The following is a 57671-nucleotide window of genomic DNA, read 5'->3' as shown; positions in this document are numbered from 1 at the left end:
ACTGCATCATAGTTATTTAACAGGTAGGAAAAGGATATGTCCTTTCCTACTTTAACATTCGTTATGATTTCTACGCCCATTTCTTTTATCTGCGCTATCTCTTTATCCAACACATCTTTGGGAAGCCTGTATTGGGGTATACCGTATCTCAACATGCCTCCTGGCTGGGGCATTGCTTCATATACAACCGGTTTATGCCCTTCCAAAGCAAGATAATAGCCGCAGGTAAGGCCTGCAGGACCCCCTCCCACTATGGCAACCTTTTTGCCGGTAGGGGGTTTCTTATTAATTTTAACATCCTTTCCCCTTTCAAGCACTATATCTCCTACAAATCTTTTCAGGGCAGCTATAGCCACCGGCTGGTCTATGAAGTTTCTTCTACATGCATCCTCACAGGGATGGGGACATACCCTTCCTATGCTCGCCGGAAAAGGCAGTTTTTCCTTTATCAAAGCAACTGCCTGCTCATATTCCCCGTTAGCAATAAGCCCTACATAGCCCTGGCAGTCCGTCTGGGCAGGGCAGGCACGCTGACAGGGCGCCTTACAGTCCCCCGTGTGATTGGACAGCATTAGCTCAAGAGCCATCTTTCGAGACTGATCGATTTTCGGGGAACGAGTTTTTACTATCATACCCGGGGAAATTTCGGTAGCACAGGCCCTTAATAGCTTGGGCATTCCTTCTATCTCCACCACACACAGACCACAGGCTCCGTATACTTTTAACCTATCGTCATAGCATAGATTAGGGATATCTATGCCGTTTTCTTCCGCAACCTGTAGAATGGTCTGTCCCTTGTATCCTGTTACTTCCCGTCCATCTATATTAAGCTTTATCTTTGCCATGCGAGAACCTCCCCCTTAATTAATCTCTACAGCGCCAAAAGGACAAACTTCTTTGCAGTTTCCGCATTTCATGCAACCATCCTGTCTAATGTGGTAAGGTTCTTTTTTACTTCCTTCTATTACCGAAACGGGACATTTCTTAGCACACAGGCCACAGCTTCTGCATTTTTCCTTATTTATAACGTAAGTAATTAAGGCCTTACAGTGCTTAGAAGGACATCTTTTCTCCCTAATATGAGCTTCATACTCGCCTCTAAAATATCTCAAAGTGGTAAGAACAGGGTTGGGCGCAGTTTGTCCGAGACCGCACAGGGACCCTTCCTTGACCCTTAGCGCTAGGCTTTCCAAGATTTCTAGGTCTTCCTCTTTCCCCTTGCCCTCGGTTATGCGGTTCAGTATTTCCAGCATTCTTTTTGTTCCTAAGCGGCAGTAGGTGCACTTACCGCAGGACTCCTTTTGGGTAAAATCAAGGAAAAATCTAGCCATATCCACCATGCATGTGGAGTCATCCATGACTATCATGCCGCCAGAGCCCATTATGGCTCCCGTCTTGGTAATGGACTCATAGTCAACCGGTGTATCTAATAGGTGAGCGGGGATACACCCTCCTGAAGGGCCCCCCATCTGAACCGCTTTTATCTCCCTGTCTCCCTTTATTCCACCACCTATATCGAATATAACCTCCCGGAGGGAAAGGCCCATGGGCACCTCTACCAGTCCACCGTGCTTTATCTTACCTGCCAGGGCAAATACCTTTGTTCCCTTGCTTTTTTCCGTGCCGTATCTGGCAAAGGCAGCTCCCCCATGTTGCAATATCCATGGTACATTGGCATAGGTCTCAACATTGTTTATATTTGTAGGCTTACCCCAATAACCCGACTGAGCCGGGAAGGGAGGTTTGAGCCTGGGCATGCCCCTTTCCCCTTCCAGAGAGGCTATAAGGGCTGTTTCTTCACCGCAGACAAAGGCACCTGCCCCCTGCTTTATTCTTATCGTAAAGTTGAAATCGGAGCCGAATAGATTCTCACCCAATAGCCCCCTGGCTTCAGCTTGTTCAATGGCTATTTCTAGCCTCTTTATGGCCAGGGGATATTCAGCCCTAACGTAGATTATACCTTCCTGGGCTCCAATGGCATAGCCTGCAATCATCATCCCTTCAAGTAAAGAATGAGGGTCTCCTTCCAGTATACTCCTATCCATAAAGGCGCCGGGGTCTCCCTCATCTGCGTTGCACACTACGTACTTGGGGCTCCCTGGGGCTTCCCTGGTTGCATTCCATTTAAACCAAGTAGGGAATCCTGCTCCTCCTCTACCCCTCAGGCCCGAAGCCTTGATCTCTTCAATTACTTCCTTCTGGGACATGGAAGTAACAGCTTTCTTTATTCCTTCATAGCCGCCCCTGCCGATATAGTCGTCTATGTTTTCGGGGTTGATTATACCGCAGTTTCTTAGGGCTATCCTTACCTGCTTCTGAAGGACGGAGGCGGGATGGTCACTGCTGGAAACCACATATTCTTCCACCGGTGTTTTCCCTATTACATGTTTATCTATTATCTCGGACACCATTTCGGGGGTTACTTTACCGTAAATATAAATCTTGTCCCCTTCCACAACATTAACTAAAGGCTCTAGATAACAAAGGCCTATACACCCTGTGCTTTCTACCTTTACCTCCGCTTCCCTGTTTTTAAGCTCTTCTTTAATTACGGAGAGTATCTTATTTCCCCCGGCAGCCACTCCGCAGCTGCCCAATCCTACCATTATTTTCAATTGAAACACCTCCTACGCCCCCTGCTCTTGCTTGGATATTCCCCTGATTATTTGCCTTGCCTTATCAGGAGTTAATTCGCCATAGGTTTCGCCATCAATCATCATTACCGGCGCTAGGCTGCAGCAGCCCAGGCAGGCCACATTTTGAAGGGTAAACATACCATCAGGGGTAGTTTCGCCTTCCTTTATCTTCAGCTCATCGCACAGGGCTGTCATAATATTTTCCGAGCCGTTAACATGGCAGGCAGTACCCTGGCAGAGAAGTATCACGTGCTTTCCCACAGGAGTAAGCCTGAACTGAGTATAAAAAGTTGCCACCCCATAAACGGTTGCCGGCTTCACCCCAGTTCTGGCGGCTATAAATTTGAGAACTTCAACCGGCAAATAATTGTAAATATCCTGAGCCTTTTGCAGTATGGTAATAAGGCTTCCTGGACTTTGGGCATATTTTTCTAAAACGGGTTCAAGTAAAGACAAGTCAACTGCCTCATCGGCCTTGGGAAATTTCTTTTCCAGTTTTTCTTCACACCTGTTAGTGCATCCCATAGTTCACACCCCTTTGCATATATTAAAATTTCTTCTCTGACAATCCATTCATACTTTCTTGGCCGTCCTCTCTGCCCCAACTGGCTTTCCGCAGCCGCCCTTAATAACGCCTTCTAACATCCCATCGGACTACTTTAAGCAAGGGCGATTTAAAATCAAAGCCCGGGAACGCCCGGACCAGAGACCCCGGGGCTCGTCTATCGCCGGCCCCAACTTATGGTGCCGCTTCCCCCATTGTCACTATTCTGCAGTTGGACTTCTATTTCCTCTTTGGATAAATAGATTATTTTTCAGCTCCCTCATCAGGTGCGTACAATACTATCTCCTTGACTTTTTAAGGACCTTTATAGTTTAATTTTGAAATAATTTACATAGCAGGTACCGGGATATAAAAATTCTCAAATCTTTTCTGAAACACTATGATGTGAGATAGCTTGTTGTCCAGTTGATCTAAAATTCCCTCTAGCTGCTGGGGCAAATTGATAATTTTGATTTAATTGACCTGTTTAGGACAACTCACTTTTTCCCCGCTTCTGCATACAATACTTATGGAAATAACGATACAGTGGCACGGGGGCAACGGGGTCCTTAAACCATATGATTACGGCTTAGGGACCTTTTCTTGTTAGCTTAAACAAGCCTCGGGAGGTGAAAGTTAACTTTCAATATTTTCTGTAGCCGGGCTATCATTTTCATCATTAGTTGGGAGGGATGAAACTATATGTGCGGAATTGCCGGTTGGATAGACTGGGAAGCAAATCTTACTCACCAGCGTGCGACAGTAGAAGCTATGGGCGACACATTGGCATGCCGGGGCCCGGACGCGGCCGGAACCTGGCTTTCACGGCATGTAGCGCTGACGCACCGCCGCCTGATCGTTGTGGATCCCGAAGGAGGAAACCAGCCCATGATCCGCGAGCGAGGCAATCAAACATATGTGATAACTTACAACGGAGAACTTTATAATACTCCTGAGCTACGTCGAGAACTGGAGCAACGAGGATACTTTTTCCGAGGGCACTCCGATACTGAGGTTCTCTTAGTGGCTTTTATGGAATGGGGTCCGGAGTGCGTCCACCGCCTCAACGGGATTTTTGCCTTCGCTATCTGGAGCGAAGCCGACCAAAGCCTGTTCCTGGCTCGTGATCGTTTGGGCGTCAAACCCCTCTTCTTCACACACCAGGGTAACACTTTGCTATTTGCCTCAGAAATAAAATCCCTCCTGGCTCACCCGGCAGTTCAGCCGGAGGTGGATGCGGAGGGCCTGGCCGAAATTTTTGGCTTAGGTCCGGCCCGTACACCAGGACATGGAGTTTTTCGGGGGATCTCAGAGCTTAAACCCGGATACTGGCTCATTTACGACCGGAAGGGAATGCACAAACATCAATACTGGGCTCTGGAAAGCCGGCCCCATCCTGATGACCTGACCACCACTGTTGCCACTGTACGTCAATTGGTTCAGGACGCCGTTGAACGACAGCTAGTGGCCGACGTACCCGTATGTGTATTGCTTTCAGGCGGCTTGGATTCCAGCGCTATAGCAGCCTTCGCCGCCGGCGCACTAGCCCAAACCAGTTCTTCACCCCTCAACACTTATTCGGTAGATTACGTCGATAACGAACGGTATTTCCAACCTGACGATTTTCAACCCAACTCCGATACCCAGTGGGTATGGCGAGTATCCAAATTTCTTGGAACCAAACATCACCCTGTTGTAATCGATACTCCTCAGTTAGTAGACTCCCTGACAACAGCCGTTAAAGCCCGGGACCTGCCCGGAATGGCTGATGTAGATGCCTCGCTATATCTGTTCTGCCGCGAAATTAAAAAGGAAGCTACTGTAGCCCTGTCGGGCGAATGCGCGGACGAGGTGTTTGGCGGTTATCCCTGGTTTCACCGGGAGGAGACCTTGACCGCCCAAACTTTTCCCTGGTCATTGAGTTTACGGGAAAGACTGAGCATCCTATCGCCGGAGTTGCTAAAATTGATTCGCCCGGAAGAATATGTTGCTGAACGGTATCGAGAGGCTTTGGCCGAAGTCCCATACCTTTCCGGAGAAAATCCTGACGAAGCCCGGATGCGGCAGATGTTCTACCTTAACCTCACCCGCTGGATGCCTACGCTCTTGGATCGCAAAGACCGCATGAGTATGGCCGTCGGTCTTGAGGTACGGGTACCGTTCTGCGATCACCGCCTGGTCGAATACCTTTGGAACGTCCCGTGGTCCATGAAAAAGTGTGACGGGAGAGAAAAGGGTCTCCTACGGCGGGCATTGGTAGGAGTACTGCCCGAAGACGTGCTGATGCGGCGGAAAAGTCCCTATCCGAAGACCCACAATCCCGCTTACCTGGAGGCCGTCCGTAAATGGCTCAAAGAAATCCTTGAAGATTCTGCCTCGCCCCTGCTTCCATTAATCAACGTGGATACCGTCAAAGCAATGACCAAACAAGAAGGAAACCTGTTAACCCGGCCCTGGTTCGGTCAGTTGATGACCGGTCCCCAACTTTTTGCGTACCTGATCCAGATAGACATCTGGCTGCGGGAATACCGCGTATCCATTCGCTAGTATTACAGACCTATTGCAGCATTACTATTAGTTGCCAATAGCATCCTCTTGTAACCTTATAAAAACTTCCTACATATGATGTGGCCAGAGATTCTGATGAAGCTAATCAGGGAGGGCGAAAGACTTGTCCAAAGGAAAATTGAAAAAAGTTTTTCCCGGTGGTAATACGTGTAGGGGATTCTACTCTTTTTACGACTACATTATTGAACCGGATGCCACCCGTATTTTCGTAATCAAAGGCGGACCAGGGGTAGGCAAGTCTACTTTTATGCGTAAAATCGGCGAAGCCATGATTGAAAGAGGGTTTGACGTCGAGTTTCATTGTTGTTCCTCTGATAACGGATCTTTGGATGGTGTGGTAATCCCGGCCATTGGTGTGGCCATGATCGACGGCACGGCACCCCACAGGGTCGTGTCTACCCAAAAAAACAGCGGACAAGCCTTCGAGGTAGTTGTTTTTAAATAAGGTTTGCGGCGCTTCCTAATTACCGGCAGCTTTCAGCTCCGGAAGGACAGTGACCGTGCATTTAAAAGTCCACTGCGGGACCGGTAGGTTGGATAATCTGAGGAAGAGCGTCTGCAGCGCCTGAAGTTTGTGGTCAATAACTCCCAATTTCGGATCCTTCCCGTCTGCCGAGGAAAAACCTGGATTCAAAAACCCTCTTAGAGTGTCCGGCCAGTGATTGGCTTAAGGCTTACGGTCACCCGGTCTGGCTGGCCGAGACGTTCATTAAGCGGGCAAAAAAACAGGTTTTTTTCCTTTCCGCACCTTTATGGCTGGTGACCGAACGGTGACCAAAACCCATTTTCCCCCAATTAAGTCACCGCTCCACATCTCGAAAGCCGCTATCCTCCTGCAATGTAAATTCCCCTTCTTTCAAACCCTTTCCCCACGCCGCCCGTGTTGAGCGGCGTGACGTGCAACTACGTCAGCATGGTGACCTATAAGAATATCAGTATACTTATATCCTTTTATATCACCGTAGTGGTATGTATTTGTATCAGCATGTTGATATGTAAACATGGTGATAAGCCATATTACCAACTTGCATGTAAGAAACCATTCTTATATGCCAGCTGGAAGTACGCCAGCAAGGAACTATATCAACATGGAATTATCCCCGCATACCAACAACCAGACCTAATTCTCTCATGCCGCCCAACATGAGCGGCGCGAGAATTTACCGGCATGTCCGGTACTATTTGCTCCAAAAAGTCGAGCGAGTAGCCTCCGCCATAGGCTACTCGCTCCGTTGGATAAACCCGTAAACGCTGTTGCTTTTATTTTATTCCAACAAGGAATCTTTCTGCAACCTTTTTAACACCGGCAGCGCGAGTGGACCTGTTTTGGCCTGACTAATCATGCTCACACCGCTCAAAAAAACTGGCGGCGCAAGATTAGTTATCAAGATGGTTTCTAGATTTATCTATCTTTTTCTAAAACGTTTCTAGAAACGGAGTTGCTATGTTAACCATAATGATAACCCCTACGCCCGAATTCCCGCTGGTAGAACTCATAGAGTTCTTCAGTGGAGCTAAATTCAGGAATAGGCCCTACCAAATGAGAACTTTTTTGTTATATTCTTCAAGTGTAAGAGCCTTAAACTCTATAAGTCCGAAGTCCTTGACCCCTTCCTCAAAGGTGTCTTCCACGCGATGCCAGATAAAACCATCCTTAGTCTCCTTCACAAGCTTCCCAAAGAATTGGTGCCCACGGTTGGTGTCGTGAAAGCCGACCCAATTATCACGGACCTCCACCCCAATCGCCAACATCAGGGGCGGCCGCAGGCCGAAGTAGCTATATTTAACCCGTTACAAGACTTTATCGCTAATCATTTAAATCAACTCCTATGCTCGCAGGCGGTTTTTAGTTTTGAACACCTCATTATGCCAAAAAACCTCTGATCCTCGTCACGCCGCTCGTGTTTGGTGGCGCGAGGCTTTCTTCCCGCCGCTTTATCACTCACGCCGCTGGACTTAATTTCTAAAAATGCGCCCGACATCAGTCAAAATCAGCGCCAGTTCTATGGATTGATAGAATAAGTTGCTATAGCTTAGACTTGCTCAATCTAGCTTAGAAATAGTAAGGAAAATAGAAAATCATCCTAAGGGGATCCTATAGAAAATAATTTCTAAGGTCTGTTGTTGTTCTTTAATTTTTGGCCTTTTTAATACGGGTAAATGATACCTAAACCAGCTTTCTGGCTATGACAACGTATTCCTGCCGTTTGCCGAATGAGGCGGTGCTACGAAAAGTGCGGTCTTCATGTCCAGTATTTCTCACGGATTTTCACCCCTTCCAAGGACAGCTTTCGTAAGCTCCTGGACTTCCCCCGCGGGGGTTTCGAAGAGGCGCCGCAATTCGGAATTAATTCCAGTATAAGGTCTTCTCCAGGGCAATAAGCCCTTCCATGCCCTCAATTGGCCTGCCAACCACAGGTATCGGTCGAGTTCCCGAGTGGTCACGGGAAAATCCAGGGCATCCTTCAACGCTGAAAAGCCCGTCGCAAACTGCTCATACGAGAGCCCTTCCCTGCCCTTCCCATTCAAATGGTATGTGAGCATCTTAACCGCATACGAGTCGTAAATCGGGAATTGATCCGGATCAATAAAAAAGTGGGCGAATTTGGACGCAAAACTCCGGAACGTCCATGTTATGTGCTTTGACCCCCTGACAAATTTCACCTTTGCCAGCTCCTCTACGAGGGCGGGAGTAGCCGGTAACGTGGTATTTCCCAAGATGCTGCATAAGTGTTCGGCCACCTCTGCTACGGCGTAAACCTGGGTTCCGTAGAGGGCGTTGACGGCTGCCGCTTTGAGCAGGATCGATTTGAAATCGAAGTCCGGAAAAGACCGGGCAAGGGAATCCAGCGCCTCATCCGTCGCCTGCCACCCCTTGCAATTTTGGTACAACTGCAGGGCAGCTTCCATCTGCCGGCGCTGGAGAGGAACGGCCGGTTTTTTAGTCATCACTCACTTCATCTCCTCCTGATATGATCTTATTTTGGGTAATAAAAAAAGCCCCCACCTGAACAGTGAGGAGTGTTGAAACAAAGGCTATTCGGAGTAAGGAATCACCTTATCCAGCGGAACGCGATATCTTCCCTGGTAGCAATGAGGTCGAACTCATGGTGATCCGCAGTTACAAGGCTGGCACCGCGGACTTTTGCTTCCGCGGCTGCTATTGAGTCCGCTAAAGACAACCTGTAAGTCGCCTTCAACCTACCGGCCTCCAGAAAAACCTCCTGGGTAATCTCAGTGACTTCGGTAACAGGTAGTGCCCGTATTTTTTCCAATACCTGTTCACTTATCTCCGGGCCTACTTCGCGATAGATACCGTAGTAAACCTCCAGCAGGTTTAACCGGTGCAGGAACAAATTGGGCTCCTGACGATTAGACTTTCGCAGCAGTTCTTCTACAACATCCGCACCAGCTTCGTCGTTCAAAAAGGCGATGAGGGCACAGGCATCAAGCACATAATACTCGCTCATGTTTCCAGATCCTTTTCCAATTGCTTGGACTGCAGGTACTTTTCTACGTTAAAGCCCTTTCCCTTCAAAATCCCCCGTGCCTCACGAATTGGATCTTCCACGGGTTTGAGAAGAAATCCCTCGCGCACCTCCACGATGGTTACTCGCTTACCTTTCAGTTTTCGCGCTACCTCTGCCGGCAAATTCAGTTCGTCAGCATTCACTTCAGGGGTTAGCAACGCCTTCACCTCCATAAACGTCCTGTATAGAGACAACAGTGCTATTTGTAAAATTATACCACAAGGAACGCCCTGATCTCAACCGTTGCTCGCGCTTCCTTCGTTTTCTTAGAAATGGTAATTATTTCTCCCCGGGTCGTCCATAGACGCCTCCAGCATAAACTGAATTAATGATAAGGTGCTGGAGGTGGGGGCCATGGCAAAGCGGGAATTTGAAGTAATAGTAACCCGCAGCGGCTCCCAGGATGAACGTGAACAAGCCTACCGGGAAGCGATTCGCTTTATTCTGTTCCGCCTTCCTGAACAGAGCAGAAAATTCTCACAAGCAAGTCAAAGTAAAGTCAAGCTGAAGGAGGGGCAGGGAAGGTGAGCGTTGCACTGGTATATTTACGAGTGTCCACGGAAGAACAGGCCGAACGCGGCTATTCAATTGCGGCGCAGCGGGAGGAATGCAGGGCCAAGGCCCAGGAATTAGGCGCAACTGAAATAACAGAATTTGTAGACGAAGGGGTCTCGGGCTCAATCTTAGAGCGCCCCGCCCTGGTGGCGGCGCTGGAAAAGCTTAAAGCCGGCGGCATTCGCTGGTTTATTTGTTTAGATACCAGTCGTTTGTCACGCAGCGTGGCACACCAGCTTTTATTGATTGACGAGATAAAAAAAGCGGGAGCGGAGTTGATTTTTGTCAACTCCAAGTTTACCGACACCCCTGAAGACCGTTTTCACTTAACCGTACTAAGCGCCGTTGACGAATACGAACGGGCCAGGACCAGGCTCCGCTCCTTAATTGGTAAAAGAGCCAAGGCAAAGGCGGGGAAACTTACTCACAGTCCTGGACTTTACGGCTATGAATTTGATAAAGAAACAGATACCCTCCATATTATCGAAGAAGAGGCTAAAATTATAAGACTTATGTATCAATGGTTCACTTCTGAAGAAGGCGCCAGTCCTTATGAAATAGCGCGGCGATTGAATGCCATGGGCATCCCTAGTCCCAAAGGCAAACAATGGGCCAAACAAACGGTCAAACGTATTTTAGCTAACAGCGCTTATGCCGGCACCCTGTATATCCGCCGCTATGATACTAAGGACGTCAAGTTCAATAAATATAAGCCGCCTGAAGAAAGGGTAAGCCGAAAAGAAAGGCCCCGCGAAGAGTGGGTCCCTATTTCTGTCCCCGCCATTGTTGATAAAGCGACCTGGGAGGCAGCCCAAAAGCGTTTTGAGAACTCTCGAAGGCGCTGGCGCAGCTACAGCGCTTACCCTTATCTTCTTTCGGGCCTTATGCGCTGCGGAAAATGCGGCGCGACTATACACGGGAATCTTGTTACGTCAAAAGGAAAGAAGAGGGCTTATTACGTCTGCACTGCGAAATCGCCAGGCATACCGGGTCGGGAACGCTGTAAATCCCAATATCTTAATGCTCTAGAATTAGAAAAAATCGTTTGGGAAAGAGTCTCCGGTTGGCTGACAAATCCGGAAAGGCTTCACGCAGAGCTGCATGCCGCTTTCCCTGACGAGACTGCCAAAAGCTTGGAAATCGAGCTTATTACCATCGAAAAAGAATTGGCTCAAGCCTCCAAAGAACGGTCACGGGTAGCGACCATGTTCCAAAAAGATTTGATACCGGAAGTTGAAATGGAACAACGGCTCAGGGAAATAAAGGAACGCCGGGAGCACCTCTCGCGCCGCCGGGAGCAGATTATAAGGGAACTTTCCCGGCACGACCTGGCGGCGCAGGAATTGGAACGGTTAGAAGAGCTTGCCGCTCAGGTCGGAGATGCTCTCGACACTCTTTCTCTTGAAGAGAAAAAGCGCCTGGTTAATCTCTTGATTGAAGAGATTACTGTTACCGGGAAGCGCATTGACATCAAAGCCAAAATTCCCGACACTATACCCGAAAACGTAGCCATTCTCGAAACTGCCGCTGCGGGCAATGGTTTCTACGGTAGACACGGCACCCCATATTGTCGATCCTAAAAACCCAGGCGCGGTCGATGAAATTATACATTTGGGGGACCACTGGGAGGAACAAGGTTTACGCGCCAATAAATCCGAAATTCTAGAGCTTAATAAAGAAGTGAACCGTCTCTTTCAAAGGGCTTACAGCTACCTGCGGGCTGCTAAGATTTTCCTAGATGAAGTAGAAAGCTATTACTACGACTCGGGAGCGCTGGATTTTGCTGCTTTAAATAAGCTTGCTCTGGATGTAATTCACGATATCTTTACTGGTCGTCCAGTCCTGCACCGAAAACCGAAGGACCGCCACCTCTTCGCTACAGCCATTACCCCTGACGGCGCCATCAATTACATCGAAACCATTGTAGGTAATCTTCAAAAACGCTACATCATAAAGGGTGATGATGGTACCGGCAAAAGTACTCTCATCCAACGCATCGCCGATGCTGCTTTGATGCATGGTTATGATATAGAAGCTTACCATTGCGCCCTGGAACCCGATAAACTCGACCATGTAGTAATACCAGCTTTGAGCGTGGCTGTAGTCACCGAAGTCGAGCCCCATTATTATGAACCCAAAAAAAACGATCAAGTCATCAACACCATGAGCTACCTGCGCGTAAACCTAAACGATGACTTTGCCGGTGAACGCCGAACCGCTCGTGAAATGTACCGGCAGTCCTTCAATCATGCCGTTCAGTTTTTGGCCCGGGCCAAACATGCTCATGACGAAATGGAACGCTTCTACGTACCCAATATGAAGTTCAATGAAATCAACGCTCGCCGTCAGGAAATCCTGGAGCGAATCCTTAAACTGGCTGAAGATAGGGGGTCTAAAAAGGACTTAAAGGAAGTATAGGCCCGTAGAGAGGGGTTATGAACTCAGTTTCCAAAGAACAACCTGGTCATCCACAGGGCAGCTAAGTAACCGATGGCGTCGCCTAGAAGACAGAGAGGACCAGTGTACAGGCTTCGCCGAATACCTACCGATCCCAGGTAAACCGTAAGGACATAAAAGGTCGTTTCCGAGCTCCCTTGCATTACGGAAGCGAGTAAGCCGGTAAACGAATCGGGATTGTAAGTCTCCAGAATATCGGTAATGATCCCCATAGCAGCGGCATTGGAAAACGGTCGAATTATCACTAGCGGAAGAACTTCCGCCGGGAATCCAACGAAAGTTAATAGAGGAGATAGGAGGCGAGTCAGCCAGGCCACAGCCCCGGTTTCACGAAACAAGCCGATAGCAATATATATCCCTATGATATACGGGATGAGCTTTACACCGAGCTGCACCCCGTCCGTTGCTCCTTCCACAAACTCGTCATATACGTTGATCCCGCGAATAACGGCCACCAACAGGGTAAGCCCAATTAAACCCGGTAAGATCCAGGCGCTTGCTAAAGCCAGCATAACCTACTCCCGTTAAAACACTCCGCGCCTTTTCAGCAGTCGATCGAGCGCCAAGACGGTGATAGTCGCTATGCCTGATGCCAATGCCGCCGGGACAATGATTGAACTGGGCTCGGCAGCACCGGCATTGGCCCGGAGGGCGATGGCCGTTGCGGGTATTAAAGTAACACAAGTGCTGTTTATGGCCAGAAAAGTAATCATTGCCGGCGTAACTGTATCCGGATGATGGTTAAGCTCCTGAAGTTCTTTCATCGCCTTCAGGCCAAAAGGGGTGGCCGCGTTAGCCAATCCCAATAAGTTCGCGGTGAGATTCATGGCTATGGAACCGAGGGAGGAATGCCCCGGGGGTACACTGGGGAAAAGAGGCCGGAGAAGCGGGGTCAATAACCGGGCAAGACCTGTCAACAAACCGGCTTTTTCAGCAACCCTACTCAACCCGAACCAGACAGCAATAATAGCAATCAGTTCCAGGCTGGTTATCAGACCTTCAAACGCTTCCTTGAAGATAGTGATGGTAACCAGTTCCGCATTCCCCTTCATCCCTGCAAATAAAATCCCCGTCAGGATCATAACTGCCCAGATAACATTAATCATTGTTTTTCTTTCTCCCCCTTACTGTTCTGCCGTGCCTGAACCTACTATAACAATCCGGGGGCTGGGACGGTAAGTTTCCGTTCCCAGTTCCTTTACCGTCTTGCTTTGCTGCGTTTCTACCTCCAACCAGTACCGTATGGTGCGTCCTTCAACCCCCTGTCGGACGAGCTGTTCTGCTCCCCGCGGCAGGGCCGGATCTACTTTTCGGATTTCGGGAGGAGGAACCGTAGCCAAGATCTGATGATGCAAAGTAATATGTGGCCCCCGGGTTTCGCCGTAAATCCTAACCGTTAGCAATCCCTGCTTAGCTCCACTCCAGATCAATACCGGTTGGTTAGTGTTGTTGCGAAACTTATAATCCTTACCTCCGCTGATACTAACGGCAGCATCCTGTCCCGGGGGCATGTAGGGAATACTGAGGGTATGGTGGTGCCTTTCTACAACCTCCAGCCCGGCCAGCAGCACAGCGTTATGAAGGGTACCTGCCACCTGGCAGACACCTCCACCGTAAGTTTGTACCACTTGGTCACCAATAACCGTATCTCCCAGTGCGAAACCCCGCTCCGGCGTATACGGCCCAACGGTACGGTTAAACGAAAAGACTTCACCGGGCTCAACAACCAAGCCGTTTATCATGGATGCGGCAAGTTCAATATTTTTCGCCTGGGTTAAGCTTGCATGTTGGTATGCGGTTTGAAACTGCCCGCGCAGCACAAATTTGCCCATATCATCAGGTCTAATTTGTACCGCCGGAAGGTACCTTTCTAACAGCGTGGTCATTATGTTAGATACAAAAATTAATAAAACTAGCCCGGCCGTTAGCAACGACAGCACCAAGAATAATTTACGCACTTTGTTCCTCCTATAAGAACGTCCAAGCCGTACAATTTTTAACATTTAGTATCTCGATATTGTTTCTACCAATAAATATACAAAACTGTGGTCAAGAGTAGAACATTAAACTTTAATTGCGAGGTTCCAAGGAATATTAGACAAAAAAAGGCCGTATGAATTAATGCCTGGAATCTGATACTTAGGTTAACCAGTTAAGTAAAGCTCAAAAATTAATAAGGGCTGTGGGTTTTACCCCGCAGCCCTGTTTTCAAACGCCCTTCAGTCTTCCGTTATTGTTCTTTAAATTCTGGACCATCAAAATAGGTCCAAGTGACGCGTTTTAAGACCTGTTGTTGGAGACCTTTCAGTTATTTCGTAACTGTTCCACATACACACTGAAATCTACCAGGGCCTCTACTCCCTGAAGCAAGTTGCCGGCTGTAATATCCATGGTAACCGTATAAGTAAGATCCTGCGTAGCAGTAGGGGAAATATTAACCTGATTAAGCACCTCAACTGGACCATTCACCAATTCGCCCAGTGTACCCGTGAAAAGCACGGTAGGGTTGTTTTGGTTTGTAGTCTGAACTACCGTTACCAGCATTTTGTTCAGGAACTCGGCAAGCACTGTTGGATCATTGATTCCCCTCACGGTGGCCCCCAACTGAGTAATCTTTACCGCCAGGCTACCGTCATTTGTGACATTGAGTGTCCGGGAATGGTAGTCCCCAGGAGCCCATACGTCCGTGGTATTAATGCCGGGAAACCGGCCGTCATAGGTTCTGCCCTGCTCGCTAGTCACATAAAACATGGGACCCGGCACCGGATCGCCGTCATTCCTGTTGGCGTTGATGGAGACCGTCCCGGCGCTAAAGGTACTGTCGTTACTAGCACTATCACTAAAGATAGCGAAGGTGGCCCTGCCTGCCAGCAAGGATATCATTGCTACGGCAATTCCCATTAAAAACAGTTTTTTGGTCAACACACTCCCCCCCGTCTTCGGGGCGAGAAGGTTGTACCCTCTCACCTGAAAAGATTAATTATTCTTGATCTGCTCGGCACTAAAGGTCAAGTCAAAGCTGCCTTCCTGGCCCTGATAAGTATTATCAGCATCTTGGGGGAATGACCACTCTAAAGTTAGGGTTTCGGTTCCGCCATTGGCGGCGAGTACCCGGTTGAGATCGTATTCGCCGTCCTCAGAAGTTTGGAAAAGCACTCCCCCGTCAGGATCTTTGAGGGTAACTATGATGGGGTGGTTACCGTCGAATAGAGCCCCGTCCACATCAATAGAAACATCGTACCTGAGGTCAAGGCTACCCTCATTATCAACTTTAATTGTTGTACCACCACTGTCTCCAGGAGCAATGTTACTTACCGTGAAGGAAACAATGTCATCATCCGAATTATCATTCAGTTCGATATCTATAGTACCGGCGGCAAAAGTGTTGTTCGAGTTAGTTGCCTCGTCCGTAAACAAAGCAAACGTGGCTCCACCCACCAAAGCAGACACTAAGGCTATTACCAAAAAGCTTAAATAAACTCTCTTCATAGTAATTTTTCTCCTCCTTAGTTCTAAAATCAGTTTTTTGATTTTGGAAACTGAAGGGCGTTGAAAAGCAACTCAGCCTAATTCTCATAAACCTCTCCCTTTACCCCCTCCCTATCCACTTCACCGGTAGCTGTATCTCCGTAGACCCTATCTACAATACCGGATGTATGGGAATTAACCGGTTCGGTTAGGTTCAGAGGCAGGTGAATTTGCTCGAGGTAAACATCCTCATAAACGCTTTTATCGACTTCCTTCTTGATATCCTTAGGGAGATCTACAATGGTCACCGATACCGGCACCTGCTGGTAGTAATAGCTGCCCAGAGAAGTTACCACTACATAGCCCCGATAGAGTCCCGGCGTTTTATCCTTAGTCACCAGCTTAGCGTCAAAATTTCCGGTCTCTCTCGGGTCCAATGACAGGCTCAGGGTGAAGCTCTCAAACAACTCCTTGATCTCCCCCTGCAGAGCAAAACTAACCTGAAGTGAACGCTGCATCAGGTTTCGAATCCTGAAGATGTCGGGAAAATTTTTTCCATTACCTTCCGGCACCTCCCCAAAATACAGCATAAGATCAGTATTTTCCCCTGTAGCCACGGAAAAAGATTCTGGTTCACCCTTCTCCGTTTCCGTGATGCTGGTGGCCTTGGCTTTGCCCGGAAGAAGCATTAAGATTTTATCCGCCGTCACACTGCGGAAATGAGCCTCTGAACGACCGCTGTCGATGAAATCCGAATAAGTTCGGCTTATTAGCATACCGTATTGCAATAGCACAAATAGTAGTAATATTTTTACTGACAGGTTCGGTACCCGCCTTCCTCCAGTCAGGTACCGTAGCCGGTAACTTTCCCTGGATCGCGGATCAAGAGGGGTCGCAAAGCGAGAGGTTGGTGCCCGTGGTTGATCTGTTCTCTTGCTTAACCCTTTGTTCATGGTTCCACTTCCTCTTCTGAGGTGCTTTTCGCCCGGCTTAAGTAACGGTAGACGTTCCTCAATTCGCCCAGTACTATAAACAGTGCGGGGATTACTACCAACACAAGGCCGTATTTGCTGCGGATAAACTTAATGAAGTAACCTGCATAGGGTATATAAAACTCCACCCTGCCGATAACGTTCCTGGCCGGTACAGGGTCCGGGTCAACGCTATCGTTGGCATCGCCACGGGTTATGAACACTAAACCTTTCCCTTCCCGGCCCACTTCCACCACCCTGTGGGTGATAACGGTCTCAGAATCTACATCCTTTCGGTAGGTAATAATATCACCAATCGCAATCTCTTCCGGGTCCACTGGTTTAACGCCTACAATGCTTCCGGCATTGAATGTAGGGCTCATACTGCCGCTCAACACTACCATTAGCTTATATCCAGCCATTTCAGGAGACCCATCGCCCTCCATTTTCCCTTTGACCAGGTAAAAAGTAGACATAACCAAAACTATTAACAGCAGTGCAAACAGCAGATTGCTAACAATTTTTCTCATCCTAGCCATCGATCTTCCCTCCACCTTGACTTATTTTTCCTGCTATGATATATGTTAAGAATAAATTTAAGCCGGCCTTGTTAGAAGGGGTTAAGCAACCTGCATTAACGTGGCTCCACCCACCGAAGCAGGCGCTTAACCCATGACACCTCCTGCTTTTTTGCAGGAGGTGTTTTTTAATTAACAACCATATATTACCAGATTAGATATCCAATGGTCGCCAGAATTTTGTCAACCTCAAAAAAAAATAAGCGACAGAAGTCGCTAATTTTAGTCTAAAAGTGTGGCTTGCCAATCCCAACTGGCGTGCGCTTTTGAGGTACAGAGTTCTCCAATCCTTCCCACAAAAAAAGTTTTCTATCCGACCATCCGTCTCAATGGGGATGGCCCAATTTTTATCAGCCCCATAGTAAAAAATTCTCAGAAAGGTTTACAAGTCGACGGAACTTATGGTAAAATCAAACTAAACATATATAGGTATTATGCATATAAAGGAGGGTGTTGCTTATGTGTGGCAGACATCGTCGCCGGGGCTGTAGGTGCATCAATGTTTCAGTAGAACGATTCATGGAACCCTGTTTGTTATTGTTATTAAGCCGCCGCTCTACTTACGGCTATGATCTCATCCAGAGTTTAAAAGAATTTGGTTTTGCCGATGGGGAAACTGATCCGGGTACCGTATACAGATACCTGCGGCGCATGGAAGAGGAAGGGCTGGTTTCCTCGGAGTGGGATACCAGCGGCGGAGGGCCTGCCAGAAGACTTTACACCCTGACTAGCGAAGGCGAAGACCTGCTGCACGCCTGGGCCGAAAGCATTAAAGAAAACAAAAAGAGGCTAGAATACTTTCTGCAAAAATATCGTGAACAGTTTCCAGATGACTGAGAAGGGAGGTGAATTCTATGTATCAGAGCCATCATTACCGGGAAGGCAACCATTATGGCCGGGGATGCTGTCACCACCGAGAACAAAGACGTCACCAGCACGGGAAATGTTATAAGCAGGAAGATGTAGCGCAGCTGGAGTCATATTTACAAAACCTTCAAAGGCAAATTGAAGCAGTGGAAAACAAGCTTAAAGACCTGAAAGGAGAGGCTTGAAAAGCCTCTCCCTCAAAATCTTAAATGGCATCGTCGCCGCGCTCACCCGTACGTATACGTACCGCATCTTCTACAGGATAAACGAAAATTTTCCCATCGCCTATCTCTCCAGTAAAAGCGTTAGATTTAATAACATTGATAACACCATCGACCCAATCATCTTTTACTACGATTTCAATTTTGACCTTCGGCAGTAAGTCCACCTTGTACTGGCTACCTCGATAAAATTCCGTCTTACCTTGTTGCAATCCACAACCTATCACATGAGTTACAGTCATACCATGAATTCCAAACCTGCCGAGTGCTTCTTTAACGGCCTCTAGTCTTGCCGGTCGAATAATGCATTCAATCTTTTTCAACTAAATCACCCTATTTCATTATTCACTTTTGCTTTTGTTATAAATAAAATTATTCTTTATCCTTACTGAGAATCCTCTCAAATATACAACGGAATCGAGAAATTCATTAGCATTAACCATGTTCAAAAAAAGGGGGCCTTCAACCTGTGTTACAAAGGCCCCTTTTTATGCTTATTATCAAGCGTTCTCTCTTAGCGAGATACTTCTATTTCGGGTTTTGCCATCCTAATCTCCTGGGTTGCAGGTTGAACAGAACTCCCTGGAATAGCAGATCTGAAAACGAAATCACCATATGCCCGCAGACCGTGTTCACCCAAATCCAGCCCTTCCATTTCCTCTTCGGGCGATACACGCAACCCTACCCAAGCATTAATGATACTGAAGACAATCCAACTGCAGAAAACGGACCAGGCAAATACGGCTATAACTCCTATAAGTTGAACCACGAGCAGCGAAATCCCGCCTCCATAAAAGAGCCCACCTTCCGTTGCAAACAGTCCTACCGCCAGAGTTCCAAAAGCGCCGCAAACTCCATGCACCGAAATAGCTCCTACCGGATCATCAATTTTTGCTACCCGGTCGAAATATTCCACGGCGAAAACCATAATTATACCGGCAGCCAAACCAATTATCAGGGCCCCCGTAGGTGAAACCGAAGCTGTACCGGCGGTTATACCCACCAAACCGGCGAGAGCCCCGTTTAAGGTCAAGGTTGGGTCGGGCTTTGAATATTTGATAGTGGTTATTAACATAACTCCGACAATACCAGCCGCACCTGCAAGTAAAGTGGTTGTGGCAATTGAAACAATCTCAGGTGAGGTTCCGGATATAGTACTGCCTGCGTTAAAACCAAACCATCCAAACCAAAGGATGAAAACCCCCAGAGCTCCAAGAGGTATGTTATGACCGGGAATAACCTGTACACTACCATCTTTACCGTATTTCCCTAAACGTGCCCCCACCAAGTAGGCACCCACAAGGGCCGACCATCCACCAACAGAGTGGACAACAGTTGATCCGGCAAAATCAATAAATCCTAATCTTGAAAGCCAACCCCCGCCCCATACCCAATGACCGACGACCGGATATATAATTGCCGTCATAACTACGGTGAAAATACAGTAAGCCACAAATTTAAACCTTTCCGCAACGGCACCGGACACGATGGTTGCTGATGTGGCAGCAAAAACTGCCTGAAACAACCAAAAACCAAGAGTAGGGATACCAAAATCTAAGTCACTAATGTTTTCCATCCAAAACCCTTTGGTTCCAATAATACCACCCACATCAGGCCCAAACATTATGCCAAAGCCCACGGCAAAAAAGACAATAACGCCAATGGCAATCGTCGCCAAGTTTTTCATAATGATATTAACCGTATTCTTGCTCTGGGTAAAACCTGATTCTACCATAGTAAAACCTGCATGCATTAAGAACACCAAAAATGCCGCCAAAAGTGTCCATATGGTGTCAATGGCTAGCGCATTACTGGCAGGTGTTGGCTCAGCCGCCCATACTCTTCCCGGAAAAACAAACCATAATAAAGCTCCCCATAAAGATACCATAACTCCTTTGCCAAACATCCATAAACCCTCCTTGGTCATAAAATTAAAAAAAGGCCCTTTGGTTGAAAGTAAAACCCCAAAGCACCGCTGCTTTTAACTATATGGCACTTCATCGTACCATATAGTCATGGGTAAGCAGTATCAGTACTAAAAACAGAAACGTCCCCTCGTAGTCTTAACCTACTCAGGGACGTCTTCGCCCGGTACTGATATTGGACACCATTGCCCAAAAATATTTTTTTGGCTAAATATATTATACCAGCCTTTTCACTATAGTCAACGGTTAAACGTATTGTATACAAAATAATATAGAGTTAAATTCTAAAATCAACTGAAATCACATAAAGTAAGGTAGGTATCCTCTTCCCTAATGACCTGTAATGAACGAAAGAGAATACCTACCTAAAAACCAACACGGTATATAAAATTTTCCCAAACTAAATTGCTTCTTCTCCTACTTCCCCGGTACGAATTCGGATCGCGTTCTCTACCGGGTAAATGAAAATCTTGCCGTCACCTATTTCACCGGTAGCTGCTTTAGCTCTGATTATTTCAACCACCTTCTCCACTAGTTCATCTGTAGTTACTATTTCTATTTTAACTTTGGGTAGCAAATTAATGGTATAGGTACTTCCGCGGTAAACTTCCGTCTTGCCTTTCTGCAATCCACAACCGATTACATTGGTTACCGTCATACCATGGATACCGAATTCACCCAGGGCCTCTTTAACCTCTTCAAATTTAGACGGCCGAAGAATGCATTCTATCTTTTTCATAGGCAATCCCTCCGCTGGGTAATCTTATTAAAGGGTAACACTAGTATCACGGGCAACAAAATCTGGATAAGCCTCTAAGGCATGTTCACCGCGGTCAAGACCGGCCACTTCCTCTTCTTCGCTAACCCGCAGGCCTATTGTGCTCTTAATAACTTTGAAGAGAATATAAGATGTAACTACAGTCCATATGAATACGGCTACAACTCCCAGCGCCTGTACTCCCAGTAGTTTCGCACTGCCGCTATAAAGCAAACCTTCTTCCACGTCAAGTAAACCAACCATCAGTGTCCCGAAAGCCCCGCATATTGCGTGGACTGCCACTGCTCCTACTGGATCATCAACTTTAAGGACTTTATCAATAATCTCTACTGCTATAACTATGAGAATACCGGAGAGCACACCGATAATTACAGCTCCCAAAGGGTTTACAAAAGCACAACCGGCAGTAATACCGACCAATCCACCGAGGGCACCGTTAAGAGTTAAACTGACATCCGGTTTGCCGTATCTGATCCAGCTGGTAATCATGGCTAGAGTGGCTCCTGCTGCCGCCGCCAGGTTGGTATTTAACGCAATCAATGCTATGCTCAAGTCCGTACCCGCCACCGTACTACCGGGGTTAAAACCAAACCAGCCAAACCATAGAATGAATACGCCTAACGCTCCTAGGGTAATGCTGTGTCCGGGAATGGCATTAACCGAGCCGTCTTTGCCGTATTTACCAATCCGCGGACCGAGAAGCGCCGCTCCTATCAGGGCTGCCCAGCCGCCAACGGAATGAACTACCGTAGAACCGGCGAAATCCTTAAATCCTAAGTTGGCTAGCCAGCCACCACCCCAAATCCAGTGCCCGACCACGGGATATATAATTGCACTTATAACCACACTGTAGATTAAATAAGCGGTAAACTTAGTTCTTTCCGCCATGGCTCCAGACACGATGGTCGCAGCCGTGGCGGCAAACACAGTTTGAAAGATGATGAAGGCCCATACAGGCATCCCATCACCCTGATCCACAACTAGGGCAAAACCATCGGTCCCTATAAGACCGAACTTGTCGGCTCCAAACATGATTCCATAACCGATCAACCAGTAAACTAGAGAACCGGCACTGAAATCCATTAGATTTTTCATGATAATATTCCCAGCATTTTTGGCCCGGGTAAACCCTGCTTCAACCATAGCAAAACCTGCCTGCATGAAAAATACCAGAAAAGCAGCTATAAGAGTCCATACGGTATCCAGCGCCACCGCATTACTTTCAGCCGTAGGCCCTTCTGCGGCTAACGCCAAAGCTGGAAATACCAACGCCATTAACGCCTGTAGAACAATCAAACTTGTAAATCTCTGTAACATAGTTATCCCCCCTCCATTTTTATTGAGAATTCCTTAAACTGACCGCGTATTTCTCATTTACCACCCCCTTGGACTTTTTAAAGTAAAAAGTAAAAAGGCTCTCAGAAAATTTCCTGGTTCCGAGAGCCTCATTGCCCTATATGGAGCGCCAATGCTCCTAAAGAATTGTAAGCTATTGGATAATTAGATTGAAAAACGGCGCTTTGGTGGCAGAGAAAACTCCAAAGCGCCGTTGCTTCAGACTACACGGTACCTCACCGCACCCAGTAGTCGCTTGAATCTTAATTTTTAAGCCTAAGTTAAAACTTGGTTAAATACTGATCAATTTCCCATTGATGAACCTGTTTTCTGTAATTATCCCATTCAATCCGCTTGGCCTCCATGAACCGACTGTAAACATGCTCACCTAAGGCCGATTTAATAACCTCGTCTTTCTCCAGCTCATCTAACGCTTCCGCCAAGCTGCCGGGAAGACTTTCAATACCCAGTTCTAATCTCTCCGCTTCCGTCATGGTATAAATGTTGCGATCTGTCGGTGGCGGAGGAGTTATGCTGTTTTTAATCCCATCCAGTCCCGCCTTAAGCATAACGGCAATTGCCAAATAAGGATTGCAGGACGGATCAGGGTTTCTTAACTCAATTCTAGTGGACATACCTCTTTTAGCCGGTACACGGATTAAGGGGCTGCGGTTACGGGGCGACCAGGCAATGTAAACAGGAGCTTCGTAGCCCGGTACCAGCCGTTTGTACGAATTAACAGTCGGGTTGGTAATGGCAGCTATTGCTCTGGCGTGTTTCATTAAACCTCCGATGTAATAATAGGCAATTTCACTTAATTCCAGCTTCCCATTAGGATCATAAAAAGCATTTTTGCCATCTTTCATTAGGGACTGGTTGGTATGCATACCAGAACCGTTAATTCCAAAAACCGGCTTGGGCATGAAAGTCGCATGCAATCCATGACGCTGCGCTATAGTTCGAACCACGAACTTGAAAGTTACAATATTATCAGCGGTGGTAACTGCATCGGCATACTTGAAATCTATCTCATGCTGTCCCGGAGCAACTTCATGATGAGAAGCTTCTATCTCGAAACCCATTTGTCCCAAAGCCAGAGCCATATCACGCCGGGCGTTTTCCCCCTGGTCTACCGGAGATAAATCAAAATATCCGGCTTTATCGTGGGTTTCCAGAGTAGGTCTGCCGTCTTCCGTTGTATGGAACAAGAAAAATTCCAGTTCAGGTCCAACATTCATAGTGTATCCCATTTCCGCCGCTTCAGCTATAACTTTTTTCAAAATTCCCCGCGGGCAACCCTCAAAAGGCGTTCCGTCGGGATTGTACACATCGCAAATTAATCTGGCAACAGCTCCCTGGTTCGGGCGCCAGGGAAAAATAGTAAAGGTGTTTGGATCCGGGCGCAGGTACATATCAGATTCTTCAATGCGGACAAAACCTTCGATGGAGGAACCGTCAAACATTAATTCTCCATCCAACGCCTTTTCCAGTTCATCAATAGTAATAGCTACGTTTTTCAGTACTCCAAAAATGTCTGTAAACTGCAGTCGAATAAACTGTACGTCCAAATCCTTTGCTTTTCTCAAGACATCTTCTTTAGTAAGTTCAGGTTTCATACACAGACCTCCTTGCGACTATTTTCGAATTGAAAACAAAAAACGTCCTCACGTAGGTAGACTAACCTACCATGAGGACGCCTTCGCCCACAATTACCTTTTGGACACCCTTGCCCACATATATTTTCTTTTTTTATAGATTATACCACCTATTTACAAAAAGTCAATCATTTTTTTTTGAGGATTTGGACTGAAAAAACTAGTTATCGTTTAAATAAATATCAGGGACAATATGGCAACAAATATGATAGTAACAATTCCCTGCACAAGGGTGGCCATAGAATGGGTCTTATAGGCCAAAGAAGTATCCAAGTTGGAAAACTGGCTAACCACCCAGAAATAACTATCGTTGGCATGAGAAACAGTCATAGCCCCTGCCCCTGTGGCCAACACTACCAGGGCTTTTGCCATTTCCGAATCTAAACCTAATGAAGGCAACATAGGGGCGACAATAGCAGAAGTAGTTATCAAGGCCACGGTAGAAGAACCCTGAGCCGTCTTTAATGCTGCTGCAATTACAAAAGGTAGGAAAATGCCAATATTGTATTGGGCCAATGTGTTGCCCAGGTAATCACCAATAGGGGTTGCTTTTAGAATACTGCCAAAAGCTCCTCCTGCACCGGTGATCATAATAATAGATGCAGCATTTTTCAATCCTTCTCCGACCCAACCGTTGATATACTCCTCCGACCACCGGGGAATCAACCTAAACGCCAGAAAGGTCCCCAACAACAGGGCAACCGTCGGATCACCCATAAAATCTAAGATAACCTTCACTTTGCCCTCACCAAAAGGTGCGCTGGGGAAATCGGCAATTGATTTGAGAGTTATCAGTAGGATAGGTACCACTATGGGGGCAAAGGCATCAAATACACCTGGCAGATCCCGCTGTGCCTCTTGACCCTCGCTAGTATTCAATTTAATATCCGGTTCAACATAATATTTTGAACCCACCTTCACAGCCCAAAGATATCCTGCAATAATGGCGGGAACAGAAGCTATCAAACCCAGAAGGATAACTCTTCCTAAGTCAGCACCAATAGTCCCTGCAGCTGCAATCGGTCCCGGCGTTGGAGGTACCAAGGTATGAGTTGCATATAGACCCGTGGAAAGGGCCACGGCCATTACAGCCATGGACATTTTTGCTTTTTTGGCAAGGGACTTGTTAAGGGATGACAGAATGACAAAACCGCTGTCGCAGAACACAGGAATAGAAACTATAGCGCCTGTTATAGACATTGCCAGGGCAGTTCTGGCCTTTCCTACGATTTTCAATACAGTATTCGCCATAGTCAATGTACCGCCTGATTTTTCAAGTAAAGTACCAATAATTGTCCCGGCTATAATAACAATCCCTATATAGTCTAGAATTCCTCCGAAACCACCGGTAATCTTGTCAATGACTTCCAAAGCCGGCATGCCAGATACTAACCCTACTCCAAACGCTGCCAAAAGCAGCACCAGAAAAGCATGCAACCTAACCTTTGCAGTCATAAAGATGATAAAAACAATTGCTAAAATTAGGATTAGCAATAAAACTGGCCCTTGAACCATATCGATGAATACCTCCTCCTTTTAAAAAAGTTTTGATATGCATAAATATTTGGAAATCTTTAAATATCACCTACCTTCTGTTATTATTGTTATCAAACGTTTCCTTTTTTCAAACTGTATATTCTCATAATATTTTCAACTGTTTCAGCAAGCCATAAACGAGTGTTTTCCATCGCTTCTTTTAGAGAAACCGGCTCTTTGATCGCACTGAATACCGCATCTATACCGTGTTCAAACACAACCCGTGCTTCTTTACCCAGCGTTCCCGCTACGGCAATTACAGGAATTCCGAACTCCTTGGCAGTTCTGGCCACCCCTAGGGGAGTCTTGCCGGAAATAGTCTGTCTGTCTATCTTACCCTCTCCCGTAAAGACCAGGTCTGCATCCTTCAGGAAGTCCTTTAATTTTGTTGTCTCAATTACAATTTCAATCCCCGGACGCAACCGGGCATTTAAAAAAGCAAGCGCTCCGGCGGCGATGCCACCGCCCGCTCCCGCCCCGGGTACGTCTTTTACTTTCTTATCTAAAAACGAATCAATAACGGCCGCGTAATGTTCTAAAGCCTTGTCCAACTCCTTAACCATTTCAGGGGTTGCTCCTTTTTGTGGTCCGTAAACGGCCGATGCTCCATTCGGCCCGCAAAGAGGATTATCTACATCGCAAGCAAGTTCAAATTCGGTCTCCGTAAGCCGGGGGTCCATGGTTTTTACATCAATTTGAGCCAGCCTAAGAAGTTCCTTGCCGCCAAAACCAATTTCACGGCCACAGCTGTCCACTAGTTTTGCCCCCAGAGCTTGCGCCATTCCTGCACCACCATCATTAGTGGCACTACCGCCTATGCCAAGAATTATCTTTCTACATCCCTTATCCAAGGCGGCTTTTATTAACTCACCCGTACCATAAGTAGTAGTGATAGCGGGATTGCGTTTATCTTCAGGCACTAAAGGAAGGCCTGAGGCAGCAGCCATCTCAATAACTGCCGTTTTCCCATCCCCTGTTACCCCAAAAAAAGCCTGAACCTTATTTCCCAAAGGCCCTGTTACCGTATGATAAAAAATTTCTCCTCCCGTAGCATCTACCAATGCTTCAACGGTACCTTCTCCTCCGTCGGCCATGGGAAGCTTTATTACTTCTGCCTCCGGGTAGACTGCTTTGACACCTTTTTCAATACTTTCAGCAACTTCTCGGGCCGATAAACTGCCCTTAAAAGAGTCCGGTGCTACTACTATCTTCATCGATATCCCCCTGGACAAAACACTTTTACCTTTTGGTTAAAAAATTTCCGAATTTAATTTCAATTGTAATATAAGGATTTTGTTTATTCAATCCATATAAAAAACAAAACAAAGCCAATAAATCGGCTTATTTTTGTATAAAGTGCACAAAACTGTTATTCGCCTTTCAAGTACCTGTACAAGCGATAAGCAAAATTAAATAGAAAAGCATCACTGCAACGCTGCAAATTCAGCCCGTTTTTTTCTTCCAATACCCTTAATCTGTAAAGAAGGGTATTGCGGTGTATAAATAGTCGCTTGGCCGCCTGGTTTACATTAAGATTGCTCTTCATTAAATAATCAAACGTTCGTGCTAACTTGTGGTCCTCAAAAATCTCTTTCGCCTTCTCCATAGTTCCAAACAATCCCTTTATTATAGACCAGCCAACCGAAGGAGGGATAAAGGGTAAAACGTAATCTGTACCGAGGTCTGTTACACGGGCAACACCGTTTTCATAAAAATCCTTTAACTTCGAAATTACTTTTAGCACTAAAGAAGCTTCCTGATAAGAAGACCTTATGCCTTCCAAACCCTTATAGGGATTACCTATTCCAATGAAAACTTCGGCCCCTAGTTTATTACCTAGCAACTCTTTAATTTTATATACCCAACTAAAATCAGCCCCTGGTTTAAAGAACTCCTGCTGCTTTTTTAAAATAACCAGCTTGTTGGCACTTAAGGGAGTAACAACATCCTCAGAAGTGAAAAAGCCGGCCATCTGCTCTGTGGATTGTTCCAAATTTCGCAAATCGTTTTCATTAGCATTCTTAATTTCTATAAGGATCACCGCTCTGGATACATCCAAATCAAAGCCATAAATCTGGGCTCTACTTACCAAGGAATCTATGTCCTTATAGTTTTCGTCTAGAAGATCTCTGATAAAATAATTCCTGGCGTCATTCTTATACTCAATTTCTTTCATTAGAAAAAACTGGCGCAGCATCAACTCTACCATATTCTTTACTATTTTCCCATAATTTCTTATCTCATTAGGATCGCCGGTGATCCCAACCACACCAACGATCGAATCGCCGAATATAATGGGCATATTAATTCCCGGCTTTACTCCATAAAATTTTCCTGCCTCTTCGGGACAAATTTCGATGGTCCGCCCCTCTTTGACCACCCGAGCAGCAATTTCGTGAAAGGTGTTTATTCTCTTCTTATCCCCGCTTCCGATAATTATTCCATTTTTGTCCATAATGTTTATATTTCTACCCAGAACCTCTATAGTTTGATCAACTATTTGCTGTGCTAAATCCTTATCTATTTTCAACTGCATTACCTCCCGTATTTGTCATCCTTTTTTCAATATTCCCCGATCATCTCCTTTTTCCTATCCAGCCGTTCAAATTAAAGATTTAAACATGGCCTTAAAAAAATAAAGGAACCACAGGGAAATATATCGAATATTTGCAAAATATTCGACTATAAGGAACGGGAGGGCCCTCAATGAAACCCTTGGCTCTAATCTACCACCCTGATTACCTCCAGCATGAAACTGGTACCCATCCGGAAAACCAAAAAAGACTAAAGGTCATTATGAACTTTTTAAAAGAACGCGGCTATCTAAACCGGCTAGATGTGCTGACGCCAGAACCCGCCATTCCACAACATGTACACATGGTTCATATCTCGAAATATGTTTCTGAAATAGCGTCCATAGCTCAACATGGCGGAGACCGGTGGGATTGGGATACCATTATTAGTCCCAAATCCTACGAAGTAGCTCTTCTAGCCGCCGGGGGAACCATCTTGGCAGTAGAAAAGGTAGTTCGAGGGGAATATCAAACGGCCTGGGCTTTAGTCCGGCCGCCGGGACACCATGCGGAACCGGACCGGGCCATGGGATTTTGCCTCTTTAACAATGTAGCTATAGCGGCTCGATACGCTCAGAAGGTATTGGGACTGAAACGGATACTGATTGTGGACTGGGACGTACATCACGGCAACGGCACCCAAACTGCTTTCTGGAACGACTCCAGCGTCCTCTTTTTCTCTGTTCACCAAAAACCCCTTTATCCCGGAACCGGCGCTGCAGAAGAATCGGGAGGTGCAGAAGCTAAAGGATATACCGTAAACGTACCTTTGCCTCCCGGGACCGGAGACTCGGGATACCGTTATGCTTTTGAAAACATTTTGATTCCAATTGCGGAAAAGTTTAAACCTCAATTGGTGATGGTTTCAGCCGGTTTGGACGCGCACTATGCCGATCCTTTGGCTAATATGAACCTCACCAATTCCGGTTTTAAGACTTTAACAGCCTTAGTCTGCCAGTTGGCTGACAGTACATGTCAAGGCAAAGTAGTATTGGCCCTTGAGGGCGGTTATAACCTCGACGTTCTGCCTTACACGGTGGCCAGCATCATTAGCCAACTGACCGGAAGCGAAGATTTAAATTTGAAAGAACCGGAACCTGCTCCTCCGGACAGGTTTGACTCTTACCTGAAATCTCTGATTGATAAAATCTCAGCATACCATAAACAGTTTTGGATTTAAGGATTTTATTCTTATTTTCCACCCAGTCCTTGACACCTCAAACCCCATGGGGGTATAATGATTATACCCCCATGGGGTAATTAACTTTAAGAGGAGGTAGCCTAATGCCCATCTACATCGATTTAGACAAATGTGACCAAAACCCGGATTGTCCCGCAGCTTCTTATTGCGTACCAATGGCCCTACAATTTGATAAGGAAAAAAACAGACTTGTTTATGATCCTGCCAAATGCAAAAACTGCGGTACATGTGTGGTTCATTGTGGCCCTGTAGCTCTTTACCAATACAATGACGAAGAAGAATTAAAACTCCTCAAAGAAGAGCTGGAGAGAATGAAAACCACAACCTGAAGTTGCGCTTTTTCACAAATTCTTCACATTTTGCTTATGGTTTCCTGACATTTCCCGCTTACAATAAAGACAAACCTAAGGTACAGGGAGGTGTCAGGAATGAAAAAATATGTGATTATTGCCATTGCAGCTTTGCTTTTAGTATCATTATTCCTTTCAACAGCGTTAGCGGCGGAAAATAAGAATAATTTAGCTCCATATCCCCAATTTGACGAAGATTTCTTCCAACAAATGTGGCAGTTTTGCAGCGGAATGATGGGATATGGTATGATGGGCGGGTACTATCAAAATCAGAATTACAGCGGCTACGTACCTTACGGTGGAATGATGTGGTAGGCATTGCTTTGAAACCCCGCCTCTTTATAGCCCCCGTTGGTGAAAGCGGGGGTTATATTTTAACTACAAAAATTGTTCAAAATCACGAATTCAAAACAACCATAAGGGGTGGTAAATGTTGCCGAAACGGAATCTTTTAGTTCTTGTAGTTACTGCAGCTATTTTGCTGGTACTGCTGACAGGTTGTTCTTCCGATAATTCAACAACTTTACCAGGGGAAAAAGAACTAACCCCCAGTTCAGACAACCAACTGACTGCCGAACAATTATATTTCCGTACGGACAACGGAGAAGGAGGAGTACAGGTTGGCGTCCTTTGGGCCGCTCCCGAGTATTTTCGTTTAACTAATCAGGAGGAATTAATAACCGAATTAGACCTGGAAGACAATTTAGTATTTGAAATTTCCATGACTACTCATTCGGGAGACTTAAGTAATTTTCCTGTATTAGAAAAAACCCAATTGACCGTAGATGGTGTCGCACTTAAACCGATCAAATGGGAAGTGTTGAGCAATAGCAGCCATCATCCGGCCGGCATGCTGTTTTTTCCCGCGAAAGATGAGGACGGTAATCCCGTCTTGAAAGCTAACTCCGTTATAGAACTGAACTTAAAAGATTTGAAAGGTATTCCCGACCGAAAGTTTGTATGGAAACTACCTCTGTAACACATTTAGCTTCCTGCTTCGGTAACAAAAGGGAGGAGAAGATATGGACCAAAAAAGAAGAATCATAATGCGCTCATTTCTCTTGGGTACAGGTGCCTGTATAGGCTTGCTACTCTTCTATTTCCTATTGGTAGGATTGGTTGAATCCTGGTCCCATGCTACTGAATTAATCATTAAAGATGCTTTCTTCGCAGGCGCAATTTCCCTGGGCTTCGGAATACAAATCGGACTTTTCAGTTACATCAAACAACTGCAGAAATTGGTGCGCACCAGGAGCGTCACCGCCATGGCAGCCTCCGGTACTGGTACATCCACCGTTTCCATGGTAGCCTGTTGCCTTCATCACCTCGGAGACGTACTACCTATCATAGGTTTGTCCGGAGCCAGTCTTTTTCTTGAACAGTACCGGTATCCATTGATGTGGGTGGGTATTGCTTTTAATCTGGTCGGAATTTTTATCTTGCTGCGGATAGTAAACAAGAACCGCCTCTGGCCCAAATATGTTTTTGCCGATTAGTTGTTAGACAACTCATGCCTTTTTGTCAAAATTCCTGGACAACGGCAAAGTAAAAGACCACCAACACCGGTGGTCTTTCAATAATTGAAACTTGATATTATTCTGAGCCTTAATTTTCCCTGGCTTCCTTTATTTTAGTTACAAAAGCCCAAGCCGTCTCCGTGACTTTTTTATAATCACCATTTTGACCTACTTTAGTAAGTTCTCCGCCAACACCTACAGCTACGGCACCCGCTTTAATCCATTCCTTCACGTTATCCAAAGTGATCCCTCCTGTTGGTACCAAAGGTGCATGTGGCAGCGGTCCCCGGATGGCCGAAATTACTTTAGGCCCAAACACACTACTAGGGAAGAGTTTGATCATGTCCCCGCCGGCTTCCATAGCGTTAACTACTTCCGTGACTGTCATAGCACCAGGAAGTACAACCTTCTGATAGCGATTACAAACCTTGATTACTTCTACATTCGTATGGGGACATACGATGAATTCTGCTCCTGACAGTATAGCTATTCTGGCCGTCTCTGCATCCAATACCGTTCCGGCACCCAGTAAAAGCCCCGAACCAGCAAAAATATTCGATAATTTCTCCAAAGCCTGGTGAGCCTGAGGCACCGTAAAGGCCACCTCAATAGCCTTGATGCCCCCTTCTGCTACCGCCTTGGCCAGTTCTACAGCCCGTTCAACATTATCAGCTCTAATTACCGAAATAATACCTGTCTCCAAAATAGTATTTAAAGATCTAAATTTTTCCACAAAAACTCACCTCTTTTTATCTTTATTCTAACTTATTGGTAAAATCTCTCCCGCATGAAGCATAGCAACGATAGAGGCATCTTCCCCTTTTTCTTGTAAAGCATAGGATAATGCCTCCTGTACTGTAGAAGCAGGAATAAAGCCTATCTTTTCTTTTACCTTATCAGGAATATTGGGACAGACCATAATGCCATGGCCCTTTTCCTTAATAACTCTGCCCACATGGACCAAGTGGGCAGCTACAGTTAGGTCCTCTAATTCTTTTTTCTGTACTAGCTCTTCTACTTCTTTCAGTGGAAGGTAACCGAATTTTTCAATTTCAGGATGAGTTGTGGATACTCCTTCCGGACAGGGTGTTACCAAAATAACATAACCCCCATCTTTAACAACTAACTCGGAAGCGTAAATACCTTTGGCCGCCTGCCACAGCTCAATATCGGCCGGATAGGAATCAACGATTACGATATCAGCTTTAGGAACCTCAACCCCGTAAACTTCTTTTGCTAGATCACACCCCGCCCGATGAGCAGCGATTAAATCACCGGCAAATACTCCTACTACTTCTCCCTTTAGATCCTGTACCACATTAACAATAAAATCCAGCCCCATGAGCCTAGCCGATTCATCTATTTGTTCTCGTACTAGGTTATCTCTTTTACCCATAATTTCCGTACCGGGGACTAATGCACTGAGCCAATGGATATCACCAATAGTTTTGCCGATGGATACTCCCGGTTGAACAATCTTTCCTCCTCCCGAAAACCCGGCCACTCTATGAGGCACGATATGCCCTAATCCTATTACAAAATCAGCCTCCGCTAATAGTCTATTTCCCCACACTTCTATTCCTCTAGAAGTCTTTCCATAATAGATATTGTCTTCTACTCGATCCCACAAATGGTTAACTATTTTATATTCATCAACTACATTCCCGCCTAACTTGGCTACCAACTCTTTGCGGAGCATAGGACGGTGCGTCCCTAATGCTATTAAAATAGTAATATCCTCTTTTCTAACACCTAACCCGTGTAAATAAGGCAGCAACACTTTCAAAATTTTATCAGCAGGCGTAAGACGAGTATTGTCATCACATACAATTAAAATCTTGTCTCTCTTCCCTACTATATCCTCTAGTTTGCCAGTTCCGATAGGTTGTTCTAAAGCTTGTCGGACCAGCTTCTCAACATCCAAGTTATTCTCTCTCATTTTGGGTTTGAACACACCGCATAAATTTTTGTCAGGTATTTCTACTCCTTTAATCTCCGGATAATAGAATTTAAGCAGCATATAAATCAACTCCAGTTCAATTTAAATTAGCGATGGTAACCATAAAACTAGGAAAGGCACATAGGTAATTAGCATTAAAACCACAAATAATACGAGATACATCGGCATTAATTCTTGAACTAATTTCTCCAATTTAATTTTGGAGATAGAAGTGGTAACATATAAAACTGTTCCTACCGGTGGTGTAATTAAACCAACACATAGATTGGCAACCACGATAACACCAAAATGAACCGGATCAACTCCATAAGCCTTGCTAACCGGCAGTAGAATAGGTACTAACAGAAATAGAGCAGGTGTTAAATCAATAACCATACCCACAAAAAATAACAAGATATTTAGCACTAATAGAAAAATCCATTTGCTCTGAGTAAAATTCATCAAGAATTCAGTTAAACTTTGAGGTACCTGAGCAACTGCCAGATACCAGGTCAAAGCCATAGCAGCACCACAGACCAACATCACTACTCCTGTATTCAAGGCAGCTCCTTTTAAAATCTCAGGATACTCTTTTAACTTCACCTTGTAAACCACAAACGAAATGATCACTGCGTAGATTACAGCTATGGCTCCTGCCTCAGTAGCCGTAAAAATGCCGGCAATAATTCCTCCTAAAATAATCAGGGGTAAAATTAAAGCCCAGATGGTTTTCTTAAATACTTGAAGAAATTCTTTAAAATTAACACTCTTACTTACCGGGTAACCTCTTCTTTTAGCAACATAGTAAGAATATCCGAAAAGAGATAAACCTATTAAAATTCCTGGGATAGTACCGCCTAGAAACAATTTAGCAATAGATATCTGGGCAATGGAACCGAGAATAATCATAGGAATACTCGGAGGAATGATGGGACCAATTATGGCAGAGGCAGCCGTAATAGCAGAAGAAAAAGGCTTATCATATCCGTCTTTCTCCATCATAGGTATCTCCAGAGACCCCAAAGCTGCCGTGTCGGCCACTGCAGAGCCACTGATGCCGGCAAATAACATACTTCCTACTACATTTACGTAAGCCAGTCCACCTCTAAATCGCCCAACTATAGCATTGGCAAATTTAAGAATATCGTGTACCAATCCGGCTCTATTCATAATCTCTCCAGCCAACATGAAGAAAGGAATGGCTAATAAGGTATATACATCAATTCCTGTCACTAATCTTCTCGCCAGTACCATCGGTTCAGGCATACCGATAAAAAACATTAGGACTATAGCGGTTAATCCTACTGCAAAACCTATTGGCACCCCTATGATGGTAAATCCAATTAACGAAACAAGAAAGGTTAAAATTGCCGCCAACTTAACCACCTCACCGGTCCGCTAATCTACAGTCATCTTTTTTCCAGACCAATACCAGTGCTCTTATTACTTCCAAAATCATTATGATTGTTGCAAAAGGAACTGCCGCATATTTCCAAGCAACCGAAATACCTAGGATAGCAGTCTTTTGAATATAGACTTTCGAAATATAATCAATACCGCCTTTCAACAGATAAACCAGAAATAGCAAAATTAATGTATTTATCACGGTTAATAGCAATTTGTTAACAACGCCACTAGTTTTGTCCAGGAGTACAACAAAAGAAGGATGTAGTCCTCTTCTCAAACCGGCAACTATGGCCATACAGGACATCCAAACAAAAGTCAACCTGCTCACTTCGTCTATCCAGGTAAAGGCCATACCAAAATAACGAGCGACAACGTTTACTGAAATTGAACCTACCATGATTATTAGCATAGCAATCATTATGGCGTCCACTAATCTGTACACATATCCGAAAATCCTAGACATGGTTATCTCTATAACACCCTTTCCATTCAGTGAGATTCAGGTGTTGGCATAAGCCAACACCTGAATAATTGTACATTACAGATATTGCTCACCCAACTTTTGAATATCTTTGATAATATCTTCTGTTTCCGGATATTTCTCAATATACTCATCAACAATAGGCTTAACTCGCTCTATAAATGGTTTGAGATCCGGGTATGTTACTTCTACGCCCTTTTCAGTTATATCCTTAATGATCTCTTCTTCTTGGTCACGAACTGCATTCAATATCGCCTCAGCCGTGTTCTGAGCAGCTTCTTCGACCAACGCTTTTTCATCTTCCGTTAAGCTGTTCCAAACATCCATGTTAATGACTATATATCCAGGACTGTACATGTGGTTAGTTATTGCCACATACTTCTGTACATCATAAAATCCGGCATAATAAGAAGTGGCAAGCGGATTATCCTGTCCGTCTACTACTCCTTGTTGCAAGGCGGTAAAAATTTCACTGAAGTTCATGACCACAGTATCGAAACCTAAAGCTTTCATCTCTTTAATAATGGTCTCGCCCTGGAAAACACGTAGCTTAATGCCTTTGCAATCTTCAATAGACGTGATCGGTCTTTTGTTATTTGATACAACCCTAAAACCATTAGGGAAGGATGCTAAAACCTTAACATTCAACGGCTCTAAATATTTGTAAATGCGTTCCCCTATAGGCCCATTTAATACAGCATTGGCATGCTCATAATTGACAAACATATAAGGCAGCTGCATAATTCTAAATTGAGGGACAGTATTTTCCCACATATTACCAGTCATTGCCATTTCTATATTTCCTAGCTGTACGCCCTCGATAAATTCTTGCTCATTCCCCAACTGATTGTTAGGATAAATCTCTACTTTTATTTTCCCACCAGTTTTTTCTTCAACTACGGCTTTAAACTTATCCCGCAAGGCTTGGTTTACAGGGTGATCTGCAGCATAATAATTAGCAATTTTCAGAGTCACCGACTTAGTTGGTGGCGTCTGCTTGTTATCATTGTTGTCGGCCGATTGGTTGTCTACCTTATTACCTCCACAACCGACAATCAAAGCAGCCATGGCAAATAAAATCAAGACAAACATACCGACTTTCTTCAGCTTCACTTTTTCCGACCTCCCGTTATTACAATTTTTTCGTTTTACAAAACCTTTTTTCCAGAAGGTTAGACCCTCACCTGTGCCCGCATCCCCCCTCACAAAATATCAATTTTTCAGACGACTTATTGCCGCAATTCGGCCAAAGCCTGAAATTCCTCAACCATTTTCCAATAAATCCTCTTGTAAACCTGATAAAGCTTCTGGTAATAAAGATGTAGTTCGTCGTCCGGTTCACAAACATTTCTAACCTGAATGATCTTCCGGACGTCCTCAATATTAGACAGTACTCCCATACCCACCATGCCCAACAAAGCAGATCCTAGGGCAGAACTTTCAACGGTATTAGGGACATTGATCTTCCTATTAAATACGCTACTCAATATCTGCAACCAGATAGGAGACTTAACAAATCCTCCACAGACACGAATTTCTTCGTTTGAACCAACAATTTCTTCTAAAATTTCAAAAACACTGTATAGTCTAAAAACAATACCTTCCAAAGCAGCCCGTACCAGATGCTTTTTTCGATGTTCCAAGCCAAGTCCTAAGAGCACTCCTCTAGCTTGCGAATTCCAGTAGGGGCTTCGTTCCGCATTCAGAAAAGGAAGAAAAATTAGGCCCTGTGCTCCCGGAGGAACTTCTGCTGCTAAGGTATTAAGAACATGATATATAGACTGTCCCTGTTCCAATTTTCCCTTTTCATCTTCAAAGAAGGTATCGGCCAACCACTGGTAAACCAGACCACCGTTGTTAATTGCTCCACCGACTATCCAACGTCCATCGGTTACATGATAGCACCAAGTCCTTTCCTGGGAGTCTAATTTGGGTTCATAACTGGTAACGCGAACGGCTCCACTAGTGCCAACCGTTACGACTGCCGCTCCCGGGCTGGTAACTCCAGACCCTAAATTGGCCAGGGCACCGTCTCCTGACCCTATTACCCATGGTACTTCCGGCGATAGACCCATAGCCTGCGCCGGTTCAGGTAGCATAGGCTTCAATACGGTTAAAGTTGATACCGTCTCCGACAACTGCGATTTTTTAATTTGCAAAAAATCTAAGATAGCATCATCCCAATTTAACTGGTGTATATTAAACAAACCACTGGCCGAAGCAACGGAATAATCTACCTTTAATGAGCCAAATAATTTTAAAAGGATGTATTCCTTAATGGAAATAAATTTAGTCGCCTGGTTAAAAGTTTCCGGACGGTTTTTCCGCAGCCAGGCTATTTTAGCTAAGGGATAAAGGGGATGAACCGGACAGCCGGTACGATGATAGAAATCCTTAGCCTCTTCTGTCTTTTTAATATCAGTGGCTACAGAGGCGCTTCGCAAGTCTTCCCAAATAATAGACCGGGTTAGAAGTTGATTACGGTTCCCCAAAGCTATAAGGCTGTGATATACGCTGCTCAAACCTACTCCTTCAACAGTGAACCGCTGTTCCGTAAGTTTTTGGGTAACGCTGCGTACCGCTTTAATCATCGCTCCGTAAATTTTTTCCGGGTCCTGTTCGGCCCAGCCGGGATACGGGTAAATAGTAGGATACTTAACTTTTTCGAGGGTCAGGATAGTTCCCTTACAATCGATAGCCAAAACGCGGCAACTTCCTGTACCGATGTCAACACCAAGAAAGGCTGATTTCGTACTCACTAACTTCACCCCGTTAACCGACAACTACGTAATCGGGAGTGTTACCGGCAAAAAACTTCACAATGCTCTCCGCCGCTGTACAGCCCATACGGTGGTTGGCTTCATAAGTATAGGCACCAATATGTGGTGTAGTAACTACCTGACTTAAGCTTAAGAGCATATTATTCGATGGGGGTTCTTCAGCGTAGGCATCCAATGCAGCACCTGCCAATCTACCTTCCTTCAACGCAAGATAAAGAGCTTTTTCATCAACTAATTCACCCCGAGCGGTATTGATTAAAATAGCCTCCGGCTTCATTAAATCGATAGTTTTCTCGTTTATAAGATGTCGCGTTTCTTCCGTCAAAGGTACATGAAGGGAAACAAAATCGGATTCGGACAACAATTTTTCTAATGAAACATACGTAAAACCTATTTCTTGAGCCGCCCGGTTATTGGGAAATTTATCATAAGCCAGTATTTTCATCTCAAAACCTTGAGCCCGCCGGGCTACGGCTAAACCGATACGGCCAGTACCTATAATACCTAGAGTTTTTTTCCATACTTCTCGCCCTACCACTCTATCCCATTTTCCGTTTTTAGTGATTATATCGGCATGGGGTATCTGTCGGGCAGCTGCTAAAAGAAGACCGAAAGTCAGGTCGGCTACTGATATATAATTACTATCCGGAGCATTGGTAACCATTATGCCTCGACGAGCTGCCGCCTTCAGGTCAATATTATCTACCCCTACGCCATGCTTACATATAATCCGCAATTTATCGGCAGCCTCGATCACTTTTTCCGTAACAGGATCCACACCGACAATCAGAGCATCCACTCCTTTAATCCTGTCCACCAACTCAGCTTCTTTAAGAGGGCGGCCTTCCTGATTTCTAATTAGCTGAAAACCTGCTCCTTCTAAAATTCTCTGAGGTTCTCGGGAATAACGGGAAAAGGATAGTGCTGTAACTAAAACTGTTTTACTCAATCTTCATCACCTTCCTCAAATTATTTATCCCAAGTACATATCTTTTTCCGAACGGCACCAGAGGCAGCCGAAGTAGTTGAAACAGCATATAATTGCAGGAAGTTGCTTTCGCTGTGATTTCCCCCATTCAATTTGGTTTCTCTCCGTCGCTGTTCCAATTCTCTTTCTTCAACCAAAAGCTGGAGTCGTCGCTCGGGAATATTAATTTCGATCGTATCTCCGTCACGAACTAAAGCTATCGGGCCACCGGCTGCTGCTTCTGGAGAAATATACCCTACGGAAAGACCGGCACTAGCACCAGAAAACCTGCCATCGGTAATAACAGCAACATTGTCCGCGTTCTGAAGGATTTCGGTAATTCGGTGCATCTCCCGCATTCCCGGTCCCCCGCTAGGCCCTTCATACCGAATAACTACCACGGTTCCTGAATTAATCCGACCACTTCTGGACGCATTAAGGGCTTGCTCCTCTCTATCAAAAATAAGCGCCCGGCCTCTAAACACATACTGTTCTGGGGGTACGGCCGAAACCTTAACCAACGCCCCTTCAGGCGCCAGATTTCCCCGCAGTACCGCTATACCACCGGCGGGAGCAATCGGATTTCTCAGCGGGCGTATAACTTTATCGTTTAAAATCTCTGCCTGACTAACATTTTCTGCCACCGTCTTACCGGAGACAGTTATCACCTTTCCGTTGATCAAGGGCAATAACTCTTTTAATAGAGCAGGAACTCCTCCCGCATGATAAAAGTCGATCACCGTAAAGCTATTTCCATTAGGGGTAATACTGGTCAACAAGGGAACCCGACGGCTGACTTCATCAAAGACCTCAATATCCAGATTTACTCCTGCTTCAGCAGCAATACCTAAGAGGTGAAGAACTGAATTGAGACTACCTCCAATAGCCAGAACCACCGCGATAGCGTTCTCAAAAGCTTCACGCGTTAAAATCTTCCTCGGTGTCAATCCCTTTCGGACTAATTCCACTGCCTGACGACCTGCAATTTCTGCCGCCTGCCTACGGAGAGCGCTCATGGCAGGATGCAAACTGCTGCCCGGAAGGGACATTCCCAAGGCCTCGGCAACAATCGCCATTGTATTAGCCGTTCCCAAAAAGGGACAAACACCCGGCCCGGTATAATAGCGCATAGTTTTGTCCACTAAATCCTTTTCCTCCAGTCTTCCCTCCAAAAAACGCTTGCGATCCTGTTTATGTTCTGCCGCCAATATGTAATTTATCATGGGACCGCCTGTTAACAACAATGATGGTATGTTTAGCCGAGCCGCCGCCATGAGCAACCCGGGAATAATCTTGTCACAGGAACCTAACAATACCGCTCCGTCGAAAATACCGTGCCCCTGTATCATAGCTTCTACCGAGTCGCTGACAAGCTCACGGCTGGGCAATGAATATCTCATTCCTGCATGACCCTGGGCAATTCCATCACAGATGGCAATGGTGTTAAACTCTAGCGGTGTTCCCCCAGCAGCCTTAATCCCCGCCTTCACATAACCGGCAAGTTCTCGTAAAGGCACATGACCGGGACTTACTTCATTCCAGGTATTTACCACCGCAATTATCGGTTTATCTAAATCCTCGTAACTGAGACCGGTAGAACAAAGATGTGCCTTAATTATGGCCCTTTGATAGTCACTTATTTTGCTCAATCTATTAGCAACAGGCAAATTCTATCCTCCCCCGTTGTCTATGACATTTTTCTTCACAATTAGTAATGTAGGATTAAAATTTTTTTCATAAAAGTTTAAAAAATATTAATATCGTTTTAAAGCTATGGCCTTGCGCGTTTTTTCAATGCTTTCTAGAGCCTGTTCCTGTCTCCGCAGGGAAACGCCTACCAGTAAAGAATCCAAGATGGCAAGGGCAACCAGTCGGCTGGCTAAAGCTTCACTACGGAAACGGGTCTCCCGAGCAGTAGTAAACAAACAAATATCAGCAACTTTAGTTATAGGTGATTTCATAAAGCTTGTAATGCATATAATCGTCGCACCGGCTTCCTTTGCAATCCGTAGTGACTCCACTATATCCTTACTGCTTCCAGTATGGGAAATGCCTACGGCTACATCACGGTCGGTCAAGAGACTTGCAGACATTATCTGTAAATGAGAATCGGTAAGCGCTATACAAGAAATCCCGGTTCGCGAAAATTTGTGATAACAATCCATTGCCACCGCGCCCGAGCCAGCCGCTCCGTAGAATTCTACCCGTCGAGCATTGGCAATGGCTTCGGCGGCTTTTTCCAGAGAATCACGGTCCAGAAGTCTCATAGTATCTCTAAAGCTCTGAATAGTGGAATCAAAAACTTTAGAAGCTATGGTAAGCATGTCATCGCCATTTTCCACATCTTCATGAATGCTTTTTATAGGAGTAACTAAATCTGCCACCAGTGCAATTTTTAACGCTTGATATCCCCGATAACCTAAGCGTTTACATAGCCGAAAAATAGTAGCTTCGGCTACCCCAGCTCGTTCAGCCAGCTCGGTTATGGGCAATTGAATTATATCGTTAGAATTTTCCATGATGTACTCAGCCACACGGCGTTCGGCAGTAGATAAATATGGAAGTATTGCCCGCAACCTGGCAATACAACCCTTCAAGTCCTGGTTTTGTTCGTTCTCCATCAAACAAATCGCTCCACTCATTAAAAAATAAATACTTTTTTAATTTTACAATTTATTAATAATACTTCTACAAAAATTGTTTAATTCCTACCTAAAAGTTAAAATTTTTTTCAACATTCTATCTCCAATATGAAAAATTTTTCGTATCAGAACCTCAAATTGACTCCAGGGCACAGGTCGGTTATAATTAAGTAAACTAAAATAGCCATGAAGGCTATTGCACTTTTGTTTGATATCTAATTAAGAAGCGTATACCGTGTATAGTAAACCATGGAGGTTATCGGTCCACCAGGAATGTGGGCCCTACCAACCATGGTTTTTATTTTGGGTGTCAACATAACTACTTGGAGGGAAAGACTATGTCACCTATAACTCTAACCCTTTCATCTTTGATGCTTGGCTTTCTACATGGCTTTGATACAGATCATGTAATGGAAATGACCGACTTTGTAAGTCAGGATCCTAGACCGCGGCAGACCCTCTATTTTAGCCTAAAATTCGGTTTGGGTCACACAGCAACCGTGCTAGTGTTCGGGTTGCTAACCTTGGCTTTAAAATTAACCTTAGGTGATTCCTTGGCTGCCTTTTTTGAATTTTTCTCCGGCATTTTTTTAATTCTGCTGGGAGCCTGGTCCATCCACCGGCGGCTTTTGAGAAACAAGCAGTTACACCCACATAGTCATACCCAGTTAGATACTACAGTATTTAAATATGGACCTGTTGCTACCGGGATAGTAACCGGGATGGCCGGAACCGCATCAATATTAGTCTTTGGCCCGTTAGTGGCTGCACAATCGCTCTTGGGAGCAGCCGGCTACATTTTGCTCTACGGGCTGGGAATTATTTTGGCTATGAGTTTATACGGGCTGGCAGCGGCAGGATTTTTTAGTTTTACTATCGGTAAAAACAGATGGGGAAAAGTTGTAAGTGGAATAACAGGCGTGGCGAGTATTGCCCTAGGACTGGTTTGGATCTTTCGAGCTAGAGAAGGGCTAATGCTGGTATGGAATGCTTTAAAAATGTAACAAATTTGAAAGCTCAACCCTTTCGCAATTTTTCATTCTCAAAGGATAGTATTATTAGAATTCTTGGAAAAAACATAGTAAAGGATATATAAAAATTTTATGGAAAATTGCAAAGAAGTTCTTAATTCAGGAGTATAGATATCATGATGAACCAAAAGATTTTGGTAATTGAAGATGCGAAAAACCTCTGTGACCTCATAAAGCTTTATCTGAATAAAGAGGGATTTGAAGTCTTAATTTCACACAACGGTTTAGAAGGCTTAAAACTTTTCCAGCAAGAAGCCCCTAATCTGGTATTGCTTGACATTATGCTCCCCGGTCTTGACGGCTGGCAAGTTTGTCGGGAAATAAGGAAAATGAGCGATATTCCTATTATAATAATCACTGCTAAAGATGAAGAGTTCGACAAAGTTTTGGGATTAGAATTAGGCGCCGACGACTATATAGTCAAGCCCATAAAATTCAAAGAATTAGTAGCCCGTATCAGGGCAGTACTTAGGCGTTTTCACCCAACAGGTCTGGAGGTAAACAAGCTGGTCTTTCCCGGCATGGTAATCGACGCCGATACTTATACGGTGACGGTCAATAAACAGGAAATTACCCTTTCGCCGAAAGAACTGGAACTTTTATATTTTCTGGCCAGCCACCCGAACAAAGTATTCACCAGGCAGCAACTACTGGATCAAGTATGGGGTTATGATTTTGCCGGGACCACCCGGACTGTGGATGTCCATATCGAACGTTTGCGGAAAAAACTCAAACCCCATCGCCAGGCAAATCAGATAAAAACCGTCTGGGGGGTCGGCTACAAATTTGAGGTGCGACATGATGATTAGGGGAATTTTTGCCCGCCTGCTGCTTTCTTTTTGGGCCATTATTTTAGTAACCGTGATTATTTTGTTGCTACTTCTTTCTCGCGTTTACACCAGTTTTTACACTACAGAAAAAGAAAAAAAGCTGGTTAAGGCGGGAAAAGAAATTACCGTCATGGCCGAAAAGTACCTGGAAGGAAGTATTCCGGAAAGTCAATTGAGCAACAAAATTCAAGGCGCAGCACACAACTATAATTCTGAAATCAGTATTTTCCCTTCAAAAAAACAAAAAACAAGCCAGAGTCTCAAAACTTTTACTTCACACCTGACTGCCGATTATTTCACCAAAGAAGACATTCAGAAAGTACTTGAAGGCGAAATAGTAAGTAAGATTACCGTTGAGCGGGGAACAAGCTTAATGTCCGTTGCCGTCCCGCTAATAAAAGACGGTCAAGTAATCGGCGGCGTCTCTCTTCATTCACCTATGTACGACGTGACCGCAGCCTCCACCCAACTACGTCGTTTAAGTGCCGTTGTCATCCTCTTGGCGGCACTAATTGCCACCATACTGACTTATTTCCTTGCCAAATACGTTAGTAGTCCGCTTCAAAAGATGAGTCAAGCGGCCTTGATGATAGCCAAAGGAGATTTTTCGGTAAAAGTAGACGTGCGGGCAAAGGATGAGTTGGGTACCCTGGCTCGTAGTTTTAACTACATGGCCGAGCAGCTGGCACGGGTGGAAAAAATGCGCCGGGAATTTATCGCCAACATATCCCATGAACTCAGAACGCCCATCTCCTTTATCAGCGGCGTCCTGCAGGGAATTCATGATAAAACCATTCAATCCCGAGAGCAAGAAAAATATGTTTCCCTGGCCATTAAAGAAACCGACAGGGTTAGCAAACTTATCAACGACATGCTGGAACTGTCCCGCCTTGAACATGGAGATATAAAGTTGGAATTACAAAAAGTGGATTTACAGGAAGTGGTTTTAGAAACGCTAGCAGCCAAAGAGCCAGAGTTCTTGAAAAAGGACTTAAAACCGGAACTGAACTTTACAGCAAAACCGTACGTTTTGGCCGACCCGAATCGGGTCAAACAAATGATAATAAATTTGCTGGATAACGCTATTAGATTTAGTCCAACCGGTAAAACTATCGCCATCGGTATTGAAAAGACATACACGCAAGCAACGGTTTGGATCAGGGATTACGGGCCGGGAATTCCGGAAGAAGAGCAGGAGTTTATCTGGGACCGTTTTTATAAAGTAGATAAAACCAGAAAACAAGAAGAAGGAAGCTCCGGTTTGGGACTAGCCATCACCAAAATGCTGGCCGAAGTCCAGCGAGGTTCGGTAGGAGTAAAAAGTCAATTGGGTGAAGGGAGTACTTTTTATTTCAGCCTACCGCTCTGGGAAAACGAAAATTAAACGAGTAGGCGGGAATACTTACTACCCACGCCAGGTGTTCATTAAAAGACCCTGCAGCACCTAAACTGCAGGGTCTTTTTATAATCTACTCGAAGAGCTTTAAAGCCTTTTCCACACTTTCTCTCGTATGTTCGACTAGTTCGCTTATGTCCGTCATGTCAGGATTGGACTTTTCCAAAAGTTCCACCAGTTCATGGACATGTTCCTTCAAGTCCGCTGCCCTCTCCTGATCTTTGGCAGCTATCTCCGCATTTATGCCATCCAGTATTTCATCCAACTTAACGGTTTTCTCAGCTGCCGCGGGAATTTCTTCCTTGCCAACCGCATCTTCGATTTCACCTAACAGTGCCAGCGCTTGACGTAGCGATTTTAATTCCGGCACCTGGGTTTCCTCCACCGCTTCTCCTTCTTGGAATAATAGTTTTGCTTTTTCCACACTTTCCCTGGTATGCTCTATCAGATCGTTTACTTCCCCTGAATTAGGCTGTGGCCTTTCCAAAAGTTCCACCAGTTCATGGACGTGTTCCTTCAAGTCCGCTGCCCTCTCCTGATCTTTGGCAGCTATCTCCGCATTTATCCCATCCAGTATCTTGTCTAATTCAACCGCTTTTTCAGCCGCCAAGGGAAAATCGTCGGACGCTACAGCTGACTTAATTTCGTTCATCAGAGCCAGGGCATTATTCAGAACCTCAAGTTCAACTAATTTCACACTCTGTACCTCTTCATCATCCGCCGTTTCAGTATTATCAGCGGTGTGAGAATCGTTAATAGCTTCCGGCTGGCTTTCCGCTTCCACCTGTCCTTCCTCTTCAGCCATGCTCAAATGCTGTTCCGGCTGTGAGATATAGCCATTGAACGTTAACGCCACCGCAATAACAAAGATCAAAACCCCACTGACAACAATCGATTTTCGCTGCCCAATGTTGTTAGTAGCCGCGCGGTCTATGAAAGGAACTACTACGAGAGCTAAGCCCAGAAAAGCAGCAGTTATTAAAAGACCATATAAGCCAGTCCAATTTTCGATGGAAAAAATGCTCAGGAATAACCATGGAGGTTTAGTAGCTTCAATTCCTTCCACCGGTACAGGACCTATTGCCGGCGGCCTTAGAACCGCCAAAAGAATTAGAATTCCTGATAAAACAAGACCAAATCCGATTAATTTAACTAAATGCTGGGAAAACTTTTGTTTCTGTCCGGTATTGGCATGACCCCAAGGGAGCGGCGAAATTTTTAAACATTTCACCAGTAACAGATGAACCGCTAATAAACCTAAAACTAATATGGGCAGCATACTAACGTGAAGTGAATACATCCTAGTCAACAATGGTACTCCCTGGGCAAACTCGTCACTAAATAAAATGCCAAAAATACCCAAAAACTTAGCCGCCTCTTCGGCATGGGCTAAAGCTTCAAAAGCCTCTTGGTCCCACTTGAGAATAGTTCCTGTATAATACAATCCTGTCATAACAAAAAACAATACAACTCCCAGCAGCCAGTTGATTTCTCGAGGCCGTTTATACGAACCATAGATAAATACCCGCAACAGGTGCAGAATAACAGTAATCATTGCCGCCTGCGCAGCCCAGAAATGCAAACCTCTCACCAAAGAACCAACTTTTACTTCCGTCATCAACACCCTTATGCTCTGGTTAGCTGCATCAGGATGGGGCACGTAAAACTGAGCCAAAATAATTCCGGTAACGATTAGGATGATGAAGCTAACTAGTGTAAGTCCGCCTAGGGAAAACAAAAAGGTATTGGCATGAGCGGGCACCTCATAATCCAAAGATTTCAGCGAAAGCCGCTCTTTAATCCAAGCACTCATACCTCCATTAGACCTTTCCAGTTCGGCACCTTTAGCCATGAAAAGCCCCTCCTTTTTCGCCTACTGCTGGAGTTTTCCTGCTAATTATTACCCCGCCGGTCAAAATGAACAGACCAGCTAAAAACAACATCACATAATCAATAAGATTGCCGTTAAATTTCGCATGGAGGGATAGTACCTCGGCACCATCGGGTTCTTCCCCTAAAGCCTTAACCAGAAATAACTTTGCTTCTTCTAAATTTGAGTTATTCAGGGCCTCCTGAGCCTTTTTAAGCAGTTCCTTGTTAACTTCGTGACTTGGAAGCTCCAGAGCTGCCTCTATCCGTCCTTCCGCTGCTTCTATGTTTTCAGTCCCTTCTAAAAAAGCAATGGCCTGACGCACATAGGTCCGGGCATCAACTTTGCCTATTTCCCCGCCGTGGGCGAAGACGGCTGGAGCAATCCCGAAAAGAAGCGCCCCCAGAACCAATAAAATTAGAGCTTTTTTCATGTGCTGACCTCCCTGTTTATAATTTTCTAACACCAATATAGCGACTTAATATCACATATTTATCAACAAATTGTAAACAAATCCCCTAAAAATAAAAATCTCACCATACTACAAGAAATAGTCCCTTATAAAACCATAGGATCCGGCGATCGATAACCACCGGATCCTTTTTCCTGGCAACATACCACCTTTATCATCGTGCTTTGGACTAATGTTATGGCAACCCGATAGCAGCCCTTTTTTCCACAATGATGGATTCTAATTTCTCCGCTGCCGGGATTACTTCTCCTTCCACGATCACCTGGCCGCCGGTCAAATTCTTCATTTCTTCGGTAAGGATCTTAGTGACAAGCGGGCTGCCGGTAATAAAGGGTGGCATAGCAAGATGCAGGGGCAAGCCCAAAGCCAGACCAAAGGCACCGTCAGCCAGCGCCTGTTCCTCCAGCCACTGAGGAGCGGAAAGAACTAACGGCAACTGCGGCAGATCAACCCTCAGAGCCTGGGCAAGGTCGGCGGCAACCATCTCAAGGCGTCCGATGGATAAACAAGGACCGAAGTTCAGCACCGGAGGAATACCAAGCTTTCTACAGACAGCTTGCAACTTTTCTCCCGCCAGTTTCGCAGCAGCCGGAGACGCCAGACCGCAGTTTTCCAAACCTCCGCTGGTGCAGCCGGCAGAAAGGACCAGAATATCCCTCTTAATTAATTCCTTAGCAAGTTCAACAGTAAAAATATCATGCCCTTTCACGGTCAGATTCGAGCAGCCCACTACCGCGGCAACTCCCTTTATCTGACCCTCTGCAATCAGTTCAATCAGGGGTTGATAGGTACCACCCAAGAATTTCTTCAAGGACTTCTCGCTTAGTCCCGTAAGCACATCTTCATAACCGTGATCGGGTACTTCCACCTTTACCTGTCCCCGCCGAACTCGATAGCTTTCCAGGGCTGCCTCCGCAATCTTCCTGGCCAAATCTAAACCCCCGTCCAACCTGAAAGGAAGATATTGGGCGTTCTGCTTTTTGGCCACATCATCAAGGCAAATCTGAGGTATCTTCAATTGATCGCAAATAGGTTCAATCCCGGGAATGGTGCAGTTAAATTCAGAAACCACCAGGTCGATGGCTCCGGTAGCGAGTAGGGCTTCAATAGTGAAATTGTTACCCACATGACCCGCAAAAACTTCCTCGTTGTGTGCCGCTCTAAGCTGTAAGTCTTGACCAACACAGGTACAGCCCACAATTTTAAAGCCTTTGGCCCCAACCTCACGGGCGAGCTTGAAGGCTTCGTCGCTGACCAGGTACTCTTGTAAGAAGGAAAGTAGGGACTGCTGATGACCGGAAACCACAATGTTAATGTAATCCGGGTCCACCACCGAAAAACCTACTTTAGCCGGCCTTAGCTCAGGCTCACCGAGCATAATGTCATTAAGTAAATTGGTAAAAATTAAACCGTATATGCCGGTAACGATCCCCAGCCGTAAGGCATGTAACAACATATCAACGGGATCGCTGGACAGGTTAGTACTGGTCTTTACCAGAGCGTCAAAAACTTCAGCCTTGGCCCCGCCCGGAAGCAGGTTGAGTTCCTGCCAGCGTTCCCTTCTGGGCCGGTAAGCCACCGCCTCAACCAGACGCATCTTCTCTGCCCTGGGCCGGTAAAGGTCAGCCAGAATCATCTCAGCAACTTGAACAGCCTGGCGGCTGGAGTCTTCTTCGACGATTCCGAAAACTCTTGCCACCTCAGCGAGCCGTTCCTTACCTTTCAAGGGTAGAGTTGCCTTGCCGGAAGCAATGCCTTTTAAATTATTGGCTGCATTCTCTAGAATATGTAAATAACAAGCGGCACCGCCGGCGACTGACCGCAAGAAGTTTCTGGCCACAACGGTATCCGCTGTTGCCCCGCAGATTCCCTTAGGCGCTCGGTCACTTATCCGGCAGGGTCCTTGAGCACAGAGCCGACAGCATACTCCCTTCAGTCCAAAACCGCACTTGGACGCCTGACTCGCAAGACGGTCAAAAGACGTCTCCACCTCCTTTTTAGATTGCAGGAATTCGTTCAGCCCGCAGTCGGCTGATAAGCACTTGTTAACCATAAAATCCACCCTCCTGGCTTATTTATTAAAGTATACCGTTATGGTATACTTTTTCCTATAAAGAAACGGGTCTTGAACCAAACCCGGACTTAGGACTGTATCCAAGCTATTCTGGCCTGCCGCTGTTACCCGCTAAAGTATAAAAATCGTACCGGCTGAGTTCTTCGATCAAGATCTTCTGAATACTACTCAAGGCATGGTGAATAGAGCAGTAAGGCTGGCCACCCTTGTTACAACCTTCCGGTTCGATAAGGCAACGGTTCATCACTATACTACCTTCCACCGCTTCCACTACATCTCTCAAACTAATATCTTTCGGGTGTTTGGCCAAGGCATAGCCACCCTTCACTCCCCGATAAGAACGGACAAGGCCAGCAGCAACCAGTTGGCGAAAAATTTTTAAGAGAAAACGAAGAGGTATTTTCTCTTGCTCGGCAATTTCTTTGGCTTCCACTACTTCGCCCATCGGCAAGCGGGACATGTATAAGACTGCCCTGAAAGCGTAGTCAGTAGCTTGATTAAGCTTCATCTTACTTCCCCACGAACCAAAACTATACTTATTAAGTATAGTTTTATTGTAAATCATAAACTCAGAGGAGTCAACCCGAGCAACTCATTAACGGCCAACATTTTCCCATAAATATGGTCACTGTTTACTCACCGGAGACGCTTTATGCTTTCCTTCAGGAGTCAATGCATATTTCTGTATTTTACGGTAAATAGTAGCTCGACTGATACCCAACGCCTTGGCAGCTTTTTCCTTCCCGTCTTCAGACCAACCGAATTGTTGTAAAGCCCTTCTTATAGCCTCTTTTTCCAGTTCGGCTAACGAAGGAATACCTGATCCGCTTTCAGAGACGGTGTTAATTAAGTGTTCTTTAGTTAAGTGTTGCTTCATGCGAGGAGGTAAACTATCCACGGTGATGCGGTTGGTTTCCTCTAAGTTAATAGCGTATTCTACAACGTTGATGAGCTCCCGGACATTACCCGGCCAAGCATATTTAATGCAGAGCTCTAGCGCTTCCGGCGTAAAAGCTTCAACTTTTTTGGATAGCAGTTTGCTGTATCGCTCCCGATAGTAGTCCAGCAGCAGAGGAATGTCTTCCCGCCGCTCTCTCAGAGGTGGAATAATTAATGGAATAACACTCAAACGATAATATAAGTCCTCCCGAAATCTACCTTTTTGCACCAACTCTTGGAGGTCTTGATTGGTGGCGGCAACAATTCGGATATCCACCGGTATTACCTGCGTTCCCCCCACCCGCTCGATCTGTCTCTCCTGAAGTACCCGCAAAAGTTTGGCTTGAAGGTAAAGGGACATATTACTAATCTCATCAAGAAACAGGGTGCCACCATTAGCAAGCTCAATCTTCCCCGGTTTGCCTCCCCGCTTGGCACCCGTGAAGGCTCCTTCTTCGTAGCCAAAAAGTTCGCTTTCCAGCAATGTCTCGGGAATAGCACCACAGTTAATAGCAACAAAGGCTTTATGAGCTCGAGAGCTGGCCGCATGTATGGCCCGAGCAAATAACTCTTTACCTGTACCACTTTCTCCCAGGATCAGAACTGTAGAATTACTACCAGCAATTTTACGCGCCCTTTCTTTAACCCTTTGGATAGCAGGGCTGCGACCTATTATATTATCAAAGGTGAGAGTGTGTTGTTGTTTGCTTAAGATTTCGTAAGCAAACCTTTGGGTTTCACTGAAATCCCGGAAAGTAGCTACTACTCCCATTATTTTCCTTTCGCTGGATTTTATAGGTTTAGCAGTACAAACTAAATGAAGATTTTTTTGATTGAATTTAAAGTAAACTTCTCGGGAGGTAAACCCTTTACCATCGCGCAAAACTTCCAGTAATGGAACGGCCTCAAAATATTCCTGGAAGTCTTTTCCTAGCACATTCCGTCTCTTCGTCCCGAAAAGTTTTTCTGCCGATCGATTAAAATGAGTAATCCTCCCTTTCTGATCAATAGCTATAACTCCCTCATGGACCGAATTAATTAAAGCTTCCAGCTGGTTGGCCATTACTATTTTTTCTTCCAAAAGCTCAGTTTCAGCAACTTTGCTACTAATAAAATCTGCCATGCGACCTATAAACTCAATTAGAGAGTCGGCACGAGCTAACATGTTCTGGCGTTGTTGATCATCAAAAGCAATTAAGCTTATAGTGCCGATGACATCCTGCTCCAAGTATATGGGATACACAATAGATGCCTTATAAAAACATCTTCCTGCCAGAGGGCAGGAAAGACAGATTTCATGAAAGCCTGCTTCACTGATAAAAACATGTTTTCCAGTCTTCAGCACATGTTTATTAATAAAACCTCTCAATAGTTTGCTTCCAACGTCATTACGTACTTTTCCCGTACCAGCCACACGCACCAGGTTGGTATCGATAATCTCGACTTCTGTTTGTAGCACAGTCGCTATCGCTTCAGCTACCTTCTGCCCCTTTTCACGGACCTGCTGCAACCTGGACATGAAGAACCCCCTAACCTAATAGTGGCTATCTTTCTTTTAATCATCGTACGTCAAATTTAAAAATGCAAGTCCCATTAAGTTGGTAATTTAACCTAATTACTTATAGGCAAACTGGCGGCACTGCTCAGGACAATTGAACATCTGAATTAGTTGCCTGGAGAGTTCTTCCGAGGAATAAGTTTTGCGACATTTCTGGCAGACATACTGGTTAAACTGAGGTTTTATCATCTGTACCTCTTTACGGCAGTTAGGACAAATTAGGGTTACAGAAGTCACTTAAATCACCTCCGTGCCACAAACCTTGGGCAATGCTTTGGCTAGCAGTTCCTAATTCCCAACCCAAGCTGATTGCCTCCTGATTAACTTCCTTCCAACTCGAAGGAACACGGGCTTCCACAGCTTGCTCTAAGGCTTCTCGGGATACTACACCGGTAATTGAAACCAACACTCCCAAGGCTACCATGTTCGCCGTTTGTTCTTTGCCTACTTTCTCTTTGGCTAAACGCACTATAGGAAATTGATAAACTTGGGCAGCAGTAGATGGTAAGTTAGAGACCTTATCTTCGTCCACAATCAATATTCCGTTCCTTTTTATTAGTCCCGCGTACTGGTCACAGGCTTCCTGGGTTAAAGCCAACTGTATGTCGGCTAAAAAGACTTTGGGATAGTCGATAAAGTCATCGGCAATGATGATTTCTGCTTTACTGGCTCCCCCTCTTGCCTCCGGCCCGTACGACTGGGTCTGGACCACGTTTTTTCCGTCCAGCATCGCTGCTTCGGCTAAAATAATGCCTGCCAGGATTATACCCTGTCCCCCCGATCCACTTATCCTGATTTCCTTCAAATAACTCATGACCCCATTCCTCCTCCTAAGTTTTGTGCTCGAGCGACTAGCTGGGAATACTGCTCAGTATATTCCGGTTCCGGGTTGGAATACAGTTCACCAATGATTACTTTATCGGCCAACTCCTCTTGTGTCATCTGAGCTGCTGCCTGGACGGTTACTGCATGATCCCGCTGCCACTTAAGCATATCTGCCGGAACGGCTATGCCATTGCGTTTACCGAAACCTACAGGACAATGAGTGATAGCTTCTACCAAACTAAAGCCCTTGTTAATTATTGCATTTACCAGCAATCTCGTAAGTAGTTTATTATGGTAAGCAGTAGCTCTCCCGAGGTAGGTGGCTCCCGCCGCTTTCGCTAGCTCAATTAGATCGAAAGGCCGTTCAATGTTTCCGTACGGAGCGGTGGTTGCTCGACCCTCTGTAGGCGTAGTAGGTGAATACTGCCCGCCGGTCATTCCGTATATGTTGTTATTAAAGACCAACACCGTTAAATCAAGATTGCGCCGGGCAGCATGAATCAAATGGTTACCGCCTATGGCTGTACAATCTCCATCACCGGTAATAACAATTACGGTTAAGTTTGGATTAGCCAGTTTAATACCGGTGGCAAACGCAATGGCTCGCCCATGGGTAGTATGCAATGTGTCAAAATTAAGGTAAGCGGTTGCCCGGGAAGAGCAGCCGATTCCTGAAACTATGACTATCTGATTCGGATCACGCTCGACTCGATTGATTGCTCGCAGCAATGATCCTAATACTATTCCGTTGCCGCAACCAGGGCACCAAAGATGAGGCAGTTTGCTGCTCCTGAGGAACGGTTCGAGTTCTGCCAGCATTAAATAACCTCCTTTAGGCATTTCAATATCTCTAGTGGCGTTATCAACTCACCATCGACTCGAGAAAGTCCAACTACTTTAGCGCTATTTTTAACCACTCGTTCAACTTCCAATTTAATTTGGCCCATGTTTAGTTCGGGAACCAGAATAGTTTTGGCCCGAGAAGCCACTTCCCGAACTTTCTGTTCGGGGAAAGGCCATAGGGTGGCTAACCTCAGTATACCTGCCGCCAGCCCTGCTTCCCTAGCTTCCTTTATTGATCGTTTGGCAGAACGTGCTACACTACCATAAGCAACGATCACAACTTCTGCATCTTCCAGGCAATATTCTTCCACCATACATATCTCATCTGTATGATTGTAGATCTTTTCATGAAGGCGGTTTAAAACTTTTTCGGCCACTTGAGAATTGGTAGTAGGGAAACCGTCCTCCCCATGTAATAGCCCGGTTACGTGATACCGGTAGCCAGTTCCAAAATCCGCCATCGCTGGTACTCCATCGCTGTCGGGCTGGTAGGGAAGGTAACGCTCCGGCGGTACCGCTGGTCTCTTTCTCTCTACTATAGAGATCTCTTCCGGCGAAGGAAGAACTACTCTTTCCCGCATATGACCTACCACTTCATCCATTAATACAATCACCGGCACACGGTATTTCTCACTCATATTTACCGCTGTAACAGTCAGGTCAAAGGCCTCTGACACCGACGCCGGAGCCAGTACAATCACCGGATGGTCTCCATGGGTACCCCAACGAGACTGCATGACGTCACCTTGAGACGGGGCTGTAGGAATCCCTGTACTGGGACCGCTCCGTTGAACGTTAATAATTACACACGGCACCTCAGCCATAGCTGCATATCCGATATTTTCTTGTTTTAAAGAAAAACCCGGACCACTGGTAGCAGTCATAGCTTTTAATCCGGTCAGAGAAGCGCCAATCACCGCTGCCATGCTGGCAATCTCATCTTCCATTTGGATGAACTTGCCACCCAGAGGAGGAAGCTTTCTAGCCATGATTTCTGCAATCTCCGTGGAAGGAGTAATGGGATAGCCGGCAAAAAACCGCACTCCCGCAGCTAGAGCTCCTTCGGCACAGGCTTCATTTCCCTGCATCAAGCGAGCTAGCCTCACCAGATTAGGCACTATTTTTCACCTCAAGGCTGATAGCGAAGTCGGGACACAAATTTTCACAGATGCCGCAACCAATACATAACTCGGGCCTGGCTATCAATGCCCTTCCCTGACGGTCAGCAGCCAGTACTCCTTTGGGGCAAAAGGCTATGCAAATTCCGCAACCCTTACACCAACTTGAGCGGACATCCATATATAGAGATTTGGAATGAGCCCTAACGGCCATGGGTAACCCTCCTTAGTTCTTTCTTACAGAATGATACTTTATCGGTCTGTACAAGCAAGACTCGTGCCAGAATTTCGGGCAGATGTAAAAAAAAATAGATTTAACGGTATATTTTTTAAAATTTAAGTGGTGCTTGAAATAATTAATAACTCGTTTTATGGCAATGTCGTACGTCTCAAAATGATGCTTAAGTAATATTTTCTTTAATTTAGCTTGTTTTCTCATTTTGAAACCAATCTCAAATCGAGAATAACGTCCTAATTTGTCTTGAGGTAAAAAAAAAGCGTCTATGTCGAAACGGGAATATCTTTTTTGGTATTTTGACCATAAATCTCCTGCACATCAACTAAAAATTCCTCACCAGAAACCTTTATTTTATATCGCTTTAATGGTCCCATTCTTTCTTCCAATTCTTCTATTTTTGTGATAATTATGGGACCTTTTAATCTATAACCCATCCTGTCTGATTGGAGGGTAACTTCATAGACAGAAGATAAGAAAACATCTATGCTTTCTTCTTTAAACAATTCTTCCTGAGGTCCCATCACCACTCGAATTTCTTCTTCCCCTTTGAATTTGGGAATTAAGTTTTCAGGTAACCTACGTTCCTTAACGCCGCTTGGGGTTGTCGTCCCATATACTTTAATAACATCACCGGCAGTAAGCATCCGGCCATCTATCCCCCCAATTTTTGCCTCCAGGTAAGTGGATCTACTTATAGTGACCTCATGAAGGGGTTGGCACTTACCTAACGGAGGAAAGACGTCCGCTCATCCCGAAATGTTAAGTCAGAAGGTATGAAGGATGAGCGACATCAAAACACCCAACAAGCGTAAACGTTGGACCGCCCAGGCCAAAATGGAAATTGTCTTGAAAGGCCTGAGGGGTCAGGAAACCATAGCCGTCTCTTTTTTCTGAAAATCAGACTTGACAAGGCCACCCAATAGTACTTAACCTACGTAATAAAGCTGAACGGATTAATACGATAATATTTCAAAAACAAAAAAAGACTGGTAATTAGAGTCTTACCAGCCTGCGATGGGAACTAAATGTGAACCATTTCCTATTTCTACCTGATTCATATAGGTCTCATCGCGAAAACCTTTATTTACTACCATCATAGCCTAATAAACTTCTTGTTTCCAGTCAGTTCCAGCTGCTGGTTTGGTCTTTTATTGCCTCGAGTTATTTATTCCCATTTCTTGGCCCTTGATTTTTTACTGTGAGTCTTTCTTCTCTCTAGTGGATAGACAGTACGCCAAAATTCACTTGAGGATGAAACGCCCCGAAGGGTCTATCGTATGGCGGTTTGCGCGTCAAATTTCCTCTACCATTACATCAAAGACCTGGTCCATAACACGAAGACGAAGGACCCTCATACTCTTACCCGTTAACCAATTTCGCAGCATACTAAGCCGTCCTTCGTATCCCTTCAGGATTTCGTGGGCTTTCTCTACTGAAACCTGCCGAAAACGTATTCGATCACCTGGTTGGGCCTGAGCCAATTTGTCAAGGTCTGGTGTAATAACCGTAGCTATCTTCGGATACCCCCCGGTGGTTTGCCGGTCCGCCATCATTACAATAGGAAGTCCGTTCGCCGGCACCTGAATAGATCCAGGCGCCACCCCATCGGAAATGATATCAGTCGGTCCCTTGTGAGCAATGGGCGGGCCTGTCAACCGATATCCCATCCGGTCAGAGCTGTTGCTCACTGTATACTCTGCTGTCAATAGGGTATTTATCCCCTCAGCAGAAAAGTAATCGTCCTGAGGGCCTAGGATTACTCGCACTTCTATAGTGTCTCCCGCCAGTGGTGGTATCAGAGCTGAAGGGACAAACCGCCGGGCCAAATCAAGGGATGTTTTCCCCGCGGGCCCCCGGCAGAGAATGTCTCCAACCCGAAGGGCCCTCCCTTGGTATCCCCCAAGCCTGCCGCGTAGGTACGTGGACCTGCTACCCATTACTAGTGGAACATCTATGCCGCCAGCTATTGCTAGGTACGAACGACTCCCCCTCCGTGGGCCAGAAAAAGCCAAGATGCTTCCGGCCCGGGCGGCTACCGCCTGCCACAACGGGATGGGGTGCCCGTCCAAAGTAGGTCCCAGGTCAGCCCCAGTGACAGCCAAGACGGTGTCGTTCAGTACCCTCAGGGTCGGGCCCATTAGGGTAATCTCTAAGCAAGCATCTTCTTCCCTGTTACCTACCAAGAGGTTAGCTGCCCGAAGAGCAAATTGGTCCATAGCACCGGCAACTGGAACGCCAAATTCCTGATAGCCGTACCTACCCAGGTCCTGAACGGTAGTTAGCATCCCTGGTTTTAGTACTTCAAACACCGGAACGTTCCCCGGCGAAGGGGTATAAGCCTGGTAATTATCTTCCAGGTTCTGATACTCCTCCTCCAGTCTATGGTACACTTCCTCCGTGATAGGTACGAATCTGATGCGGTCACCCGCTCGTATAAATACAGGGGGCTGACGAAAGGGATCAAATAATTTAACGGGTGTTCTACCAATCAATCTCCACCCGCCGGGGCTCTCTATGGGGTACACACCAGTCTGTCTGCCGGCTATACCGACTGAACCCGCAGGAATGGCTGTCCTGGGGGTGTGCAGACGCGGTGTTGCAATTCGCTCATCCATTCCACCCAGATAGAGGAACCCCGGTGTAAAACCCAACATGTATACTATATATTCCGGCCGGCTGTGAAGGGATACCACCTCCGTAGGAGTAATCCCGTGGTATGCGGCCACCTCCTCCAAGTCGGGCCCATACATACCCCCGTATATGGTGGGTATTTCCCATGTGGTGGACGGCGGAGGCTTTGCCGTTTCCGGAGCCTCCGCCGCTTCTTTCAGCCGACATAGGAGATCATGGTAAGAAATTTCCTCTGGCCGGTAATAGACCAACAGAGACCGATAAGTGGGCACAATTTCGCTAATGCCTGGCAGTTTCCTGTGGTTCAAAGTCAAAGCCATCCCACGCACCTTATTGTTGATGGCCTCACTAATGCTATTGCCGAA

Annotated in this window: 56 protein-coding genes and 1 pseudogene (1 of these 57 running past the window's edge); 15 read left to right on the top strand and 42 right to left on the bottom strand. The window is 45.6% G+C overall.

Annotated features, from left to right (window positions below; all coding sequences use genetic code 11):
* The 3 genes in view from KKC1_RS05160 to nuoE are tightly spaced (at most 15 nt apart) and all read right to left on the bottom strand, a layout consistent with a single transcriptional unit that may run on beyond the window.
* Nucleotides 1-845: the beginning of an NAD(P)-binding protein gene (locus tag KKC1_RS05160; RefSeq protein ID WP_088553425.1), read on the bottom strand. The gene continues 2710 nt to the left of window position 1, outside the view; the window shows 845 of its 3555 coding nt (coding positions 1-845); its start codon is at nt 843-845; its stop codon lies off the left edge, out of view.
* A 15-nt stretch (nt 846-860) separates the two neighbouring features.
* Nucleotides 861-2615: an NADH-quinone oxidoreductase subunit NuoF gene (gene nuoF, locus KKC1_RS05155; protein WP_088553424.1), complete on the bottom strand. Its 1755-nt coding sequence runs from the start codon at nt 2613-2615 to the stop codon at nt 861-863.
* 12 nt (nt 2616-2627) lie between these two features.
* The gene (gene nuoE, locus KKC1_RS05150; RefSeq protein WP_088553423.1) at nt 2628-3161 is read right to left on the bottom strand and encodes an NADH-quinone oxidoreductase subunit NuoE; all 534 of its coding nucleotides are present in this window, start codon (nt 3159-3161) and stop codon (nt 2628-2630) included.
* 721 nt (nt 3162-3882) lie between these two features.
* Between nuoE and asnB the strand changes: the two genes are divergently transcribed.
* Nucleotides 3883-5727, top strand: coding sequence for an asparagine synthase (glutamine-hydrolyzing) (asnB, locus tag KKC1_RS05145; RefSeq protein WP_088553422.1), 1845 nt, complete (start codon nt 3883-3885; stop codon nt 5725-5727).
* A gap of 124 nt (nt 5728-5851) precedes the next feature.
* A pseudogene (locus KKC1_RS05140) lies at nt 5852-6181 on the top strand (ATPase); the annotation flags it as partial.
* Nucleotides 6182-8007: 1826 nt separating this feature from the next.
* On the opposite strand, the gene KKC1_RS05130 reads toward KKC1_RS05140, so the two are convergent.
* The 3 genes from KKC1_RS05130 to KKC1_RS05120 form a co-directional block, all read right to left on the bottom strand.
* A complete protein-coding gene (locus tag KKC1_RS05130) occupies nt 8008-8697 on the bottom strand; it encodes a hypothetical protein (RefSeq protein WP_088553477.1) in 690 nt (229 codons plus the stop codon).
* Between the two features lie 104 nt (nt 8698-8801).
* A complete protein-coding gene (locus tag KKC1_RS05125) occupies nt 8802-9218 on the bottom strand; it encodes a type II toxin-antitoxin system VapC family toxin (protein ID WP_088553420.1) in 417 nt (138 codons plus the stop codon).
* Nucleotides 9215-9445: a hypothetical protein gene (locus tag KKC1_RS05120; protein WP_238134207.1), complete on the bottom strand. Its 231-nt coding sequence runs from the start codon at nt 9443-9445 to the stop codon at nt 9215-9217. The genes KKC1_RS05125 and KKC1_RS05120 overlap by 4 nt, the downstream gene beginning before the upstream one ends.
* A 187-nt stretch (nt 9446-9632) precedes the next feature.
* Between KKC1_RS05120 and KKC1_RS16220 the strand changes: the two genes are divergently transcribed.
* The 3 genes from KKC1_RS16220 to KKC1_RS05110 are packed head-to-tail and all read left to right on the top strand — an operon-like array spanning nt 9633 to nt 12251.
* Nucleotides 9633-9806: a hypothetical protein gene (locus KKC1_RS16220; RefSeq protein WP_192868086.1), complete on the top strand. Its 174-nt coding sequence runs from the start codon at nt 9633-9635 to the stop codon at nt 9804-9806.
* Nucleotides 9803-11413, top strand: coding sequence for a recombinase family protein (locus KKC1_RS05115; protein ID WP_088553419.1), 1611 nt, complete (start codon nt 9803-9805; stop codon nt 11411-11413). Before KKC1_RS16220 ends, KKC1_RS05115 begins: the two co-directional genes overlap by 4 nt.
* Nucleotides 11370-12251: a hypothetical protein gene (locus tag KKC1_RS05110; protein ID WP_088553418.1), complete on the top strand. Its 882-nt coding sequence runs from the start codon at nt 11370-11372 to the stop codon at nt 12249-12251. The genes KKC1_RS05115 and KKC1_RS05110 overlap by 44 nt, the downstream gene beginning before the upstream one ends.
* Before the next feature lie 23 nt (nt 12252-12274).
* Here the strand turns inward: KKC1_RS05110 and KKC1_RS05105 are convergent, their stop codons facing one another.
* The 7 genes from KKC1_RS05105 to KKC1_RS05075 all read right to left on the bottom strand — a co-directional run bounded on the left by KKC1_RS05105 (nt 12275) and on the right by KKC1_RS05075 (nt 17268).
* Nucleotides 12275-12802: a spore maturation protein gene (locus KKC1_RS05105; protein WP_088553417.1), complete on the bottom strand. Its 528-nt coding sequence runs from the start codon at nt 12800-12802 to the stop codon at nt 12275-12277.
* A gap of 12 nt (nt 12803-12814) precedes the next feature.
* Nucleotides 12815-13396, bottom strand: a complete 582-nt coding sequence (locus KKC1_RS05100; protein WP_088553416.1) for a nucleoside recognition domain-containing protein — start codon at nt 13394-13396, stop codon at nt 12815-12817.
* Between the two features lie 18 nt (nt 13397-13414).
* The gene (locus tag KKC1_RS05095; RefSeq protein WP_192868085.1) at nt 13415-14248 is read right to left on the bottom strand and encodes a VanW family protein; all 834 of its coding nucleotides are present in this window, start codon (nt 14246-14248) and stop codon (nt 13415-13417) included.
* 346 nt (nt 14249-14594) lie between these two features.
* Nucleotides 14595-15212 carry a TasA family protein gene (locus KKC1_RS05090; protein WP_088553414.1) on the bottom strand — a complete coding sequence of 206 codons (618 nt, stop codon included), beginning with the start codon at nt 15210-15212 and terminating at the stop codon, nt 14595-14597.
* Between the two features lie 54 nt (nt 15213-15266).
* On the bottom strand, nt 15267-15779 hold the full coding sequence (locus KKC1_RS05085) for a TasA family protein (protein WP_088553413.1): 513 nt from the start codon (nt 15777-15779) through the stop codon (nt 15267-15269).
* A 77-nt stretch (nt 15780-15856) separates the two neighbouring features.
* Complete coding sequence (locus tag KKC1_RS05080) at nt 15857-16711, bottom strand: hypothetical protein (RefSeq protein ID WP_088553412.1); 855 nt, start codon at nt 16709-16711, stop codon at nt 15857-15859.
* On the bottom strand, nt 16708-17268 hold the full coding sequence (locus KKC1_RS05075) for a signal peptidase I (RefSeq protein ID WP_088553411.1): 561 nt from the start codon (nt 17266-17268) through the stop codon (nt 16708-16710). The genes KKC1_RS05080 and KKC1_RS05075 overlap by 4 nt, the downstream gene beginning before the upstream one ends.
* A gap of 498 nt (nt 17269-17766) precedes the next feature.
* On the opposite strand from KKC1_RS05075, the gene KKC1_RS05070 reads away from it, so the two are divergent.
* Together KKC1_RS05070 and KKC1_RS05065 are read left to right on the top strand one after the other, a co-directional pair.
* Nucleotides 17767-18144, top strand: coding sequence for a helix-turn-helix transcriptional regulator (locus KKC1_RS05070; protein ID WP_088553410.1), 378 nt, complete (start codon nt 17767-17769; stop codon nt 18142-18144).
* A gap of 17 nt (nt 18145-18161) precedes the next feature.
* The gene (locus tag KKC1_RS05065; protein WP_088553409.1) at nt 18162-18359 is read left to right on the top strand and encodes a hypothetical protein; all 198 of its coding nucleotides are present in this window, start codon (nt 18162-18164) and stop codon (nt 18357-18359) included.
* Nucleotides 18360-18379: 20 nt separating this feature from the next.
* Here KKC1_RS05065 and KKC1_RS05060 read toward each other — a convergent pair whose 3' ends face one another.
* The 8 genes from KKC1_RS05060 to KKC1_RS05025 all read right to left on the bottom strand — a co-directional run bounded on the left by KKC1_RS05060 (nt 18380) and on the right by KKC1_RS05025 (nt 28154).
* Nucleotides 18380-18718 carry a P-II family nitrogen regulator gene (locus KKC1_RS05060; protein WP_088553408.1) on the bottom strand — a complete coding sequence of 113 codons (339 nt, stop codon included), beginning with the start codon at nt 18716-18718 and terminating at the stop codon, nt 18380-18382.
* A 191-nt stretch (nt 18719-18909) separates the two neighbouring features.
* On the bottom strand, nt 18910-20283 hold the full coding sequence (locus tag KKC1_RS05055) for an ammonium transporter (protein ID WP_428844927.1): 1374 nt from the start codon (nt 20281-20283) through the stop codon (nt 18910-18912).
* A gap of 437 nt (nt 20284-20720) precedes the next feature.
* Nucleotides 20721-21059, bottom strand: coding sequence for a P-II family nitrogen regulator (locus KKC1_RS05050; RefSeq protein ID WP_088553406.1), 339 nt, complete (start codon nt 21057-21059; stop codon nt 20721-20723).
* 27 nt (nt 21060-21086) lie between these two features.
* Nucleotides 21087-22373: an ammonium transporter gene (locus tag KKC1_RS05045; protein ID WP_238134211.1), complete on the bottom strand. Its 1287-nt coding sequence runs from the start codon at nt 22371-22373 to the stop codon at nt 21087-21089.
* A gap of 341 nt (nt 22374-22714) precedes the next feature.
* Nucleotides 22715-24049, bottom strand: a complete 1335-nt coding sequence (gene glnA / locus KKC1_RS05040) for a type I glutamate--ammonia ligase (RefSeq protein WP_088553404.1) — start codon at nt 24047-24049, stop codon at nt 22715-22717.
* 210 nt (nt 24050-24259) lie between these two features.
* Nucleotides 24260-25603, bottom strand: a complete 1344-nt coding sequence (locus KKC1_RS05035; RefSeq protein ID WP_088553403.1) for a GntP family permease — start codon at nt 25601-25603, stop codon at nt 24260-24262.
* A 92-nt stretch (nt 25604-25695) separates the two neighbouring features.
* Nucleotides 25696-26838, bottom strand: a complete 1143-nt coding sequence (locus tag KKC1_RS05030; protein WP_088553402.1) for a glycerate kinase — start codon at nt 26836-26838, stop codon at nt 25696-25698.
* A 155-nt stretch (nt 26839-26993) separates the two neighbouring features.
* Nucleotides 26994-28154, bottom strand: a complete 1161-nt coding sequence (locus KKC1_RS05025; protein WP_192868084.1) for a CdaR family transcriptional regulator — start codon at nt 28152-28154, stop codon at nt 26994-26996.
* Between the two features lie 176 nt (nt 28155-28330).
* On the opposite strand from KKC1_RS05025, the gene KKC1_RS05020 reads away from it, so the two are divergent.
* The 5 genes from KKC1_RS05020 (at nt 28331) to KKC1_RS05000 (ending at nt 31244) form a co-directional block, all read left to right on the top strand.
* Nucleotides 28331-29377 carry a histone deacetylase family protein gene (locus tag KKC1_RS05020; protein WP_088553400.1) on the top strand — a complete coding sequence of 349 codons (1047 nt, stop codon included), beginning with the start codon at nt 28331-28333 and terminating at the stop codon, nt 29375-29377.
* Nucleotides 29378-29481: 104 nt separating this feature from the next.
* Entirely contained in the window at nt 29482-29727 is a 246-nt protein-coding gene (locus KKC1_RS05015) for a 4Fe-4S ferredoxin (protein ID WP_088553399.1), read from the top strand.
* Between the two features lie 99 nt (nt 29728-29826).
* The gene (locus tag KKC1_RS05010; RefSeq protein WP_088553398.1) at nt 29827-30063 is read left to right on the top strand and encodes a hypothetical protein; all 237 of its coding nucleotides are present in this window, start codon (nt 29827-29829) and stop codon (nt 30061-30063) included.
* A 115-nt stretch (nt 30064-30178) separates the two neighbouring features.
* Nucleotides 30179-30727, top strand: a complete 549-nt coding sequence (locus tag KKC1_RS05005; RefSeq protein WP_202819955.1) for a hypothetical protein — start codon at nt 30179-30181, stop codon at nt 30725-30727.
* 43 nt (nt 30728-30770) lie between these two features.
* Entirely contained in the window at nt 30771-31244 is a 474-nt protein-coding gene (locus KKC1_RS05000; protein ID WP_192868083.1) for a hypothetical protein, read from the top strand.
* 109 nt (nt 31245-31353) lie between these two features.
* Here the strand turns inward: KKC1_RS05000 and KKC1_RS04995 are convergent, their stop codons facing one another.
* From KKC1_RS04995 to KKC1_RS04955, 9 genes are all read right to left on the bottom strand, one after another.
* On the bottom strand, nt 31354-31998 hold the full coding sequence (locus KKC1_RS04995) for a bifunctional 2-keto-4-hydroxyglutarate aldolase/2-keto-3-deoxy-6-phosphogluconate aldolase (RefSeq protein ID WP_088553396.1): 645 nt from the start codon (nt 31996-31998) through the stop codon (nt 31354-31356).
* Between the two features lie 27 nt (nt 31999-32025).
* On the bottom strand, nt 32026-33285 hold the full coding sequence (locus KKC1_RS04990; protein ID WP_088553395.1) for a nickel-dependent lactate racemase family protein: 1260 nt from the start codon (nt 33283-33285) through the stop codon (nt 32026-32028).
* 21 nt (nt 33286-33306) lie between these two features.
* Nucleotides 33307-34581 carry a TRAP transporter large permease gene (locus tag KKC1_RS04985; protein WP_088553394.1) on the bottom strand — a complete coding sequence of 425 codons (1275 nt, stop codon included), beginning with the start codon at nt 34579-34581 and terminating at the stop codon, nt 33307-33309.
* Between the two features lie 10 nt (nt 34582-34591).
* Nucleotides 34592-35053 carry a TRAP transporter small permease gene (locus tag KKC1_RS04980; protein WP_192868082.1) on the bottom strand — a complete coding sequence of 154 codons (462 nt, stop codon included), beginning with the start codon at nt 35051-35053 and terminating at the stop codon, nt 34592-34594.
* Between the two features lie 96 nt (nt 35054-35149).
* A complete protein-coding gene (locus KKC1_RS04975; protein WP_088553392.1) occupies nt 35150-36205 on the bottom strand; it encodes a TRAP transporter substrate-binding protein in 1056 nt (351 codons plus the stop codon).
* A 116-nt stretch (nt 36206-36321) separates the two neighbouring features.
* The gene (locus KKC1_RS04970; RefSeq protein WP_192868081.1) at nt 36322-37851 is read right to left on the bottom strand and encodes a gluconokinase; all 1530 of its coding nucleotides are present in this window, start codon (nt 37849-37851) and stop codon (nt 36322-36324) included.
* A 13-nt stretch (nt 37852-37864) separates the two neighbouring features.
* The gene (locus KKC1_RS04965; RefSeq protein ID WP_088553390.1) at nt 37865-38821 is read right to left on the bottom strand and encodes a phosphoglycerate dehydrogenase; all 957 of its coding nucleotides are present in this window, start codon (nt 38819-38821) and stop codon (nt 37865-37867) included.
* A 20-nt stretch (nt 38822-38841) separates the two neighbouring features.
* Complete coding sequence (gene ilvD / locus KKC1_RS04960) at nt 38842-40506, bottom strand: dihydroxy-acid dehydratase (RefSeq protein WP_088553389.1); 1665 nt, start codon at nt 40504-40506, stop codon at nt 38842-38844.
* An 87-nt stretch (nt 40507-40593) separates the two neighbouring features.
* Nucleotides 40594-41460 carry a MurR/RpiR family transcriptional regulator gene (locus tag KKC1_RS04955; RefSeq protein ID WP_088553474.1) on the bottom strand — a complete coding sequence of 289 codons (867 nt, stop codon included), beginning with the start codon at nt 41458-41460 and terminating at the stop codon, nt 40594-40596.
* Between the two features lie 359 nt (nt 41461-41819).
* Between KKC1_RS04955 and KKC1_RS04950 the strand changes: the two genes are divergently transcribed.
* The 3 genes from KKC1_RS04950 (at nt 41820) to KKC1_RS04940 (ending at nt 44726) form a co-directional block, all read left to right on the top strand.
* A complete protein-coding gene (locus KKC1_RS04950) occupies nt 41820-42485 on the top strand; it encodes a hypothetical protein (protein ID WP_088553388.1) in 666 nt (221 codons plus the stop codon).
* 146 nt (nt 42486-42631) lie between these two features.
* Nucleotides 42632-43321, top strand: a complete 690-nt coding sequence (locus tag KKC1_RS04945) for a response regulator transcription factor (protein ID WP_428844926.1) — start codon at nt 42632-42634, stop codon at nt 43319-43321.
* Nucleotides 43311-44726 carry a HAMP domain-containing sensor histidine kinase gene (locus KKC1_RS04940; RefSeq protein ID WP_088553386.1) on the top strand — a complete coding sequence of 472 codons (1416 nt, stop codon included), beginning with the start codon at nt 43311-43313 and terminating at the stop codon, nt 44724-44726. Before KKC1_RS04945 ends, KKC1_RS04940 begins: the two co-directional genes overlap by 11 nt.
* 85 nt (nt 44727-44811) lie before the next feature.
* Here KKC1_RS04940 and KKC1_RS04935 read toward each other — a convergent pair whose 3' ends face one another.
* From KKC1_RS04935 to pxpB, 12 genes are all read right to left on the bottom strand, one after another.
* The gene (locus KKC1_RS04935; RefSeq protein WP_088553385.1) at nt 44812-46590 is read right to left on the bottom strand and encodes a cytochrome b N-terminal domain-containing protein; all 1779 of its coding nucleotides are present in this window, start codon (nt 46588-46590) and stop codon (nt 44812-44814) included.
* A complete protein-coding gene (locus tag KKC1_RS04930) occupies nt 46583-47041 on the bottom strand; it encodes a hypothetical protein (RefSeq protein ID WP_088553384.1) in 459 nt (152 codons plus the stop codon). Before KKC1_RS04930 ends, KKC1_RS04935 begins: the two co-directional genes overlap by 8 nt.
* Nucleotides 47042-47255: 214 nt before the next feature.
* Nucleotides 47256-49133: an anaerobic carbon-monoxide dehydrogenase catalytic subunit gene (gene cooS, locus KKC1_RS04925; protein WP_088553383.1), complete on the bottom strand. Its 1878-nt coding sequence runs from the start codon at nt 49131-49133 to the stop codon at nt 47256-47258.
* Between the two features lie 106 nt (nt 49134-49239).
* Nucleotides 49240-49662, bottom strand: coding sequence for an RrF2 family transcriptional regulator (locus KKC1_RS04920; RefSeq protein WP_088553382.1), 423 nt, complete (start codon nt 49660-49662; stop codon nt 49240-49242).
* A gap of 117 nt (nt 49663-49779) precedes the next feature.
* Entirely contained in the window at nt 49780-51612 is a 1833-nt protein-coding gene (locus tag KKC1_RS04915; RefSeq protein WP_088553381.1) for a sigma-54 interaction domain-containing protein, read from the bottom strand.
* Nucleotides 51613-51708: 96 nt separating this feature from the next.
* Complete coding sequence (locus tag KKC1_RS15675; RefSeq protein ID WP_143288678.1) at nt 51709-51888, bottom strand: hypothetical protein; 180 nt, start codon at nt 51886-51888, stop codon at nt 51709-51711.
* Nucleotides 51860-52465 (bottom strand): 2-oxoacid:acceptor oxidoreductase family protein, encoded by a 606-nt coding sequence (locus KKC1_RS04910; RefSeq protein ID WP_088553380.1) that lies wholly within the window; start codon nt 52463-52465, stop codon nt 51860-51862. The genes KKC1_RS15675 and KKC1_RS04910 overlap by 29 nt, the downstream gene beginning before the upstream one ends.
* On the bottom strand, nt 52462-53295 hold the full coding sequence (locus tag KKC1_RS04905) for a 2-oxoacid:ferredoxin oxidoreductase subunit beta (RefSeq protein ID WP_088553379.1): 834 nt from the start codon (nt 53293-53295) through the stop codon (nt 52462-52464). Before KKC1_RS04905 ends, KKC1_RS04910 begins: the two co-directional genes overlap by 4 nt.
* Nucleotides 53295-54437: a 2-oxoacid:acceptor oxidoreductase subunit alpha gene (locus tag KKC1_RS04900; protein WP_088553378.1), complete on the bottom strand. Its 1143-nt coding sequence runs from the start codon at nt 54435-54437 to the stop codon at nt 53295-53297. The genes KKC1_RS04905 and KKC1_RS04900 overlap by 1 nt, the downstream gene beginning before the upstream one ends.
* Nucleotides 54430-54651 carry a 4Fe-4S dicluster domain-containing protein gene (locus tag KKC1_RS04895; RefSeq protein ID WP_088553377.1) on the bottom strand — a complete coding sequence of 74 codons (222 nt, stop codon included), beginning with the start codon at nt 54649-54651 and terminating at the stop codon, nt 54430-54432. Before KKC1_RS04895 ends, KKC1_RS04900 begins: the two co-directional genes overlap by 8 nt.
* 287 nt (nt 54652-54938) lie before the next feature.
* A complete protein-coding gene (locus KKC1_RS04890) occupies nt 54939-55370 on the bottom strand; it encodes a 5-oxoprolinase subunit C family protein (protein ID WP_088553376.1) in 432 nt (143 codons plus the stop codon).
* 597 nt (nt 55371-55967) lie between these two features.
* Nucleotides 55968-57671 (bottom strand): 5-oxoprolinase subunit PxpB (pxpB, locus tag KKC1_RS16715; protein WP_088553375.1); only part of this gene is annotated, 1704 nt, incomplete at its 5' end.

It is taken from the genome of Calderihabitans maritimus, from assembly GCF_002207765.1.
GTDB lineage: Bacteria > Bacillota > KKC1 > Calderihabitantales > Calderihabitantaceae > Calderihabitans > Calderihabitans maritimus.
This window is presented reverse-complemented; position numbering and strand designations above follow the sequence as displayed.

Excerpts from the sequence above, each read along its gene's own strand:
- nuoE (WP_088553423.1), bottom strand. The coding sequence starts at position 3,161 with ATGGGATGCACTAACAGGTGTGAAGAAAAACTGGAAAAGAAATTTCCC.
- asnB (WP_088553422.1), top strand. The coding sequence starts at position 3,883 with ATGTGCGGAATTGCCGGTTGGATAGACTGGGAAGCAAATCTTACTCAC.
- KKC1_RS05130 (WP_088553477.1), bottom strand. The coding sequence starts at position 8,697 with ATGACTAAAAAACCGGCCGTTCCTCTCCAGCGCCGGCAGATGGAAGCT.
- KKC1_RS05125 (WP_088553420.1), bottom strand. The coding sequence starts at position 9,218 with ATGAGCGAGTATTATGTGCTTGATGCCTGTGCCCTCATCGCCTTTTTG.
- KKC1_RS16220 (WP_192868086.1), top strand. The coding sequence starts at position 9,633 with ATGGCAAAGCGGGAATTTGAAGTAATAGTAACCCGCAGCGGCTCCCAG.
- KKC1_RS05110 (WP_088553418.1), top strand. The coding sequence starts at position 11,370 with ATGGTTTCTACGGTAGACACGGCACCCCATATTGTCGATCCTAAAAAC.
- KKC1_RS05105 (WP_088553417.1), bottom strand. The coding sequence starts at position 12,802 with ATGCTGGCTTTAGCAAGCGCCTGGATCTTACCGGGTTTAATTGGGCTT.
- KKC1_RS05100 (WP_088553416.1), bottom strand. The coding sequence starts at position 13,396 with ATGATTAATGTTATCTGGGCAGTTATGATCCTGACGGGGATTTTATTT.
- KKC1_RS05085 (WP_088553413.1), bottom strand. The coding sequence starts at position 15,779 with ATGAAGAGAGTTTATTTAAGCTTTTTGGTAATAGCCTTAGTGTCTGCT.
- KKC1_RS05080 (WP_088553412.1), bottom strand. The coding sequence starts at position 16,711 with ATGAACAAAGGGTTAAGCAAGAGAACAGATCAACCACGGGCACCAACC.
- KKC1_RS05075 (WP_088553411.1), bottom strand. The coding sequence starts at position 17,268 with ATGGCTAGGATGAGAAAAATTGTTAGCAATCTGCTGTTTGCACTGCTG.
- KKC1_RS05070 (WP_088553410.1), top strand. The coding sequence starts at position 17,767 with ATGTGTGGCAGACATCGTCGCCGGGGCTGTAGGTGCATCAATGTTTCA.
- KKC1_RS05065 (WP_088553409.1), top strand. The coding sequence starts at position 18,162 with ATGTATCAGAGCCATCATTACCGGGAAGGCAACCATTATGGCCGGGGA.
- KKC1_RS05055 (WP_428844927.1), bottom strand. The coding sequence starts at position 20,283 with ATGGTATCTTTATGGGGAGCTTTATTATGGTTTGTTTTTCCGGGAAGA.
- KKC1_RS05050 (WP_088553406.1), bottom strand. The coding sequence starts at position 21,059 with ATGAAAAAGATAGAATGCATTCTTCGGCCGTCTAAATTTGAAGAGGTT.
- KKC1_RS05045 (WP_238134211.1), bottom strand. The coding sequence starts at position 22,373 with ATGGCGTTGGTATTTCCAGCTTTGGCGTTAGCCGCAGAAGGGCCTACG.
- glnA (WP_088553404.1), bottom strand. The coding sequence starts at position 24,049 with ATGAAACCTGAACTTACTAAAGAAGATGTCTTGAGAAAAGCAAAGGAT.
- KKC1_RS05035 (WP_088553403.1), bottom strand. The coding sequence starts at position 25,603 with ATGGTTCAAGGGCCAGTTTTATTGCTAATCCTAATTTTAGCAATTGTT.
- KKC1_RS05030 (WP_088553402.1), bottom strand. The coding sequence starts at position 26,838 with ATGAAGATAGTAGTAGCACCGGACTCTTTTAAGGGCAGTTTATCGGCC.
- KKC1_RS05020 (WP_088553400.1), top strand. The coding sequence starts at position 28,331 with ATGAAACCCTTGGCTCTAATCTACCACCCTGATTACCTCCAGCATGAA.
- KKC1_RS05015 (WP_088553399.1), top strand. The coding sequence starts at position 29,482 with ATGCCCATCTACATCGATTTAGACAAATGTGACCAAAACCCGGATTGT.
- KKC1_RS05010 (WP_088553398.1), top strand. The coding sequence starts at position 29,827 with ATGAAAAAATATGTGATTATTGCCATTGCAGCTTTGCTTTTAGTATCA.
- KKC1_RS05005 (WP_202819955.1), top strand. The coding sequence starts at position 30,179 with ATGTTGCCGAAACGGAATCTTTTAGTTCTTGTAGTTACTGCAGCTATT.
- KKC1_RS05000 (WP_192868083.1), top strand. The coding sequence starts at position 30,771 with ATGGACCAAAAAAGAAGAATCATAATGCGCTCATTTCTCTTGGGTACA.
- KKC1_RS04990 (WP_088553395.1), bottom strand. The coding sequence starts at position 33,285 with ATGCTGCTTAAATTCTATTATCCGGAGATTAAAGGAGTAGAAATACCT.
- KKC1_RS04955 (WP_088553474.1), bottom strand. The coding sequence starts at position 41,460 with ATGGAGAACGAACAAAACCAGGACTTGAAGGGTTGTATTGCCAGGTTG.
- KKC1_RS04950 (WP_088553388.1), top strand. The coding sequence starts at position 41,820 with ATGTCACCTATAACTCTAACCCTTTCATCTTTGATGCTTGGCTTTCTA.
- KKC1_RS04945 (WP_428844926.1), top strand. The coding sequence starts at position 42,632 with ATGAACCAAAAGATTTTGGTAATTGAAGATGCGAAAAACCTCTGTGAC.
- KKC1_RS04940 (WP_088553386.1), top strand. The coding sequence starts at position 43,311 with ATGATGATTAGGGGAATTTTTGCCCGCCTGCTGCTTTCTTTTTGGGCC.
- KKC1_RS04935 (WP_088553385.1), bottom strand. The coding sequence starts at position 46,590 with ATGGCTAAAGGTGCCGAACTGGAAAGGTCTAATGGAGGTATGAGTGCT.
- KKC1_RS04930 (WP_088553384.1), bottom strand. The coding sequence starts at position 47,041 with ATGAAAAAAGCTCTAATTTTATTGGTTCTGGGGGCGCTTCTTTTCGGG.
- cooS (WP_088553383.1), bottom strand. The coding sequence starts at position 49,133 with ATGGTTAACAAGTGCTTATCAGCCGACTGCGGGCTGAACGAATTCCTG.
- KKC1_RS04920 (WP_088553382.1), bottom strand. The coding sequence starts at position 49,662 with ATGAAGCTTAATCAAGCTACTGACTACGCTTTCAGGGCAGTCTTATAC.
- KKC1_RS04915 (WP_088553381.1), bottom strand. The coding sequence starts at position 51,612 with ATGTCCAGGTTGCAGCAGGTCCGTGAAAAGGGGCAGAAGGTAGCTGAA.
- KKC1_RS04910 (WP_088553380.1), bottom strand. The coding sequence starts at position 52,465 with ATGAGTTATTTGAAGGAAATCAGGATAAGTGGATCGGGGGGACAGGGT.
- KKC1_RS04905 (WP_088553379.1), bottom strand. The coding sequence starts at position 53,295 with ATGCTGGCAGAACTCGAACCGTTCCTCAGGAGCAGCAAACTGCCTCAT.
- KKC1_RS04895 (WP_088553377.1), bottom strand. The coding sequence starts at position 54,651 with ATGGCCGTTAGGGCTCATTCCAAATCTCTATATATGGATGTCCGCTCA.